The 57671-nt window shown below is 44.2% G+C and carries 53 protein-coding genes and 1 pseudogene (1 of these 54 running past the window's edge); 27 read left to right on the top strand and 27 right to left on the bottom strand.

Features of this window, described 5'->3' with window-relative positions:
• A protein-coding gene (ftsA, locus tag F824_RS0118135) for a cell division protein FtsA (protein WP_019599352.1) crosses the window boundary here: on the top strand, positions 1-760 show its 3' portion. 560 nt of this gene lie to the left of the window's left edge; only the last 760 of its 1320 coding nucleotides appear in the window; its start codon lies beyond the left edge, outside the window; its stop codon occupies positions 758-760.
• Positions 761-874: 114 nt separating this feature from the next.
• Positions 875-2533, top strand: coding sequence for a cell division protein FtsZ (gene ftsZ / locus F824_RS0118130; protein WP_019599351.1), 1659 nt, complete (start codon positions 875-877; stop codon positions 2531-2533).
• On the opposite strand, the gene F824_RS0118125 is transcribed toward ftsZ, so the two are convergent.
• Positions 2534-3058, bottom strand: coding sequence for an NADPH-dependent FMN reductase (locus tag F824_RS0118125; RefSeq protein ID WP_026333795.1), 525 nt, complete (start codon positions 3056-3058; stop codon positions 2534-2536).
• A 96-nt stretch (positions 3059-3154) separates the two neighbouring features.
• Between F824_RS0118125 and F824_RS0118120 the strand changes: the two genes are divergently transcribed.
• From F824_RS0118120 to gldG, 5 genes are all read left to right on the top strand, one after another.
• Entirely contained in the window at positions 3155-3991 is an 837-nt protein-coding gene (locus F824_RS0118120; RefSeq protein WP_019599349.1) for a purine-nucleoside phosphorylase, read from the top strand.
• Positions 3992-4075: 84 nt separating this feature from the next.
• Positions 4076-4906 carry a purine-nucleoside phosphorylase gene (locus F824_RS0118115; RefSeq protein WP_019599348.1) on the top strand — a complete coding sequence of 277 codons (831 nt, stop codon included), beginning with the start codon at positions 4076-4078 and terminating at the stop codon, positions 4904-4906.
• 125 nt (positions 4907-5031) lie between these two features.
• Positions 5032-5943: a gliding motility-associated ABC transporter ATP-binding subunit GldA gene (gene gldA, locus F824_RS0118105; RefSeq protein ID WP_019599346.1), complete on the top strand. Its 912-nt coding sequence runs from the start codon at positions 5032-5034 to the stop codon at positions 5941-5943.
• 1 nt (position 5944) lies between these two features.
• The gene (gene gldF / locus F824_RS0118100) at positions 5945-6667 is read left to right on the top strand and encodes a gliding motility-associated ABC transporter permease subunit GldF (RefSeq protein ID WP_019599345.1); all 723 of its coding nucleotides are present in this window, start codon (positions 5945-5947) and stop codon (positions 6665-6667) included.
• Entirely contained in the window at positions 6664-8355 is a 1692-nt protein-coding gene (gldG, locus tag F824_RS0118095) for a gliding motility-associated ABC transporter substrate-binding protein GldG (protein WP_236613197.1), read from the top strand. The genes gldF and gldG overlap by 4 nt, the downstream gene beginning before the upstream one ends.
• Before the next feature lie 45 nt (positions 8356-8400).
• On the opposite strand, the gene F824_RS28260 is transcribed toward gldG, so the two are convergent.
• Positions 8401-8592: a hypothetical protein gene (locus F824_RS28260; protein ID WP_211218923.1), complete on the bottom strand. Its 192-nt coding sequence runs from the start codon at positions 8590-8592 to the stop codon at positions 8401-8403.
• Between F824_RS28260 and dnaN the strand changes: the two genes are divergently transcribed.
• On the top strand, positions 8507-9631 hold the full coding sequence (dnaN, locus tag F824_RS0118090) for a DNA polymerase III subunit beta (RefSeq protein WP_019599343.1): 1125 nt from the start codon (positions 8507-8509) through the stop codon (positions 9629-9631). The genes F824_RS28260 and dnaN overlap by 86 nt on opposite strands.
• A gap of 202 nt (positions 9632-9833) precedes the next feature.
• Here dnaN and F824_RS0118080 read toward each other — a convergent pair whose 3' ends face one another.
• The 13 genes and pseudogenes from F824_RS0118080 to F824_RS0118015 form a co-directional block, all read right to left on the bottom strand.
• Positions 9834-11717, bottom strand: a complete 1884-nt coding sequence (locus F824_RS0118080) for an alpha-amylase family protein (protein WP_026333794.1) — start codon at positions 11715-11717, stop codon at positions 9834-9836.
• Between the two features lie 291 nt (positions 11718-12008).
• Positions 12009-12662, bottom strand: coding sequence for a Pr6Pr family membrane protein (locus F824_RS26180; protein ID WP_033405421.1), 654 nt, complete (start codon positions 12660-12662; stop codon positions 12009-12011).
• A 55-nt stretch (positions 12663-12717) separates the two neighbouring features.
• Positions 12718-13617 (bottom strand): annotated as a pseudogene (locus tag F824_RS28015) (phospholipase A).
• Positions 13618-13712: 95 nt separating this feature from the next.
• Entirely contained in the window at positions 13713-15002 is a 1290-nt protein-coding gene (locus F824_RS0118065) for a M20/M25/M40 family metallo-hydrolase (RefSeq protein WP_026333793.1), read from the bottom strand.
• Positions 15003-15117: 115 nt separating this feature from the next.
• Positions 15118-15774: a hypothetical protein gene (locus tag F824_RS0118060; protein WP_019599336.1), complete on the bottom strand. Its 657-nt coding sequence runs from the start codon at positions 15772-15774 to the stop codon at positions 15118-15120.
• Positions 15775-16147: 373 nt separating this feature from the next.
• The gene (locus F824_RS26170; protein ID WP_019599335.1) at positions 16148-17341 is read right to left on the bottom strand and encodes a bactofilin family protein; all 1194 of its coding nucleotides are present in this window, start codon (positions 17339-17341) and stop codon (positions 16148-16150) included.
• Between the two features lie 188 nt (positions 17342-17529).
• On the bottom strand, positions 17530-17973 hold the full coding sequence (locus F824_RS0118050) for a DinB family protein (protein ID WP_019599334.1): 444 nt from the start codon (positions 17971-17973) through the stop codon (positions 17530-17532).
• Between the two features lie 10 nt (positions 17974-17983).
• A complete protein-coding gene (locus F824_RS0118045; protein ID WP_019599333.1) occupies positions 17984-18760 on the bottom strand; it encodes an SDR family NAD(P)-dependent oxidoreductase in 777 nt (258 codons plus the stop codon).
• A 3-nt stretch (positions 18761-18763) separates the two neighbouring features.
• On the bottom strand, positions 18764-20479 hold the full coding sequence (locus tag F824_RS0118040) for an IlvD/Edd family dehydratase (RefSeq protein WP_019599332.1): 1716 nt from the start codon (positions 20477-20479) through the stop codon (positions 18764-18766).
• Between the two features lie 387 nt (positions 20480-20866).
• Positions 20867-21832, bottom strand: coding sequence for a bestrophin family protein (locus F824_RS0118030; protein WP_019599330.1), 966 nt, complete (start codon positions 21830-21832; stop codon positions 20867-20869).
• Between the two features lie 367 nt (positions 21833-22199).
• The gene (murA, locus tag F824_RS0118025; protein ID WP_019599329.1) at positions 22200-23507 is read right to left on the bottom strand and encodes a UDP-N-acetylglucosamine 1-carboxyvinyltransferase; all 1308 of its coding nucleotides are present in this window, start codon (positions 23505-23507) and stop codon (positions 22200-22202) included.
• On the bottom strand, positions 23508-24173 hold the full coding sequence (locus F824_RS0118020) for a DUF4290 domain-containing protein (RefSeq protein ID WP_026333792.1): 666 nt from the start codon (positions 24171-24173) through the stop codon (positions 23508-23510). It lies immediately after the preceding gene.
• A 66-nt stretch (positions 24174-24239) separates the two neighbouring features.
• On the bottom strand, positions 24240-26492 hold the full coding sequence (locus F824_RS0118015; protein ID WP_019599327.1) for an ATP-dependent helicase: 2253 nt from the start codon (positions 26490-26492) through the stop codon (positions 24240-24242).
• Between the two features lie 459 nt (positions 26493-26951).
• Here F824_RS0118015 and F824_RS26165 point away from each other — a divergent pair, with 459 nt between their 5' ends.
• Both F824_RS26165 and tnpA read left to right on the top strand, forming a co-directional pair.
• Positions 26952-27134, top strand: coding sequence for a hypothetical protein (locus F824_RS26165; RefSeq protein WP_019599326.1), 183 nt, complete (start codon positions 26952-26954; stop codon positions 27132-27134).
• A 112-nt stretch (positions 27135-27246) separates the two neighbouring features.
• Positions 27247-27699, top strand: coding sequence for an IS200/IS605 family transposase (gene tnpA, locus F824_RS0118005; RefSeq protein ID WP_026333791.1), 453 nt, complete (start codon positions 27247-27249; stop codon positions 27697-27699).
• Between the two features lie 189 nt (positions 27700-27888).
• Here tnpA and F824_RS0118000 read toward each other — a convergent pair whose 3' ends face one another.
• Positions 27889-28752, bottom strand: a complete 864-nt coding sequence (locus tag F824_RS0118000) for a lysophospholipid acyltransferase family protein (protein WP_019599324.1) — start codon at positions 28750-28752, stop codon at positions 27889-27891.
• Positions 28753-28886: 134 nt separating this feature from the next.
• Here F824_RS0118000 and F824_RS0117995 point away from each other — a divergent pair, with 134 nt between their 5' ends.
• The 4 genes from F824_RS0117995 to nadD all read left to right on the top strand — a co-directional run bounded on the left by F824_RS0117995 (position 28887) and on the right by nadD (position 30985).
• Positions 28887-29480 (top strand): sigma-70 family RNA polymerase sigma factor, encoded by a 594-nt coding sequence (locus tag F824_RS0117995; RefSeq protein WP_019599323.1) that lies wholly within the window; start codon positions 28887-28889, stop codon positions 29478-29480.
• Positions 29481-29562: 82 nt separating this feature from the next.
• On the top strand, positions 29563-29835 hold the full coding sequence (locus F824_RS0117990) for a mycothiol system anti-sigma-R factor (protein WP_019599322.1): 273 nt from the start codon (positions 29563-29565) through the stop codon (positions 29833-29835).
• Positions 29836-29840: 5 nt separating this feature from the next.
• Complete coding sequence (gmk, locus tag F824_RS0117985) at positions 29841-30413, top strand: guanylate kinase (RefSeq protein ID WP_019599321.1); 573 nt, start codon at positions 29841-29843, stop codon at positions 30411-30413.
• Between the two features lie 5 nt (positions 30414-30418).
• Entirely contained in the window at positions 30419-30985 is a 567-nt protein-coding gene (gene nadD / locus F824_RS0117980; protein WP_019599320.1) for a nicotinate (nicotinamide) nucleotide adenylyltransferase, read from the top strand.
• Between the two features lie 188 nt (positions 30986-31173).
• On the opposite strand, the gene F824_RS0117970 is transcribed toward nadD, so the two are convergent.
• The 4 genes from F824_RS0117970 to F824_RS0117945 form a co-directional block, all read right to left on the bottom strand.
• Complete coding sequence (locus F824_RS0117970; protein ID WP_026333790.1) at positions 31174-31635, bottom strand: Hsp20/alpha crystallin family protein; 462 nt, start codon at positions 31633-31635, stop codon at positions 31174-31176.
• Positions 31636-32007: 372 nt separating this feature from the next.
• Positions 32008-33336, bottom strand: a complete 1329-nt coding sequence (locus F824_RS26160) for a DUF2254 domain-containing protein (RefSeq protein ID WP_019599317.1) — start codon at positions 33334-33336, stop codon at positions 32008-32010.
• Positions 33337-33748: 412 nt separating this feature from the next.
• Positions 33749-34360: an RNA polymerase sigma factor gene (locus tag F824_RS0117950; protein ID WP_019599314.1), complete on the bottom strand. Its 612-nt coding sequence runs from the start codon at positions 34358-34360 to the stop codon at positions 33749-33751.
• Positions 34351-35490, bottom strand: a complete 1140-nt coding sequence (locus F824_RS0117945; protein ID WP_026333789.1) for a glycosyltransferase — start codon at positions 35488-35490, stop codon at positions 34351-34353. The genes F824_RS0117950 and F824_RS0117945 overlap by 10 nt, the downstream gene beginning before the upstream one ends.
• 134 nt (positions 35491-35624) lie before the next feature.
• On the opposite strand from F824_RS0117945, the gene tgt reads away from it, so the two are divergent.
• Genes tgt through F824_RS0117930 form a run of 3 tightly spaced genes read left to right on the top strand, consistent with a single transcriptional unit; the run spans position 35625 to position 38759 of the window.
• Positions 35625-36755 (top strand): tRNA guanosine(34) transglycosylase Tgt, encoded by a 1131-nt coding sequence (gene tgt, locus F824_RS0117940; RefSeq protein WP_019599312.1) that lies wholly within the window; start codon positions 35625-35627, stop codon positions 36753-36755.
• 2 nt (positions 36756-36757) lie between these two features.
• Complete coding sequence (locus F824_RS0117935) at positions 36758-37831, top strand: LptF/LptG family permease (RefSeq protein WP_019599311.1); 1074 nt, start codon at positions 36758-36760, stop codon at positions 37829-37831.
• Position 37832: 1 nt separating this feature from the next.
• Complete coding sequence (locus F824_RS0117930) at positions 37833-38759, top strand: DMT family transporter (RefSeq protein ID WP_019599310.1); 927 nt, start codon at positions 37833-37835, stop codon at positions 38757-38759.
• A 439-nt stretch (positions 38760-39198) separates the two neighbouring features.
• Here F824_RS0117930 and F824_RS28010 read toward each other — a convergent pair whose 3' ends face one another.
• From F824_RS28010 to ispE, 3 genes are all read right to left on the bottom strand, one after another.
• Positions 39199-39411, bottom strand: coding sequence for a type II toxin-antitoxin system PemK/MazF family toxin (locus F824_RS28010; RefSeq protein ID WP_236613259.1), 213 nt, complete (start codon positions 39409-39411; stop codon positions 39199-39201).
• Entirely contained in the window at positions 39395-39571 is a 177-nt protein-coding gene (locus tag F824_RS26695) for a hypothetical protein (protein WP_019599309.1), read from the bottom strand. The genes F824_RS28010 and F824_RS26695 overlap by 17 nt, the downstream gene beginning before the upstream one ends.
• A gap of 139 nt (positions 39572-39710) precedes the next feature.
• Complete coding sequence (ispE, locus tag F824_RS0117915) at positions 39711-40517, bottom strand: 4-(cytidine 5'-diphospho)-2-C-methyl-D-erythritol kinase (RefSeq protein WP_019599308.1); 807 nt, start codon at positions 40515-40517, stop codon at positions 39711-39713.
• A gap of 834 nt (positions 40518-41351) precedes the next feature.
• Here ispE and ilvD point away from each other — a divergent pair.
• The 9 genes from ilvD to leuB all read left to right on the top strand — a co-directional run bounded on the left by ilvD (position 41352) and on the right by leuB (position 52572).
• Positions 41352-43028, top strand: a complete 1677-nt coding sequence (ilvD, locus tag F824_RS0117905; RefSeq protein ID WP_019599306.1) for a dihydroxy-acid dehydratase — start codon at positions 41352-41354, stop codon at positions 43026-43028.
• Positions 43029-43048: 20 nt separating this feature from the next.
• The gene (gene ilvB, locus F824_RS0117900) at positions 43049-44731 is read left to right on the top strand and encodes a biosynthetic-type acetolactate synthase large subunit (protein ID WP_019599305.1); all 1683 of its coding nucleotides are present in this window, start codon (positions 43049-43051) and stop codon (positions 44729-44731) included.
• 10 nt (positions 44732-44741) lie between these two features.
• Complete coding sequence (gene ilvN / locus F824_RS0117895; RefSeq protein WP_019599304.1) at positions 44742-45242, top strand: acetolactate synthase small subunit; 501 nt, start codon at positions 44742-44744, stop codon at positions 45240-45242.
• 16 nt (positions 45243-45258) lie between these two features.
• Positions 45259-46302, top strand: a complete 1044-nt coding sequence (ilvC, locus tag F824_RS0117890) for a ketol-acid reductoisomerase (protein WP_019599303.1) — start codon at positions 45259-45261, stop codon at positions 46300-46302.
• Positions 46303-46305: 3 nt separating this feature from the next.
• Positions 46306-47814 carry a 2-isopropylmalate synthase gene (locus tag F824_RS0117885; protein ID WP_019599302.1) on the top strand — a complete coding sequence of 503 codons (1509 nt, stop codon included), beginning with the start codon at positions 46306-46308 and terminating at the stop codon, positions 47812-47814.
• Positions 47815-47817: 3 nt separating this feature from the next.
• The gene (leuC, locus tag F824_RS0117880; protein WP_019599301.1) at positions 47818-49218 is read left to right on the top strand and encodes a 3-isopropylmalate dehydratase large subunit; all 1401 of its coding nucleotides are present in this window, start codon (positions 47818-47820) and stop codon (positions 49216-49218) included.
• Between the two features lie 17 nt (positions 49219-49235).
• The gene (gene leuD / locus F824_RS0117875) at positions 49236-49826 is read left to right on the top strand and encodes a 3-isopropylmalate dehydratase small subunit (RefSeq protein WP_019599300.1); all 591 of its coding nucleotides are present in this window, start codon (positions 49236-49238) and stop codon (positions 49824-49826) included.
• Positions 49827-49943: 117 nt separating this feature from the next.
• Entirely contained in the window at positions 49944-51542 is a 1599-nt protein-coding gene (locus F824_RS0117870) for an alpha-isopropylmalate synthase regulatory domain-containing protein (protein WP_019599299.1), read from the top strand.
• The gene (leuB, locus tag F824_RS0117865) at positions 51511-52572 is read left to right on the top strand and encodes a 3-isopropylmalate dehydrogenase (RefSeq protein WP_019599298.1); all 1062 of its coding nucleotides are present in this window, start codon (positions 51511-51513) and stop codon (positions 52570-52572) included. The genes F824_RS0117870 and leuB overlap by 32 nt, the downstream gene beginning before the upstream one ends.
• A 150-nt stretch (positions 52573-52722) precedes the next feature.
• Here the strand turns inward: leuB and F824_RS0117860 are convergent, their stop codons facing one another.
• Positions 52723-53700, bottom strand: coding sequence for a hypothetical protein (locus F824_RS0117860; RefSeq protein WP_019599297.1), 978 nt, complete (start codon positions 53698-53700; stop codon positions 52723-52725).
• A 293-nt stretch (positions 53701-53993) separates the two neighbouring features.
• Between F824_RS0117860 and F824_RS0117855 the strand changes: the two genes are divergently transcribed.
• On the top strand, positions 53994-54788 hold the full coding sequence (locus F824_RS0117855) for a tRNA pseudouridine synthase A (RefSeq protein ID WP_026333788.1): 795 nt from the start codon (positions 53994-53996) through the stop codon (positions 54786-54788).
• A 74-nt stretch (positions 54789-54862) separates the two neighbouring features.
• On the opposite strand, the gene F824_RS0117850 is transcribed toward F824_RS0117855, so the two are convergent.
• From F824_RS0117850 to F824_RS27265, 3 genes are all read right to left on the bottom strand, one after another.
• Positions 54863-56545 (bottom strand): DUF2207 domain-containing protein, encoded by a 1683-nt coding sequence (locus tag F824_RS0117850; RefSeq protein WP_019599295.1) that lies wholly within the window; start codon positions 56543-56545, stop codon positions 54863-54865.
• Positions 56542-57096: a LemA family protein gene (locus tag F824_RS0117845; RefSeq protein ID WP_019599294.1), complete on the bottom strand. Its 555-nt coding sequence runs from the start codon at positions 57094-57096 to the stop codon at positions 56542-56544. Before F824_RS0117845 ends, F824_RS0117850 begins: the two co-directional genes overlap by 4 nt.
• A gap of 404 nt (positions 57097-57500) precedes the next feature.
• Positions 57501-57671 (bottom strand): transposase (locus tag F824_RS27265; RefSeq protein ID WP_019599293.1); only part of this gene is annotated, 171 nt, incomplete at its 5' end.

Here is a 57671-nt window from a genome sequence, read left to right as displayed (position 1 = left end):
GCCTTTGGCAAGTTCACTTTCCGTGCTCAGCGAGCAGGACAGGGAAGCAGGTGTATGCCTAGTGGATATCGGTGGAGGGACAACTGACATCGCCATCTTCTACGACAATATCATCCGACACACGGCGGTGATCCCACTTGGGGGCAATATCATCACCACGGACATCAAAGAGGGTTGCATGGTGATGCACAACCAAGCGGAATTGCTCAAAACAAAATTCGGGAAAGCCATCGCAGAGGAAGCAAATCCGAACGAGATTGTTTCCATTCCTGGATTGCGCAACCGTCCTCCAAAAGAAATCTCCATCCGAAATCTTGCCGCAATCATTCAGGCAAGAATGGAAGAGATCATCGAATACGTACAGAATGAATTGGTGGCCAGTGGCCATTATAAAAAACTTGCCGGAGGGATCGTCCTGACAGGAGGTGGAGCACAGCTTCAAGGCGTAAGCCAATTGTTTGAATACATGACGGGACTCGATACCCGCATCGGTTATCCAAATGAGCACTTAGGCAAGTGTAAAATTGAAGAAGTTAAAAGTCCCATGTATGCGACGACTGTGGGGCTGGTTTTGGCCGGTTTCAAAGCACTCGATGACAGGGAAGACACCTATAGACAGCGATACGCGCTCAAACCAGAAAATAAAATTCAGGTCAAAGGGCCCAAATCCGAATTGGTCAACAAGGATATTTTCAGCAATATCAGAAAGAGACTTCAGGAATTCATCACCAATGACATTGGTGACGACAGCAATTACTAGGGCTTATCATACTGGGGAGATAAAAGGCATTGCTTTTCATTTCCCTTTTAAAATCTTCTTAACAAACGAAAAAAAAAGTTCACCAAACATAATAAATTCAAAATGTCAGATAACATGAAAGATTACAGATTTGATCTTCCAAAAAATCACAAGTCAATCATCAAGGTGATTGGCGTCGGAGGAGGTGGTTCCAATGCAGTGAACCATATGTTTAGCCAAGGGATCAAGGATGTGGAGTTTGTGGTTGTCAATACCGACGCCCAGGCTTTGCAAAGCAGTCCTGTTCCTTTGAGGTTGCAGTTGGGTGAAAGCCTGACCGAAGGTCTTGGTGCCGGTGCAAATCCCGAAAAAGGAAGGAATGCCGCCATTGAAAGCAGGGAAGAAATCAGAGAATTACTGTCGGACAATACCAAGATGGTATTCATCACAGCAGGAATGGGCGGTGGCACAGGTACTGGTGCAGCACCTGTGATTGCCAAGATTGCCAAAGACCTTGACATTCTGACTGTGGGGATTGTTACCGCTCCATTTGTCTTTGAAGGCAAGAAAAAAATGATGGCTGCCCAATTGGGAATCGAAGCACTTCGCGAGAGTTGTGATACCGTATTGGTCATCCTCAATGACAAGCTACGTGAGATTTACGGAAACCTGGCCATCCGATCTGCTTTTGCAAAGGCCGACAATATCCTCTCTACAGCTGCCAAATCCATCGCTGAGATCATCACCGTTCACCAAGATGTAAACGTGGATTTCGAAGATGTGAAAACAGTCATGAAAAATGCAGGTGCCGCAGTAATGGGGTCTGCCACAGAGGAAGGTGAAGGAAGAGCGATCAGATCTGCTGAGAAAGCAATTGCTTCTCCATTGTTGAACAATGTGGACATCAGGGGAGCGCAAAAAATCTTATTGTCCATCATGTCTGGTGAGGATGACGAATTGTCTATGGACGAATTGAGCGAAATCACCGAATACATTCAAGAAAGAGCGGGAGACGATGCGGAATTGATCTTTGGTCAAGGTATCGATCCAGACTTGGGCAAAGCCATCCGTGTGACGGTCATTGCTACCGGTTTCGAAATGGACAAATTGACCACTTTGACCCCAAGTGCATTGGAAATGGAAAAAATGAAAGCGAAAGCGAAAGAAGAAACCGTGTCCAAAGTGATTGACTTGGAATCCGGAAAATCCTTTCAAGTAAAAGATGAGGCTCCTGCCCAGACCGGACAGACCTATACCTTTACTTTTCAAAAACCGATTTCGACCGTTCCAGTAGAAACCAAAGCCGTCGTTGAAGCGGCCAAAGTGCAGGAGTTTGCACCCAAAGTGCAATTGGAAGAGGAGGCATTTGAGATACAGGATCAGGAAGAAGAAGAATTCGAATTTGTTACTGCCGAAATTCCAAAAGAAAAAAAGTCTTTTCCCCTTTACGATGAGGAAGAAGCAGTGATAGAGAAAGAGGAGGCGGTAAAGGCGTCAAAGCCAATCGAAGAGCCTGCCCCAGCAAACCTTTATGGAAATGACTATTATGAGCAGATCAAACTAAAGGCCATCCAAAGGGCACATGAGCGTTTTGAGAAGCTGAAAGGATTGCGTTCCAACAACCAGAATTCTGAAGAGTTCAAGGAAAAATTGGACACGCCTGCCTTTGTACGCAAGCAAGTGAAATTGTCAGATGTGCAACACAGCTCCGAGAGGAATATTTCGAGGTTCAACCTGACAGACGAAAATGAGTTTTTGAAAAACAATAGGTTTTTGCACGATAATGTTGATTGATTAAAAATCAATCAACATTTCAGCTTGGGAGCGAAGCAATTCCATGTACAATCTGTTGGTGAGCAGGTTATCTGACATATTCTCTTCAATCTTAGCCAGTTTAGGTTTGGAGGCGAGTACATGCATTCCCAGGTAATGGAAGATGTCGGTAAGGTGGCTCAATGCGATGCCACCCCCGCCTACTCCAGAGGAAAGTCCCACCAATGCACATTTCTTGTTCCGAAAAGAATTGGGATAGGTCATCCCGTCGATAAAGGATTTTAGGATCCCGGGAAATGAGCCATTGTACTCGGGCACGATAAAGACAAACTTTTTCCCGACCAGCATTCGGCTGTGCAGGGCATTGAAAGCATCGTTTTTTCCGTTGTTTTCATAGAGGGCCGAAAAAACAAAATCATGGGGAAGATCCTTCAGTTCGATTATTTCGGATTCGGCGCCCCTTTCGTTGAGTATTTCCTGATAAATGGACGCCAACTTTCTGGATATTGAATTTTTTCTATTGGTGCCGACGATAATTTGAATCATGTTGGTGGAATTTTTTTTGAATTTGAACAATATACAATCCGTATGGCCTTTTAGTTTCTCAATAGTATCAATTACTTTAGGGCAAAATATCAATACATGAAACAAGACTCTACAATTTCTTACACCGAACAGATCCAAGCTGCTTTTGTTTATATCCATAATTTAAATCCAAATCCCGTAGAAATCGGCGTAATCCTGGGGACAGGATTGGGCCAATTGATCAATAACATTGAAATCGAAAAGGAAATCCCTTACGAAGACATTCCCCACTTCCCAGTTTCGACAGTGGAAAGCCACAGTGGGACTCTGATTTTTGGGAAACTTGGGGGTAAAAACGTAGTGGCCATGAAAGGAAGATTTCATTACTATGAAGGCTATTCCATGAAAGAAGTCACTTTTCCGATAAGGGTCATGAAATTGCTGGGCGTAAGCAAGTTGATGGTTTCCAATGCCGCCGGCGGATTGAACCCAGACCATAAAATTGGGGAGCTGATGGTCATCAACGATCATATTGACCTCTTCCCCGAAAACCCTCTCAGGGGCAAAAATCTGGATGAATTTGGCGTCAGGTTTCCGGACATGAGCGAACCTTATGCGCTGGATTTTATTGATATGGCAATGCAAATTGCGAAAGAAAACGGGTTGACTGTCCATCAAGGTGTTTATACTGCCCTGCAGGGTCCCAATCTGGAAACCAGAGCGGAATACAAATACCTGAGAACGATCGGAGCAGATGCCGTGGGGATGAGCACCATTCCGGAAGTAATTGTGGCTAGGCACATGGACATGAAAGTTTTTGCCATTTCTGCGATCACGGATCTTTGTTCTCCAGGGAATGTCAAAAAGATAAGCATCGCCGAAGTACTCGCCGCCGCCGCCCTGGCAGAACCTGGAATGGGTATCATTATCCAGGAATTGGTCAGAAGAATATGACTAAGGTGTAACCACTTAACGATACTAAAGACTTGGTACTTTGTACACTTCAAAAATCAAAAGATTCTACAACCCAAATAATCAATGCAAAAATTTCTAACAGATTCTATTTTTGAAAAAGCCGAGGAAGCCGCGCTTTATATTCGAAGCCAAATCCAGGAAAAGGCATCGCTGGGGATTGTTTTGGGATCAGGATTGGGCTCTTTTGTCGATTACTTGGAAAATCCCATCAAGATTCCCTATGCATCGATCCCCCATTTCCCTCTTTCTACGGTGGAGGGGCATTCTGGAGAACTGATTTTTGGCAAGCTCAATGGCACCGCGATCTGGGCAATGAGTGGAAGGTTTCATTATTACGAAGGATATGGATTGCATGAAACGGTTTTTCCCCTTCGGGTAATGAAAATCCTTGAAGTGGAGCAGCTGGTGATTTCCAATGCAGCGGGTGGATTGAACCCGGAATTTATACCGGGGGACTTGATGCTGATCGAGGATTTCATCGATTTGTTTCCAGACAATCCCTTGAGGGGCGCGAACATCTCTGAATTTGGGCCTAGGTTTCCCGATATGAGCGAACCTTTGGATCATGGGTTGATTCAAAAAGCAAAAGCTTCTGCCAAGCATTTGGCTATACCCATCAAAACGGGCGTCTATGTCGGGATACAAGGTCCCAAACTGGAAACAAAAGCAGAAATCCGGTATTGCCAAGTCCTGGGAGGGGATGCCATCGGGATGAGTACAGTCCCGGAAATCATTGTCGCCAATCAGATGGGCATCAAGGTTTTGGCGATTTCAGTGATCACCAACCAATGTGTACCAAGTATCTCCAGTCAATTTTCACACGATGCTGTCGTTTCCGTCGCCGAAAGGGCTGGTGAAAAACTCGCCAAAATCATCGAAAACGTATTTTCTTGAACCCCATTGAAGATGTCAAAAAAACCCTCGTTGCACAGAGCAAAAGTGGTCACTTGACCACTTTTTTTGGCAGGGCAACTGCAAGTCCTTAACTTAGCCGTTGAATAATAATAATCCTTTTCCAAATGTCCCTAGAAGTAAAGAACCTGACCAAGATGTACGGCAAGCAAAAAGCTCTGGATGGGGTCTCTTTTGTTGCGGAAAGAGGGCAGGTTTTGGGTTTCTTGGGACCAAACGGTGCCGGGAAATCCACCACGATGAAAATTGCCACAGGCTTTATTCTTCCGGATCAGGGCGATGTTTTTGTCAATGGATTGTCGGTGTTGGAAAATCCAAAGGAGGTAAGCAAATTGATCGGCTATCTTCCGGAGCACAATCCCCTTTATCCGGACATGTATATTCGCGAGTTTTTGACTTTTATCGGGGGATTGTATGGCTTGAAAGGAAAAGCAGCAAAGGATAGAATCGAGGAATTGATCCCTTTGTGTGGGTTGGAAGTGGAGGCGCACAAGAAAATCCATCAACTTTCCAAAGGATACCGCCAGCGCGTAGGGCTGGCCAAGGCATTGATCCACGATCCTGAGGTCATCATCCTGGATGAACCGACCACAGGACTCGACCCCAATCAACTCGTGGAAATCCGAAAGCTCATCAAAAACATCAGTGCCAACAAAACCTTGATTCTTAGCACGCATGTCATGCAAGAGGTGGAAGCCATTTGCGAAAAAGTCGTCATCATCAATCAGGGAAAAATCGTTGCCTCCGATTTGCTCCAAAATTTAAAAGCAGAGCAGGGAAAAGCGATATTGATGTTGGAAACCGAAGAAAATATGGACTTGTCTTGGTTTGAAAGCATCGGGGATGCGCGCCACCATGAAGGAAATCCGGGGTCGGTTTTGCTGAAAACCAGTGAGCCAGTGATGGCGAGGAAGGCAATCCTTCAAATGGTCCAGGACAAATCCCTGACCTTGATCAGTATTCGCCAGCAGGAGAGGAACTTGGAAACTGTCTTCCGCCAAATCACCCAAAAACAATAAGATGCTGAGTTTATACCTAAAGGAAGTCAATGCCTTTTTCAACAATCTTTCTGGATACCTCATTCTGAGTGTGTTTTTGGTTTCTTTGGGTTTGGTGGTTTGGGTTTTTCCGGACACATCGGTGCTGGATTATGGTTTTTCCGATTTGGAACCCCTATTCATTTATACGCCCTATATTTTTACTTTTTTGATCCCGGCCATTACCATGAAGATGATTGCTGAGGAAAAAAGATCGGGAACTTGGGAGATTTTGCTGACCTCTCCCTTAGGAAGTACCCAAATCATTCTTGCCAAATATTTTGCCGCCTTGACATTGATCATCGTGGCCTTGCTGCCCACCTTAGTGTATTATTTCAGTGTGGTCCAATTGGGCGATCCAGTGGGGAATATTGACCATGCAGGGTTTTTCGGGTCCTGGATCGGTTTGGTTTTCATCGGAGCGGTGTTTGCGTCCATTGGCTTGATGTGCAGTGCATTGACGGCGCACCAGATTGTCGCATTCATCCTAGGGGTTTTCATCATCTTTCTGATGTACTTTGGATGGACTGCCTTGGTGCAATTGCAGGTGATGAGTCCCCTGGCTTTGTTTTTGGAGGAAATCAGTTTGAGTTTCCATTACCAAAGCATGAGTCGGGGCGTGATTGATGCGCAAAACGTCAGTTATTTTCTTTCGGTCATCATCATCAGTTTGGGCTTGACAGGTTTATGGATCAGAAGAAAATGAATAAAAAATCAGTTCTAAGAACGTTTCTCGGGCCGGGCTTGATTTTAGGGGCAATCTTGTTCTTGTTTTTGATCTCCCGATTCTTCCCTTTCAGGATAGATCTGACAGAAGAAAAGCGCTATTCCTTGCATCCGGCCACCATAGAAGTACTTAAATCTTTGGAGGAACCATTAGAAGTGGAAATCCTACTCACCGGAAAACTGCCGGGAGGAATGCGGAGGTTGCAACGTTCCATCGAAGAAACCCTCAGGACTTTCAATGCCTACAGCAGCGAGAACATCTCTTTTTATTATGAAGATCCGCTAAGTTTACCGGAGGATATCCGTGAGGATTATGTGGTGAGCCTGACCGAATATGGCATCAATCCCACCAATCTATTTGTGACAGAGGACGGCGGGCAAAAAAGCAGGTTGATTTTTCCTGGTGTAATGGTCAGGAGTGAGGAATTTGAAACCGGGACCTTGTTGCTCAGGGGAGAGAAGGGGATGTCTCCTGACCAGATTTTAAACCAATCCATTGAGAACCTCGAATTCGAATTGATCAATGCAATCCGTAAATTGATTACCAAGCAAAAAATTTCCGTTGGGATGATCTTGGGGCATGGGGAATTGGGTGAGGAAGATGGTTTTGGGATTGTGGAAGCCTTGGTCGATGACTATGAAGTGTACAAAATCCCAATGGAACAGGCCAAGAAGGTAGAAGATCTGGATCCTTTTGCCGTGTTGATCGTGGCGGGTCCAAGGGATACTTATAGTGAAAAAGAAATTTACCTTTTGGATCAGTACCTGATGAATGGGGGCAATCTGGTTTTTTTATTGGATGCCGTCGCCGTGAACTTGGATGAGGCTGGGGGAGAAGGGACCATCGGTTTCCCATTTGATACAGGATTAGACCAATTGCTTTTCAAATATGGGATTCGGATCAACAAAGATTTGATCCAGGACCTGAATTTTGGATACCATCCCGTCATGGCTGGAGATTTCGGGGATCAGGCACAGATTGTTCCTTTGCCTTGGCCATTTTATCTGGCAGCAGGAAGAATGGCTCCCCACCCGATTACAAAGGGTTTGGATCAGGTGATGTTCCGATTTGCGAGTTCCTTGGATACTGTAAAAGCGGACGGAGTTAAGAAAACACCCTTGATTTTTGGGTCGGATTTAAACAGAAAATTGTCGGCCCCGGTTCGGGTGGCATTCAGCGACATGTCAGAAGCGCCGGACATGGCGCAATATGGATTGAAAAACCTTCCACTGCTGTATCTTTTGGAGGGAAATTTCACCTCCTTTTTCAACAATAGGTTTCTTCCAGAGAACATCGATCCTTCCAAATTCCAAGCATCGGGGAATGAAGGGAGAGTGGTTGTGGCAGGCACAGGCAATCTTTTCAAGAGCCTTTTCAATATGCAAAACGGGGAACCATTACCCCTGGGGGAAGATCCTTACGCCAATTTGACCTATGCGAACAGGTTGTTGCTTCAAAACATGGTCAAATACCTGATCGAACCTGAGGGGATTATCGCTACTAGAACCAAACAGTTCCAGATTCGCCCATTGAACAAGGCGAAGGTGAAGGCGGAAAAAGTAAAATGGCAGGTGGTCAATGTAGTTTTTCCGGTATTGATTTTGGGTGTATTGGGTATGATTTGGATCCTGTTGAGGAAAAAAAGATTTTCCGCCAGGTCAAAATAATTCCCTGAATGTCCTAGGGTGAAAGTAATTACCTTCTTTAGGAGATTAACTCATTTTTTTCGGATGAATGTTCGTTGCCAATGCTGGTTTTGTTATTTTATTTATAAATTTACCCTGCCATAAAAAAATTGAATAAATAAGCCCTTTTGATATGAAATTTATTGTTTCCTCTTCTGCTCTTTTGAAGCAGCTTTCATCGATTAACGGAGTGGTGACAACCAATCCTGTAGTTCCCATTTTGGAAAATTTTCTTTTTGAGATTAAGGATGGCAAATTGACCATCACCGCATCCGATTTACAGACTTCCATGATCACCGAACTCGATGTGGAATCCAAAGAGGATGGAAACATCGCCGTTCCAGCCAAGATTTTGATGGAGACACTGAAAAACCTGCCAGAACAGCCGGTAACTTTCAGCATTGATCCAGATACTTATAGCATAGAAATCAGCTCTGACAACGGCCGCTACAAACTGGCCGGTGAAAATGCGACCGATTTCCCTAAAATACCAAGCGTTACCAATGCGACAACCGTGGAAATGTCCACAGAAGTCTTGACCAGCGCGATCAGCAATACCATCTTTGCGACCAGCAACGACGAACTGAGACCTGCAATGACAGGTGTTTATATCAACTTGAGTCCCACCAATGCTACTTTTGTGGCAACGGATGGACATAGGCTAATCAGGTACAGAAGAGTGGACATCGCCGCTCCTGACGCCGCCAGCATCATCATTCCAAGAAAAGCACTCAACCTCTTGAAGTCAACGCTTCCTTCGGAAAACCTACCGGTAACCGTGGAATTCAACAATTCCAACGCCTACTTCAATTTTAACAACATCAAAATGATCTGTAGGTTGATCGATGAGCGTTTCCCGGATTATGAAAATGTTATCCCTGTGGACAATCCAAACCACATGACCATCGACAGGATCGAATTTTTGAGCTCTTTGAAAAGGATTGCGATCTATGCCAACAAAACCACCCATCAGGTGCGTTTGAAATTGACCGGAAGCGAACTTCAGGTTTCTGCCGAAGATCTTGACTTCTCCAATGAAGCCAACGAAAGGTTGTCTTGTGAGCATAACGGTGACGACATCGAAATCGGATTCAACGCCAAATTCTTAGTGGAAATGCTTAACAATATTTCTTCAAAAGAAGTCACCTTGAAGTTCAGCGCGCCAAACAGGGCTGGATTGATCGTGCCGTCTGACAAGTCAGACAACGAGGATATCCTCATGTTGGTAATGCCGGTAATGCTAAACAACTACGTGTAAAATCATTTTAATTTCCATATATCAAAAAAGGCCTGAGAATTTGATTCTCAGGCCTTTTTTGATGGTTGTTTTGATAAAGATTTCGAAGTTTCTTTGGGCCAAAGGTTTTGAGGGAAATTTTGCGATTGGATAAAATCCAAAACCCAACGCTATTGCATTTCCTTACCCAAAGCTGGGAAATCCAACCTTTGCTCACAAATGTTTATTGTTTTACCTCCAAAATCCAGGATTCCAAGGGTTTTAAATCCACTTTGACTTTAGCTTTTCCATCTTGGATCAGAAGGGTGGGCCTGGAGGTTCCATAAAGTTTTTCGGTGAGTTCCAATTCCCCGTCTTTCAAACCCCAGGTGGCCACTGTTTCGGAAGGCAACTCCAACTCAAAGCCGAAGCTGTCGTTTCTGTCGAAATTGCTGATGATGATCAGTTTTTGATCCCCATTCCAACGCACGAATGCATACACGCGGTCATTGTACCATTCGGTATGCTGTCTGTTATGGCTATGGATTTCTCTGTACTCGCTTGCCAAAGCTGGGCTGTAGATGGTGAAATTGAGCAACCTTTGATAGAAATCCCTAAGGGATTTTTCACTTTCGGAAGATTTTCCCCCATCGAATTTCCCGCCATTCATCCAGCGCTGATGATGGGGAACACCCACATAATCGAAGATGGATGTTCGCGAAGGGGAGCCGAATCCTGCATTCTCCGCGCCGGACTCACCCACCTCCTGACCAAAATATATCATGGTTGGGGCACTGCTGATCGTGGCTGAAAGGACCATCGCCGGTTTGGCCAACATTGCCTCTCCGGCAAATTCCGGGCTGGCGATCCTTTGCTCATCATGGTTTTCCAAAAAGTGCAGCATGTGGTGTTCGATATCCGCAAGTCCATTTTGGATACCGATGATGTTGTCCGTAGAGCCTTTGCCTTGCATGACGCTTTTCAGGGTGTCATAGAGCTCGACTTTATCATAGAGGTAATCCATCTTCCCCAAATGGATGTAATCCCTGTAGGCGGCGGGGTTATAGACTTCGGCAAGGAGAAATGCTTCTGGGTTTTCCATTTTGATGGCGGAATTCATGTAGCTCCAAAATTCCACCGGGACCATTTCGGCCATGTCGTAGCGAAAACCATCGACATCCATTTTTATCCAGTAAAGGGCGATATCCCTGAATTTTTTCCAAGAGTCTGGCACGTCCTTGTCTTTCCAAAAGTCAAAATGTGCCTTGAAATCCTTCTCCCCGAATCCATCCGGAAGCTCGGGAAAATCCTTGGTGCCATCGGGCCTGATTCCATAATTCACTTTGACGGTTTCATACCAGTCATTGAAGTCAGGCTGGGCCAAACGAGAGCCATTTCCAGTCCATTTGGCTGGGAACTCATCAAATTTTCCATCGGAAAGGGGGTGGGATTCCCCACCGAGGGGTTTGTAGGTCCCCTCTGGTAGGGGCACACTGAAACGTTCTCCTGGGATATAATAGAAATTATTGTCCCTTTTGTATTCGATGGAGGTGTCATCCTTTTCTCCGAAATCTGTCACTCCCTTGGGATTGTTTTTCCCCTCATATTTCCGGGCAATATGGTTCGGGACAATGTCTATGATGAGTTTGAGTCCATTATTGTGCGTTCGTACGATCAACTCCTGAAATTCTTCCAGTCTTCTGGCCGGATCTACCGCCAAGTCCGGATTTACGTTGTAATAATCCTTGACGGCATAGGGAGATCCTGCCCTTCCTTTGACCACATCCGGATCGTCATTGGAGATGCCAAATGCGGTGTAGTCATTGATCAGTGCATGATGAGGCACGCCTGTGTACCAAATATGGGTGGTCCCGAGGGCTTTGATTTCCTGAAGGGCAAGGTCGTTGAAGTCGTTGAATTTTCCCACTCCGTTTTCGGCAAGGGTTCCCCAGGTTTTGTTGGTTGTGTTGGTGTTGCCAAATAGGCGAGTGAAAACTTGGTAAACGACGATTTTATGTGGCTGGGACATGTTGGGGTTGGCGACTGAGGGTGATGGGGTTGAAGAGCAGCTGGTCATTCCAAAAAACAGAATAGAGACGATCGCTGAATGGAGAATGGTATTCATCATAGCGATAAAGATATAAGGAAGGATGCTTTAATGCACATATACAGCAATAAAAAGGTCAGTTGGGTTGATCTTTTTATTGGTCCTGCATGATTCCTTACCAATTCTACATCAGCCTGAATTTGCTTAAAAATCAATCCGTTGCTCGCTATTTTTACCTTCACCGTATTGGTACGAGGTCTTATTCTTCAAGTAGTCTGATTTTCTCACAGTTGCAACCCCATTGGGAAAACCAATGCATATTTCGGGTTGAAGAATAAACAATGGATAGATATCGGAGTCCAAGTTTAAGTTCTAAATAGGGTCCTGCCTATCCTTTGCCCAGCTTTTTATTTGAGGGGTGGTTTTCCCGATTATTTTTCCCAAAGCCACAAAAACTGCAGAAAGTCCTAAAAACAACAGCATCAGAAAAAAAGCATTTATGGAAACTTGCTGAAGCCCCAACTCCATTACATTGACAAATGGATAGGGGTAAAATCCAGAAATACCGCCACGGATCAGGATGAAAACAAGGTAAACCAAGGGGTAGATCAACCATTTTGGGATCAATGGCCAAGAAAGTGACTTTTTATTTTCATACATCACCCAATAAACAAGCACTAAAATAGGATTGATGGAATGAAGCAATTCATCTACAATTTTCTGCATCCCTGTAGGTTCCCAAATCTGCCTTAAGATAAGTTGATAGACCAAGCCTACAACAAGGATATAGATGGTGATGGCAGTGAGGTCTCCGGTTTTGTTGATCCAAATCTTTTTGCCGGAACCCAATGCTTGGAGGGTAAAATATATCGCCACCAATGTGTTGGTCAGGATGGTGAAGAAGCTGAAAAAACGGATAATGGTTTCGGGAACTGAAGCAATCCTGTTTTCCATCATCAGGTAGCATTGGGCGATGACCGCAAACCAAGTTATAATGGCAAAAACTAGAGCAATGTTTTTTTTCATTTTGAAGTTGTTTAATTCCACTTGAATTAAAAAAGCTGACAGATTGTAAATTGCTTTACCAGTCAACAAAAGAAATCCCCAATCCAATCGTTGTCTGTCTGTGGTTGTAATCAATCATGGTCTCTCCATAGCCATCAAAGATCTGTAAATGTCCTCTGAGGTTATTTTTAATAGGGAATACATAGTTGAATTGTGCAGAACCCCTGTTCGGATTAAAACTGAGATTGTTTCTTGCGAGAACATAGAAACTATGGTTTTTGACTGTTTAGGCAAGGGTTGCCTCGGCTCGTCCAATGAAATCCATGACCAAAGGATTTTCATCCTCTTCATCGGGTAATCTGATCCAAGGTCTAATGACGATCATCCAACGGTCTTTTTCCAATCCAGCATGGAAAATCACCCTGTTCCAACTTCTCGACCTCGGCAAATCCTGACCGTTGGATTGGTGGTTGAAGGAGACGCCAACAGTACGCCATCTGAATCCAAGCGGATTGGCATTGAGGCCAAAATTCAGCATGACTTCAGGCTCGTAATTGAGTTCACGGAATGTGCGCGAAAGTTCGGTATTGAATATCTGCCAATGTGCCACCTGTGTATATGCAATCCACAAATCTCCATGCCCCCAAAACATGGACTGTAAAACTTTGCTTTTGAAACTCAACTGAAACTTCGCCTCATAATTGTTGTAAGGACTGGTCTCGGGTACAGAATAATCCGGGTTTTCGCTTTGGGGGATTAAGTTCGGGCTATTGGACCAACGTCCGGCGGTGATATAAAAAGGCTTGTAATAATTGAGCCGAAAAGTACCTTTCTTATCTATTGAATCCAATTCCCACCTTTGGGAAAGGGTTTGTGAAATTATCTTGGGAGGCTTTTCGGTAATTTCCTGACCTAAGGAATATGTTAAACTTGAAAGAATAAATAGAAATGAAAAAATGAGCCTTACTTTATCCATTGCTGTCTATTAATAAATCAAAAAACCAGGGTAAATTCAAACTAAACAGACCTTCAAAAGTTGGATGGTCTGTTTAGTTTTTCAGAAACGAGAGTTTAATAATTGAGTAGTCTATAAATAAATAGGGTACTCCTTTTCATCAAATCCGGATATTGCTTCATGTTGATGGTCTCCGCGGGGGAATGGGCGCCAGTACCGGAGGCTCCCAGGCCATCGATGCAATCTACAAATTCGGCAAGGTAAGAAATGTCTCCGGCGCCTCTGGAGCCCGGATCTCCCGCTTTTACCGCACCATAACCCATGTCCAAACTGACCTTGTTCAGGATATCCACCAAAGCCCTGTTACCAGATGTGGGCGGCATGGAAGGAATTCCATCTTCGAATTTAATTTCTGCAGTGGTTCCATTCAGGTTTTGGGAGACGATAGTGCTCATTTTTTTCCTTGCGTTTTCCTTTTGCTCTTCCCCAAGAAATCTCAAATCTCCGGTTACAAAGGCTTCCCTTGCCACGATATTGGTTTTTCCCAAGGCTTCCCCGGTTCCTGTATTTTCATCGTATCGGATATCGGAGCCTCCGATGATTTGACCGGGATTGAAGGTCAGGTATTGTTCCCCAGCCAATTCTTCCCGAAACTGGTTCAGGATTCTTGCCGCCTCATAAATGGCGCCATAGCCCACCGTTTCTCGGAAAACACCTGCAGAATGGACCTGATTGCCCGTAGTTTTCAAGGTCCATCCACTCGCCCCCCTTCTGGCAATAGTGGCGATGCTGAATCCCTGAGCGGTTTCGTAGCCCAGTGCGATGTCTGACGCTTTGGCCCTTTCGACAAAATCCTGCCGACTGACCCAACTCGGGTCTCCGGCATTTTCCTCATCCCCGGTGAAATATACCGTGACTGTCCTGTCTTCCAATAAACCGAGTTCATGCAATGCTTTCAGAGTGGCAAAAATCATCACATTTCCGCCTTTCATGTCGTTCACCCCTTGTCCGGTAGCAGTGGAATCGTTGATCATGGTGAAGGGATAGAAGGGCATGTCTTTCTCAAAAACAGTGTCCAAATGACCAATGAAGAAGAGTTTTTTGCCCTTGGTGCCTTTTTTGGTCGCCACAAAGTGCCCAGCCCTTTTCAGGGAATCCGGCAATGTGATCCATTCCGTTTGGAATCCTATTTTGGCAAATTCCCTTTCAAATACACGTCCAACCTCCCGGACCCCTTCCATGTTCAGCGTGCCGGAATTGATGTCAACCGTCTCTTGCAGGAGAGCAAGGGATTCCGCATAGTTTTTGTCGATGACGGACAGCAGCTTGGACTCCGTTTTGGTGAGCTTTTGGGCCAAAACCTGATGGGAAAAAAGGATTAGGGCAAAGAGCAGCAGTTTATTCATGGAAAGATTTTTTTCGGGAAGTGAGCTTTTGTTTTTCGGGTATTTATCAGGCCAACCTAAAATAGCCAAATGCTTTTCAGGTTGGCTTGGGTAATCCGGCATTTTGATTGCCCGATCAGTCTACTTTGATGTTTGTAAACCAAATAAATTTGGTTCCAGCATCGTTTTTATGTTCGGTTGCTAATTTTATTCCTTTGAATTCCTGCTCATTTTCCCAAGTAATGGACCTGCCGGTCGGTGCATTTCCTCTTCTGAACACCCATTCGGTGATCATGAGGTCTTCATCCAAAAAGAGGTCATAGGCATCCCCGGGTGTATAACCAGCTTGGCTGTCGTAAAGAATGGTGAGCTTGGTTGTGTTTTGGCCCGAGATCGGAGCAGGTACATTTTCTTCGGTTTCGAATGTGTATCCCGTATCCCAAGCCAGCTGGAAAGGATACATCAACCAATATTTGTCATTGACAAATCCTTTGTCCGCGGGTGGTAGGGAATCGGCCGGTAGGCTTAGACTGTAGGTGTAACTGGTGTCTGGGTTGGAAAAATAAACCGTTTTGTCCTTGATGTTCCACTTCCAATCTCGTGTGCTTACCGTGGCAGAATCCACTTGGACATTCCATGTGTAGGCGATCGAATTGATTTTGGAGAAATTTTCAAAGCCATAGGCCTTAGCAACTTTCATAGGGAGTGTGTCCTCAACTTCTTTTTCGGGAGTGGAGCAGGAGAATAAAGTCAAAAAACAGATTGATAGCGTAAAGTATTGAAGTCGTTTCATAAATAGCGTTTTATTGGAGGTTGAAAATGATGGGACAATCTAACCATTTCAAGATAAGAATGTATCTCCATTTGTCAAAATGATCCATTGTGTCGGATATTTTTGAGATGGATTGGCTTTAACCCGTAATAGGCATTTGGTTTCAAAAAAGGGGTTAAACTGCAAGAAAATAAGACTACTGGGAGATTGATTTCTGACACCGGTAGGGTGAGGTCAAAAATAGTCAGTACCCAATTGTAAATCCTGAATTGAGTTCGTCATGGACAACACGGGTTTAAGGTTTCAAAATGGACTGTGCCAAAGGAATTGTGTAGTCCTATTCAAACGAATTCCAGAAACAATCACCCGATTTCAATCCTTGGTCCAGCGCAAATCAGTAGGTGCTTTTTAAGAAGAGTTTCTCCGGCCAAAAACTTTTCATGATGGCCCCAAAACAGACCAAAGCCACCGCCAACATGGCAAACCATCCCAGAAATGGAATGAGGGAAATGAGTTTTAGGCAAATAAAAATCCCGAAAGCCACCAAGATCAACTTCCAAAATGGCCATTGATATTCATTTTTCCACTGTATCCAATTGGCGATCAAAAGTGAGGAGATCGTAGCGGCAAAAAACACCACCGCCAAGTAGAAACCAAGTAGGATCAGTCCGGCAGGAATCCCAACCAAACTCAAAAATGCGATCATCACCAAAACCGGAATGCCAAAGACGAAAAGGAAACCATAGCCAATGCTTTTGCCGGGGTCTTCCATGCCGGTTGCAGCTGCTTTTTTGAAGGTGTTTCTGAAAAAATAGCCCAAGAGGAGCATCATGACCAAAACCGCTCCCAAATACCAAAAAATGCCAAAAAGGGTCGAAAAACCTAGTATTTTCCAACCCTCACCATCAATTGCCAAGCTGGGATCGAAGGTGGCATTTACCCCTCCTTCCAGGGAACTGCCAAAATCCAGATCCCCCTCCTTGTCCCAGTAGCGGACATCTCCCAAAAAGGAGGCTTTATTCCCAATTTTGATGTCGCCGGCGACCAATGTGGAAATACCTGCGACACTTCCATTGATGGTGATGTCGCCACATTTCGCATTCAGTTCATCTTTCAATGTGCCGTTGAGCACAAATTCCCCGGCCGCCACATTTACAGGCCCCATTACATTTCCTTCGATTTTGACCGTTCCTCCGCTCGCGAGTAATCTTCCGTGGACAATGGAATTTTTACCAATCGTGACCTGACCTCCGGCTACGATCACATCCCCCATGACATCCTTATTGATATGGACCTGGCCTCCGACGCAGCGGAGATCTTGACCCACCACTCCGTTTAGATGGAGCGTCCCACCTGCGGCGAGAACATCGTGATGAATGGTGTCATTGATGAAAAGGGTTCCTCCCGCTACCACCAAGTCTCCAAGAACAGGCGCATTGATTGTAACCGTTCCTCCGACGGCATAGAAATTCTCTGCAATGGGTGTTTGCGTCAGGATCGATTCTCCGGATTGGAAATTTTTGGTCTGAAAAGAACTGATGGAAAGGATCAAAATGGCTGAAAAAGCGAGTCTAGAAAGATTTTTCATAGCGATAGAACTTGGGTCTAATTCACTTTTTAAAAATTATATACAAGCATAATTTATCCAATGTTACTGGCTAATGCAAAAAATAATATTAAAAAATATTCATATTATTTGTTTTTTTATATTTAAACCAATTTTAAGATTAATTTTTTTAAAAATATTGAGATTTATTTTGACCTAATTTTAATCATCTATCTTTTGTAAAAAATATAATCCGTGGAAACTGCCTCCAATCCAGCTTCCCTGAGTTCTGCCATGAGCTGGCCTCGGTGGTAGGTGGCATGGTTGACCAAGTGAAAAAGGATTTCCTTCACTTTGTTCTCTAAATCCACGCCATGGGAATTGGTATAAGCAATCACCTGCTCCAAGTCAAAATTCTCTATGATCGAGAGCGATTTCTCATAGGTCTCAGTATTGAGAGCTTCCAAATTCTCCAAAGGGTGGATATCCCAAATCCCCATTTTCTGCTTTTCCCCAATGATTCTTGCGTTCCACACGTGATGGGCATTGAATATATGGCTGAAGAATTTCAAGGTATTTAGCGGGACCAGTTCCCCGTGTTTTTCCAGGAGTTGGATACAGGTGGAATTGCTTGCCTTCGTGTATTCAAAGATTTCATTGAAATGAGATTTCATTTTTTTGGTTTTAATAAGGTGAAGGACTGATGCTGGTCCAACCGCCATCGATAATGAGATTTTGGCCGGTGATGTGACGGGCTTCTTCTGAGACCAAAAAGGCAGCTGCATGGGCTATGTCCTGTACGGATGCTGGCCTGCCCATGGGGGTAATCCTAGACCATGTTCTTTCATATTCTGGGTCTTCGGCTGTTCTGGTGGTCAAAGTTGCCCCGGGAGCAATGGTGTTGACATTGATGCCGGATTCAGAAAGCTCGATGACCAGGTTTTTGGCCAGCATTTCGATCGCCGCCTTGCTCATCCCATAAGCCGCCAGATTTTTATGGGCCTGATGTGCGGTCACGGACGAGGTAAAAAGAAGCGAGCCCCCACTGGTTTGTTGCCGCATGACTTTGGCCGCGGCCTGGGCAAGGAAGAATGTGCCCCCCATATTGACCCGCATGACTTCGAAAAAATCACTCGGTTCATAATTCAGAAACTCCCCGAAGAGCGTAATGCCGGCATTTGCGATAGCCACATCGAGCTGTCCAAATTGTTTCTGGGCCAGATCCACCATTTCTGCGACGAAGTCAACATCTCCAGAATCTCCCGAAATACCAATGGCCCGGTCGCCTGTCGTCTTGATGATTTCCTTGACAGCATCTTCCGTGAGGCTTTTTTCCATGTCATTGAGTACGATGAAATAACCTTTATGGGCGAGTGTTTTGGCGATCTCCAAACCGATTCCTTGTCCAGCACCTGTGATCAGTGCGACTTTGTTGGTGATGTGATTTGTGTTTTTTTTCATTTGTCAATGTGAATCTCTTTTTACTTCGGGGCCTGAGCCACCTTTCAAAAAATCAAAATCCACTCCTTCGTGTGCCTGGGTAACATGTTGGATGAACATATTTGCATAGCCTCTGGCGTAACCCAAATCCAGGGGTTTAAATCCCAATCTTCTTTCCGCAAGTTCTTCGTCTCCCACCTCAAGGGTCAAGCTTCGGTTTTGCACATCAAGATGTATCCAGTCCCCATTTTGGACCAAGGCGAGGTTGCCACCGATGGCGGCTTCCGGGGAAATATGGAGGACGACAGTGCCGTAGCCTGTTCCGCTCATCCTACCGTCCGATATTCTGACCATGTCTTTGACTCCTTGGGAAAGTAGCCTGAAGGGGATTTGCATGTTGCCCACTTCAGGCATTCCTGGATAGCCTTTTGGCCCGACATTTTTCAGTACCAAAACAGAGTCCGCGGTAACATCCAGATTTGGGTCGTCTATCCTGCTTTTGTAGTCATCGATGTCTTCAAAGACGACTGCCTGACCTCGGTGCTGAAGTAGGGATGGCGTACAGGCCGATGGTTTGAGCACAGCGCCGTTCGGGCAGAGATTGCCTTTAAGTACGGCGATTCCAGATTCCGGTTTGAAAGGTTTTTCCAAAGTTCCGATCAGTTCCCTGTCATAGCATACTGCCTTTTGAATATTTTCTCCGATCGTCTTGCCATTGACCGTAAGGGTATCCAAATGGAGCTTGCCGGAGATTTCCTTCATCACCGCCGGAAGACCTCCCGCGTAAAAAAGATCCTCTACAAAATGTTCTCCCGAAGGTTGAACATTCGCGATCAGGGGAATGTCGGCAGAGAATCGGTCAAAGTCCTCAATGGAAAGTTCGATGCCCATTCTCCCCGCGATAGCTAGGAGATGGATGATAAAGTTGGTCGACCCGCCCAAGGCGGCATTCACCATGATGGCGTTTTCGAAGGATTTTCTGGTGAGGATATCGCTCATTTTCCGGTCAGAACGGACCATTTCGACGATGTTGATTCCAGCCATATGGGCCATGGCTTTTCTTCTGGAATCCGCCGCCGGGATAGTGGCATTGTCGGGTAGCGCCAAACCTAGGGATTCCACCATGGCGGCCATGGTGGAGGCAGTGCCCATGGGTGCACAGTGGCCTATGGATCTTGCCATGGCACTTTCTGCAGCGATAAATTCTTCCTGGGACAATTCACCTTTTTTAAATTCTTCGACAAACCGCCAAAGATCCGAGGTGCCGATTTTCTTCCCTTTGAATCTACCTGCCAGCATTGGGCCTCCTGAGAGTACCATCGTCGGGATGTTGACACTTGCGGCGCCCATCACCAGGGAGGGAGTGGTTTTGTCACAACCGCACATCAGGATTACCCCATCGAGTGGATTGGCGCGGATGCTCTCTTCCACATCCATACTGGCCAAGTTGCGAAAGAGCATGGCTGTCGGTTTTATCGTGCATTCTCCGAGTGACATGACCGGAAATTCAAGTGGAAAACCACCGGCCTCCCAGACACCTCTCTTGACGGCATCGGCCAAATCCCGAAAGTGCGCATTGCAGGGGGTGAGTTCTGAAAAAGTATTGCAGATGCCGATCACAGGTTTACCTTCAAAAAGATGGTTGGGAAAACCTTGGTTTTTCATCCATGCGCGGTAGATAAAACCGTCCTTACCTTTACGGCCAAACCATTCCTGGCTTCTTAATTTCTTTTCTTCCATTACAACAGGTTCTTGGGTTTGAATTGGTGCAGAATTTAAGAAAAATTTGTATGCTTCCCATTGGAATTGGGATAAAATTGGCGGATTGATGATCTGCGGTAGGAAAGAGGTGCTTTATATAAAGAATGCACTATAAAAATATTTGCGAGAACCTTTTTGTATGTGGCTCCCCTCAAACCCGTGTTATCCACGACCATTTATATTCCAGCTTGAAATTTATTGATAATCTGTCGATAGTTTTCAATCTGATTTCTAAACCTCAATAAATCCTCTTTTCCCAAAAATTCATACTTCTTTTTTTGGTTACTTTAATTCAGAAAAAATCTTTTATAGATAAGGAAAAAGTAGGTGTGAAGTGTATTCCAAAGTTACCCTGTCAAGTTGGTCTCAAAGAATTATCCCTTCTTTGCTTTCATATTTCGGAGGATAATTGTCCTTATGTTCCTTAAGCTGTTCCCTTAAATTGGTTTCTATGGTGATACTCAGAGAGGATAGCGGTGTGTCTTCCAGCTTGTTTTCAAACGGATCTTCTGTTCTTTCTCCTACCATATCCAAAGCAAGAAATACAAAGGAGACGATTAGCGCAATCGGAATGGTTTTCCAACCCATTTCAGTGATAAAAACCATTGGTAAAAGTGTGCAGTGAATGAGGACAAACACTTTGGAAAAAAAAGTATACTGTCTGGGAAGCGGTGTGTTTTTGATTCTTTCACTCATTCCCTGGATATCGTTAAAATCCACCAAGGTTTCTTCCATTTTAACAAAACGGTAATCACTAAGCCAGCCTTTTTGAAAGGCCAGTTTGAGATCCTCACCCTGTCGCTGGAGAAGAAAATTGGGAGGATTGTTCTGATATCGAAAAATTTGATATTCCTCCTCGCTAATAAAAGGAATCGCATCGGTATACGTGTTGTCCTCCTCAAACAATTCTTTCTGTTTTGGCACATTGTAGTCGTGCGGTCTCCTCAAAAACACCCTTAAAGCATTTACAAAAGCAATATGCCTGTAGACCAACATTTTTTGAAAAGCATGGACCTCCTCGGATTCGGCCTCATTATTCGGGATAATTAAGGTTGTGGCCTGACGAGCCCATGCCCTGCTATAATTGACCATAAGTCCCCAGATTTTCCGGGCTTCCCACCACCTGCCGTATGCATGGTCGTTTTTGAAGCCCAGAAAAATAGCCAAAGCAACTCCCAGCGCCGCTATGGTATAGGATGGGATATTAAAATATAGAAGTCCGGAGTATTCGTGTAAGATGTATATTGTAGTTGAAACTATAAGGTAATACAACAGTTTCTTCCATGTGTAATAAAGGATCAATCCTAAACTTAGATTTCTGGCTACAATCATTGGTGATATTCAATTTGATTTTTTCTAAACAAGAATCATTCGCCGATTAAGGAAATCATAATTTAATCCGTATTGTACTTGACTAACTCAATTCAGGATTGAAATTGACAGATACGCTATTAGGGGATAACTATTTTTGACTTCCCCCTCTTGGTGTCAGAAATTAGCCTCCCTATAGTCTGATTTTCTTGCAGATTCAATATCCTTAAAAAGCCTCATGTCTATTTAAGATTTAATTATTCAGTTCCTTTACCCAAAACCATAGCGCCAGCAAGCCCCTATTTATACCTCAATTCGGGTTTTGGCTTGTGCGTAAGCCGCCTGCGAATTGGGCATAAATACATCCTAAAACCAGCTCTTGCTTTTCTCAATCAATCCTTACGATATCCGCTCCCAGAGCATTCAATCGCTGGTCAATGTGCTGATACCCCCGGTCAATCTGCTCGATATTGTCAATGATGGACGTGCCTTCTGCAGACATCGCTGCAATCAAAAGGGCAACACCTGCACGGATATCGGGAGAAGTCATCCGGATTCCCCGAAGTGGGTATTTCCTGTCCAAACCTATTACCGTAGCCCTATGTGGATCGCAAAGAATGATCTGGGCACCCATGTCGATGAGTTTGTCAACAAAGAAGAGACGGCTTTCAAACATTTTTTGATGGATCAGGACTGTTCCTTTTGCCTGTATGGCGGTCACCAGAATAATGCTCAGCAAATCAGGTGTGAATCCTGGCCAAATCGCATCGGCAACCGTCAGGATCGAGCCATCGATAAAGGTGTCGATCTCAAAATGTTTCTTGGCAGGAATAAAAATGTCATCTCCCCTGAATTCCATCTCGATCCCAAGACGCTTGAAGGTATCTGGAATAATGCCCAATCGGTGGATTTGGGCATCCTTGATCGTGATTTCTGACTGGGTCATGGCCGCAAGGCCAATAAACGAACCGATCTCAATCATGTCAGGAAGAAGCGTATGGACAGTTCCTTTTAAATTCTTGACGCCTTCGATATGCAACATATTGGAGCCAATCCCTGTGATCTTGGCGCCCATCCTGTTGAGCATGTCGCAAAGTTGTTGGAGGTAGGGCTCGCAGGCTGCATTGTAAAGTGTAGTCTTGCCTTCTGCATAGACTGCCGCCATGACGATGTTTGCCGTGCCTGTCACGGAAGCTTCATCCAACAGCATATAGGTCCCTTTCAGGTTCTTGCCGTCGATGTGGTAGATTTCATTGTTTTTGTCGTAATTGAATTGGGCGCCAAGTTTCTGGAACCCCAAGAAGTGGGTATCCATCCTTCTACGGCCAATTTTATCCCCACCTGGTTTGGAAAGCCTTCCGGTACCGAATCGACCCAACAAAGGACCCAAAAGCATCACGGATCCTCTGAGTGAGGAAGCTTTTTTCAAAAAATCCTCAGTGTCGAGGTATTTCAAATTTACATTGTCTGCTTGGAAAGCATAGGACTCAGGGCCCAATCTTTCCACTTTTACGCCCATATCCGAAAGCAGTTCAATCAACATATTGACATCCCTGATGTTGGGGATTTTGTGGATTGTGACTTTTTCAGGGGTTAACAATACGGCACAAAGGATTTGCAAGGCCTCGTTTTTTGCTCCTTGGGGAGTGATTTCCCCTTTGAGTTTTAGGCCTCCTTTTACTCTGAATGATGACATTTATCTGCGTTTTTTGGGGTGACCTCCGTTTGTTTTTCTTCTTGTATTGGTACCTCCGAAATTTCTTCTTGGGGTAGGAGTTTCTACTTCGATCGGGATTTTGAAATCCCGTCTGGTATTGGTCTCAAAAAGACCCATTTCTTTGACTTTTTCCAAGTCGATATGGAGCTTGCCTTTCGAAAGGGTTTTGATATCATCCAGAATGATGGCATCATCGAAATTGTCTCGGTTCCAGGTAGAATGAAAACTTCTCATCAGCTGGCCAATGTAAATGATGGCAGCTTCCTGTTCCTCATCATTTTCAAGTTCTACAGCCTTTTCGATCAATTTCTCGATGTTTCTGCCGTAATGTTTGAATTTTACTTCTCCTATGGGATAACCGATTGGTTTTGGTTTCTTGCCCAAAAGCTCCTTTTCCGGCTCCGGATAGGGTCCGTCGATTTCCAAAGTGAAATCAGACATGATATAAAGGTCATCCCATAATTTCTGATCACTCTCCAGTTTCAGCTGGGGATTCAGTTGTTTGATCAGTTCTACCAGTGTATAAGCACTTTGGGTGCGTCTTTCACGGTCTTCCATTGCGGCAACATGAGTGACCAGCCTTTGGATATTCTTTCCGTATTCTTTCAAAATGATTGTTTGTTTAAGCTGTTCGTTGTTTTTCATATCGCCCCCCATCTTTTAGACCTGATTAAGGTACAAAAAAACCTGCAAAAACAGAGGCGCTGATAATTAATCGATTATGCGAAGTTTTGCAAAACTAAGTAATAATGTCTTTTCTCCAAAATTATCAAATTGTATTGTGGCTTTTTTGTTGATTCCTTCCACTTCGATCTTCATCACTTTTCCATAGCCGAATTTTGGGTGTTCCACCAAATTGCCTTCACCGAGGTTGTTGGTGTTGGAAGGTTTGAAGTCTGGACTGGGAGAATGAACCTTTGCAGTCGTTCCAGGCCTTGAGGCAGGTTTCTTAAGCCCTATAAATCCATTTGTACCCTCACTGGACTCGTTTCGAAGTGCTCCGGCCAGTGCGGTTGTCATTCTTTTGTTGACTTTGATGCAGGAGGGATCTACTTCCTCCAAAAACCTGCTGGGTTCGCAATTGAGCAATCTGCCATATCGGTAGCGGGTCAGCGCATAGCTCAGATATAACTTGTCCATGGCGCGTGTCGTCGCCACATAAAACAGCCGTCTTTCCTCTTCCAGATCTTCCCGGCTTTGCATCATCATCTGGGAAGGAAACAAATCCTCTTCCATTCCCACCACAAATACCTGTTTGAATTCCAGTCCTTTGGAGGAATGTATCGTCATCAAAGTGACTGCATCAGAGGTGTCTTTGTCCCTGTCATTGTCGGTCAGCAATGCGATTTCCTGCATGAAGGCGCCTAGGCTTTTGTCCTCGTTTTCGGGATTGTCCACATATTCCTTGATGGCATTCAGCAGTTCCTGGACGTTTTCATAACGGTTGAGCCCCTCGATGGTTTTGTCCTCGTACAAATCCCTCAGCAATCCGGATTGCTTGGCCATGGAAGTAGCGGCTTCAAATGCATCTTTCCTTTCCACTTCTATGGCGAAGCTTTTGATCAGGGTGGCAAAATCGTCCACTGCATTGGCGGCGCGTCCTGCGAGGAAGCTGTTGGCATTGGTAAGGACATCCCAAAGCGGGATGTCATGCTCATAGGCGGAAACCAGGATTTTTTCTACCGTGGTATCGCCGATTCCTCTTTTGGGGTGATTGATGATTCTTTTGAAGGCTTCCTCATCTTCTCTGTTGACGACAAGGCGCATGTAGGCCATCAGATCCTTGATTTCTTTCCTTTGGTAAAAGGAGAGTCCCCCCACGATTTTGTAAGGGATTCCCAATTTGCGCAGCGCTTCCTCCAGAGATCTGGATTGGGAGTTGGTGCGATACAGGATGGCAAAATCACTGTTGTCCAGTTTTTTGTTGTTTTTTTCTTCAAAGATGGTGGAGGCAATCAATCTGCCTTCCTCGTTGTCTGAACTCGCTTTGATAAGTTCGATCAAGTCTCCCTGATCGTTGTGGGTCCAGACATCTTTTTTGAGCTGTGCTTTGTTTTTTGCGATGATGCTGTTGGCCGCCTGTACGATGTTTTTGGTCGAACGGTAGTTCTGTTCCAATTTGACCACAAAAAGATCGGGGTAATCCTTTTCGAAATTCAGGATATTTTGGATGTCCGCTCCGCGAAAAGCGTAGATACTCTGGGCATCGTCACCGACCACACAGATGTTTTGGTGAACGGCAGCAAGTTTTTTGGTGATCAGGTATTGGGAAAGATTGGTGTCCTGAAACTCATCCACCATCACATATTTGAAGCGCTGTTGGTATTTGTTGAGCACATCCAGGTGATCCCGAAAAAGTACATTGGTATTGAAAAGCAAATCATCGAAATCCATGGCGGATGATTTGAACAGTCTTTTTTGGTAAGTGCGGTAGATTTCCCCCATTTTGGGTTTCATGGCTGCTTCATCATCCGCCCTGATATTGGGGTCAGTCATATAGGTTTCCCAAGAAATCAGCCTGTTTTTTGCGCCCGAAATCCTCGACAAAACCGTGTTGGCTTTATAGACTTTATCGTCGATACGCATTTCCTTGACGATCGAGCGGATCAGTGATTTGCTGTCGTCGCTGTCATAGATGGTGAAGTTGGAAGGATAACCGATTTTTTCGGCTTCCACCCTCAGGATTTTTGCAAAGGTAGAGTGAAAAGTCCCCATCCAGGTATTGCGAGCTTCCAGACCGATCAGTTTTTCGATCCTTTGCTTCATCTGGGCGGCCGATTTGTTGGTAAAAGTCAGGGACAGAATATTGAATGCGTCAACTCCCTTGGCATGGATAAGGTGGGCGATCCGATAGGTAAGCACTCTGGTTTTGCCCGATCCTGCGCCTGCAATGATCATGACAGGCCCATCGGTACGTTCAACAGCTTCTTTCTGGGGAGGGTTAAGTCCTTGTAGGTAATCCATTTATTTTTTATAAATCCAACGAGTGACAAAGGTAATTGTTTTTGGGTAGGGATGGAAATCAATTGGCTTTGCTTATCAGACAAATGTCGATTTAAAAAAAGGGGGTATTTGGGATCGTTTAGAAAATTGAAAAGGGGTTTAAATGCTTTTTGAAATGCTGCGGTTGAAAAAGAGTCCAGGGCTTACTCCCTTATTCAACTTAGAAAATGGTCCTGCATCCTTAGATTGTCCATAGGAGGTTAGATATTCTGCGTGAATTATCTCACCCTTTCAGGGCTTTTTCGGAGATGTTGCTTGTCTGAAAACATAGGGCTAGAGCCCTATGTTCTGAGATTTTGCCCTTTCAGGGCTTATAATCGACTTATCCTGAATGGATAAAATCTGAGCTCATTTAATATCGCGCGTTTCGATATTCGTATATTCATAATCCCAGCCCTGAAAGGGCAAAATAGCAAAAGGATGGAAGAAGCCCATCTGAGGAACCAACAAATAAGCTTTACAGCCCTGAAAGGGCGGAATAACCTAAGGATGGGAGAAGCCCATTCAAAAAGGATGGGTGAAGCCCATCTGAGAAGCCAAACGAAAACCGAACCAGCCCTGCAAGGGCGATATACCAGAAGGATGGGTGAAGGCCATCTATAAAGAGACACAGTTATCACCCTAGCCCTGAAAGGGCGATATAACCTAAGGATGGGTAACGCCCATCTATAAAACACAGTAAGCACCAGCCCTGAAAGGGCGTAATATCCAAACCATGGGACAATCACTAGTGCAAAACTACCTGCACATCGTATTCAGCACCAAGCACAGGCAGCCACTTATCCAGCCTCCAGTAGAGTCGGAATTACATGCTTATCTGGGTGGAATATGTAATGAATTGGAATGTCAGTCTATCATTGTTGGAGGTTATGTCGACCATATACATATCCTTTGCAAACTCTCAAAAAAAATCGTACTGATGAAGCTGGTAGAGGAAGTCAAATCCCATTCTTCAAAATGGATAAAAACCAAAGGGGAAGACTATAAGAATTTTTATTGGCAAAATGGTTACGGTGCTTTTTCCGTGAACCCTTTCCAAGTGGATAGGGTGATTGCATATATAGCCAATCAACATGAGCATCATAGCAAAAAAACATTTCAAGATGAATACCGAGCTTTTTTGAAAAAATATCATGTCGAATATGATGAACGATATGTTTGGGATTGATTTCAGGGCTGTGCGCACACCAAGCCCTGAAAGGGCATGATCGCAAAAGGATGGGGATAAGTATTGCGTGTTTCGATATTCGTTTATTCATTACCCCAGCCCTGAAAGGGCTTGTCCAGGATGGGTGAAGCCCATCCTGAGAAAGACACATGATAAGCTATCAAGTCCTGAAGGGGCATGTTAACCTTTTCATTCTGAAACGCTAACGGGTGTCTTTTTTTCCTTCCACCGATTGTGGCTCCAAAGGTAAAGCGCTGGATTTTCGCGGATATTGGCTTCCATTCTTCGGACAAATTCGTCGGTGATGCTATGTTCTGCGTCGTTGTCGTAGGGTGGCGAGGAAAGGGGTTGGTAGGTGAAGACATAGTGTCCGCGCTTGGGTTTGGCAGCATGGGAATAGATGACAGTATGTCCAAAGCGTTTGGCCAGTTTTTCGGCGCCTTCAAAAAAAGCCGTTTCCCGATGCAGGAAGGGCGTCCAATAACGCATTTCTGATTTGCTGGGCCTTTGGTCTGCAGCCAACACGATCAACCTGGGCTGATCCCTTTTTCTCAGGTAATCCCTTTGGAAAGTTGCCCTTTCCACCAATCCGCCTCCAAATCTACTTCGAATCGTTTTCATGAGGTTCTCGAAAAAAGGGCTGTTCACTTTCAGGTAAACCACATCGACCTTGGTGCTGATATTGGCCATCATGTGCTGGAGGTGAAGTTCCCAGTTGAAGAAATGTCCGGTCACACCCACCACTACTTGGTTTTTTTCGATCTGGGACAGGGCGAGTTCATAATTGACGATCTGTACCCTTTTGGCCAGTTCTTCTTTGGAAATGGTGTACATCTTGATGGTTTCCGCAAAAGAATCGGTCAGGTTTCTGAAAAATTCCTTTTCTATTTTTCTTCTTTCTTTTGCTGATTTTTCGGGAAAGGCATGCAGCAGATTTTGGCGAATCACTTTTTTCCTGTAGCCCAAGAGGTGATATCCGATCAGATACAGCATATCTGAAAAAATATAAAGTACGGAAAGGGGCAAAAGGGAAATCAGTTTTATGGCAAACATCGGGCGTGGCTTATCTTTTAGGAGCGTATCAAACAGGTGTCAAAACGTCCAACAACCTTCAAAATAAGTCAAAACCATTGACTTTATTTAAAATAATTAGTTATAATTTCCATCATTGATTACTTTTGAAGCCTATGTCTGAAGTACAGCGAAAAAAATATTCCGATCAGGAAAAGAACGAGATTTTTGACCAGGAATTTATGCCCCACATAGATTCCATGTACAATTTTGGGTACAGGCTTACTTTTGATGAGGACGACGCCAAAGACCTTGTGCAGGATACTTATCTGAAAGCCTTCCGTTTTATCAATTCCTTTGAGCAGGGCACCAATGCCAAGGCTTGGTTGTTCAGGATATTGAAGAACAGCTTTATCAACGATTACCGGAAAAAAAGTAAGCAGCCGACGAAGATTGATTATCAGGAAGTTGAAACTTATTACAACTCGGATGATGTTGACTATGGTATGACCACCGACTTGAGGGTGGAATCCGTCAAGGACATGCTGGGAGATGAAATCTCCAACGCACTCAATAGTCTGGCAGTAGATTTTAGGACCGTGATCATTCTTTGTGACCTTGAAGGATTTACCTACGAAGAAATGGCCAAAATATTGGATATTCCTATCGGTACCGTAAGGTCACGATTGCATCGTGCTAGGAACTTACTGAAAGAGAAATTGCGTTCTTATGCCCAGAACATGGGGTATGATACTGACCAGGAAGATTGAATTGAGCGAAAACGGGCTTTTTAACGAAAGGTTTGTGAGTATAAATTAGCATTGCATTGACTAAAACAGATTAAAGCATAAGATGGATAAAAATTTAGAATCATCTGGAGAAAGGAAATTGAGATGTTCCGACGAGAGTAAATGCTTCCAGTTACTGGAAAGCATTTTGGATGGGGAGAATAGTCAAGACTCCAAGGAGATCCTGAAGGAAAAACTGGACAAATGCCAGCCTTGTTTTGAACACTACCACCTGGAGCAAGCCATTCGCGATGTGCTCAAGACAAAATGCACCAAACAACTCGTGCCTAGTGAATTGGCCGACAGTATCAGGCAAAAAATAAAAGAGATAGAATAGTCGGTATGCCAACAGGAAAAGCAATAATTTTTTCGGCCCCATCTGGATCGGGGAAAACCACCATCGTCAAACATCTGATTTCCAAAATCCCAAATTTGGGATTTTCTATTTCGGCTTGTACCAGGGACAAAAGAGGGAGATCTGAGCAAAACGGGAAGGATTATTATTTTTTGAGCCCCGAAGAATTCAAATCCAAAATCGATCAACAAGAATTTATCGAGTGGCAGGAAGTCTATGAAGGCAATTTCTATGGCACCCTGAAAGAGGAAATCCAACGCATTTGGGACAGTGGGCGCAATGTCATCTTCGACGTGGATGTCAAAGGCGGGCTCAATCTCAAAAAATATTTTGGCGACAAAGCGCTTGCCGTCTACGTGAAAGTCCCTTCCATGGAAGCCCTCACCGAAAGGTTGAAGGACCGGGGCACGGAGACTGATGAGAGTTTGTCGCGAAGATTGTACAAGGCAAAGTTCGAGATGACCTTTGAGGATCAATTTGATGTTTCCATCCTCAATGACGACATGCAGAAATCATTTGCTGAAGCAGAAAAACTTGTTTCGGAATTTATATCCAAATAACTGTTTTGAAAATAGGCTTGTTTTTCGGATCTTTTAATCCCATACACATCGGCCATTTGATCATTGCCAATATCATGCAGGATCAGACGGATTTGGATGAAGTCTGGTTTGTGGTCAGTCCACAAAATCCCTTTAAAAAACAACAATCGTTATTACACGAATTTGATCGGCTTAGGATGGTAGAGCTCGCCATCGCCGATCATTTTCATTTTAGGGCCACGGATGTGGAATTCCACATGCCACGCCCGAGCTACACGATAGACACTCTCACACTGCTTTCCGAAAAATTCCCCAACCATACCTTCAAGCTGATCGTGGGCGGGGACAATCTGACGCATTTCCACAAATGGAAAAACCATGAGGTAATCTTGGCCGAATATGGGCTGTATGTCTATCCTAGACCTGGAGAAAACCCCTCATTTGATCATCCCAATGTACACTTTGTGGAGGCGCCTTTGATGGATATCTCTGCCACTTTTATCCGAAATGCGGTCAAGACCGGGCATTCGGTGAAGTACCTGCTTCCGGATGCTGTGGAGGGGTATATCATGGATAGAAAATTGTTTGTTTGAGGGTTTTTCCGCGTCCCGCCTCGACAGGGAAATGGTTTTTTTATTGTGGCTTGAGGCAAGGCATTTTCAAATCTATCTTTTTTCCGAAATTCAATTTTCAGGAAATAGAATTCCTTCCATTTTGTTAGGACAAAAAAATACCGGCCCGAAATTGGATTTCGAGCCGGCAAAATCTTGGTTGATTAACCTTAGGAGACTTTGATTTCCTTTGTGATTTTGGGTTTTCCCACATCTTTTTTCGGGATGTGGAGTTGAAGGATGCCATTTTCGTACTTGGCATCGATCTTTTCCTCGCGGATATTCTCAGGAAGGGAGAAGGAGCGCTCTATGGAAGTGTAGGAAAATTCCCTGTGGGTATAATCCTTTTGGGTTTCCTCTTCCTTGTGTTCCTTTTCGGCATGAACGGTTACCATTCCTTCTGAAAACTCCACCTTGAAATCCTTCTTCTCAAATCCCGGCGCCACGATGTCCACCATGTATTCCTTTTCGGTTTCCCTCACGTTCAACGAAGGTACATCAAAATTCCTGTCAGTGTCCCAAAGTCTTCTTTCCAAATCCATCATTGACTTGCCCAACAGTCTCTCTGGGTTCAGCAGCTCGGGAAAAATGCTTGAAAATGGGCTTGATCCTCTTCTCATTAAAGTTGTCATAATAAATTGGTTTTAAGTTTAATAATTAAATTTATATCATGACAAATATAGTAAAATATAAAAATTCAAAGAATAGTTTATCTCATAAATTCAAATAATTATGAGTGTGATTTCATGAAAAAAACATTATCCCGAAAGGAGAATCACTCTGTTTTTAAGCCGTTTTTAGTACTGGATTTTTGATGAGAATTGTAATTGAAAAAAATCAGACTGTTTGGTGAATAACGAAAAGCACCGATTCGGTGAAATCAAAAACAGGACACAGCGAATTGATCAATAAACAATTTTAAGCTGGAATAGAATTGCGGATACTCAGGTTTAATATTGAAAAGCAATATTGGAGGAGATTTAAAATCAAGATCCTTTGGAAAATCAACGCAAATGTTCCAACCGATATTTTTCTCCCCCAGTTTTTTCGATATGCTGAATAAGGGAATTGATTTGCTCCCTGTCCAGTGAATTTTTGAGCGCAGCATCTGCACATTGGATACAGCTCTGGACAGTCTTCAGCAAAGGTTCGGTAAACTTGCCGTCATTTCTGTCCGCAAACACCATGTTTTTTAACACTTCCAAAAGCTTCACCATCACCAAAACATCTTTCTTTCCAAACTCCCGAATTGGAATCAGGTTTTGAAAGATCAACTCTTCCAATTTTACAGGAGAATGAAAAATCCTGGCCTTACCATCTTTCCCCGATACCACCAAAGACTCATGGATCGCCATCAGTCGGATAAACAGCACCGAAAGTAGATCGAGGGCTTTGATGGCTGTTCCGGGATCATTGATGCCCGGACTTAGGGCCTTCGTGGCGATTTCAGATACCTGTTTGAAACCGAACATGTAATGGTCTTCCACCTCGTCGTCGAAGTAAAATGTAAAACAACCCATGATTTCAGCATTGACTGTTTCTGGAAGTTTTTGACCTGCATTGACCTTCAAAAAAGGATATCCTTCGACTAAAAATTGGCCGATAGGACTGCAGATGGAAAGTTGAAAATCATGTTTGTCTGCCAATAATATTAAGTCTTCTTCATTCACCTTCTTGAGATAACCTGCCCGTTTTGTGCAGATATCCAACCAGGCATTACCTTGATCAGGAATTTGGATTTCCTGTTGGGGTTCTTTTTGATCGCGTAGGCCAATTTGATGGAGGGTGCTTTTAAAAATATTATGCAAAATGGTTTCTACCTGGATCGATTTGGAAATCGAATGAATAAAATAAATGAAAAGCGTCAAGCTGGTAATGCCAAATGCCATAGCGAACAATATGCCCAAGGATGGGATTTTATACTCTCCCTCGGCTTGGAAATTAATGATCATGATCAGTGAAAAAAGGATCGTGGCCAAATAAAACCCCAAAATGATCTGGTGAGGCTTGTTGCTGATCAATCCCGGCAAAACCCTAGGGGAAAGACTTGATGAGGCTTGGCTCAACACGATCATCACCATGGAAAAGCTAAAGACCATCAGGGAAATCGTGCTGGCAACCAAAGTTCCCAGGATCAATCTCCCGTTATCAAGACTTCCAATCAAGAGGAAACCGATCTTCTCCTTGAAATCCAGCACCCATGGTTCATATTCTACCGATGCAACCAAAAAAGACAATGCAAGTCCACAAAAAGCAAACAATGTCGGGATAAAAGCGATGCTGGAGGTAGTTCTGTGGAGAGAAATCTTAAGCGTATACCAAATATTCTTCATGCTATTGATTTTTGGGAAAAAGATAGCTCAAGTTAAACCTAAAAATTGAAGACAGGAAAAAGAAAGCTTTTCGATTTGTTTTTCTTGGAGAAGTGAAAGTGTTCAGATGGATCAAAGAAAAGGGATTTTCCTTTCATTTTCGGCTATTTCCTTTGGGATGTTTTTTTTGAGAGCCTAAAACCGCCTAGCGTCGGAGTGGGATCAAATGAAAAAAATGCAGCAAGGATTTATTCCTCTGCGACAAAAAAATCTGGAGTTGAAGCGGCAAAGAAAACAATTGTTGTGAAGGATTGACCCAAAAATCACGCTCTTGTATTGTCAAAAAAATAGCTAAAACCCACATCAGCAAAGAAAAACCCTTGATTCAAAATCAATTTTGTATCAAGGGTTTTTCTTTGGACGTTTAGAGAAATCAAATGTGCTTTTCTTTTCCTTGTGCGATTTCGTAAAGCAGTTCGCGGGACCGGTGGAGCTGGGCCTTTACGGTTCCGAGTGGCTTTTCCAGTTCCTGGGCAATTTCCTCGTAGGAGAGTTCGTCGAAATAACGGAGTTGCACCAGTTTTCTGTATTTGGCAGGAAGCTTGTCCACAAAGATTCTGACCATTTCCTTTCTCTGCGACTTGATGAATTCATCCTGGGGATTGTTGTCGTCGTCTTCGATATCGATGGTCACGGCATTTCCACCATCATCGCTCAGCGTAGTATTGAGGCTCATGGTTTTCAGCCTTTTTTTACGGATAAAATCAATGGTATTGTTCGTGGCGATCCGGAACAGCCAAGTACTGAAGGTAAAGTCTTTCTTGAATTTGTGGAGGTTTCGAAAAGCCTTGGCAAAGGCTTCCATGGTCAGGTCTTCGGCATCATCGGCATCCCGGATCATTTTTAAAATCATGAAAAAAACCGCCTTTTTGTAGCGCTTCATCAATGCCGCATAAGCCTGCTGGTCATTTTGATCCACGGCGCGGTCGATCAAATCAAAATCCTCTAATGCCTTGTCCGAAAAACCTCTCTTGCTTACTTCCATTTAACCTTTTTTGACTGGTACCCCATCGTGCCAATTATCCAAAAATACCCCAAATACATGAAATCGAAAAACATCGTCCCGAAGACTTTGCTTTCGCCTTCCAATTTCTTCCTTGCGGAAGTGAAGACGGATGTCAATAATATGGATCGGACAACCATAATACCGATAATAATGGAAAATTGTTCCCATTTCTGTGCCAAACCTAAAAAAATCAGTAAGGAAAGTCCCACCAACCAAAATAAAAGATGGGTTGCGGAATAGACACCGATCTTGGTTTTGTCACCCGATCGGTAATATTTGCCTGCATGGAAATGTCTTCTTTTTTGGGAAAAGTAAGCTCTCCAGGTGGTTTTGGGATTGGAAAGGGTCAAGCTCTCCGGATCCACCACCACCGCGGTGTTTTGTCCGGTTGCATAGAGGTTTACAAAAAGATCATCATCTCCGCAGTCAATATGCCAAAGCCCCTTAAAGGCCTTTTTTTCCATGAAGAAGCTTTTTCTGTAGCAAAGATTTCTCCCCACGCCCATAAATGGGGCTTTCCAAAGTGCAAAAGACATGTATTGGATGCCCGTCCAGAGGGTTTCGTATTGTATCCAACGATTCAGAAATCCCTTTCCGGAATTGTATTGGGAAAAACCGAGTGAAAAGGTTTTGTTTTCCTGACGAACCGGGGCGGTCATCAATTCTATCCACTTATCCGTTTTTGGGATGCAATCTGCGTCGGTGAGCAAAAGCACATCGTTTTTGGCCACCTTGATTCCAAGGGTAAGCGCATATTTCTTGGAAGTGACATGTCCGGGCGTGTATTTGACCGTCACGGTGCGTAGCCGGGGATAGAGGGCCATCATTTTTTCCAGCAGGTTTTTGGTACCGTCGTTGGAGCGGTCATTGATGATCATGACATCAAAATTCGGGTATTTTTGGCTGCAAAGAATCGGGATGAGCTTTTTCAGGTTGTCTTTTTCATTGTGTGCGGCCACGATCACGGTAACACCCTCTGTATTTGACTTGGATGGATTCGATATTTTATTTCGATAAAAAAAAGACATACGCCCAAAAATGATCAGGATATAAAACAATTGTATGGCCAAAGCCACTAAAAATAATATCCACAGAATAACCGTTAACATGCTGAAATCTTTAGCGGGCAAATATAAAAGCAATTTCAGCATTCATTTAAGAATAAGCTTATATTTTTGTGCTTTGAATTATCAAATTACACCGAATTTCCAAGTTTTTTGGATTTGGGATCAGAAAAGCATAGATGAAGTTTCAATTAGAATTCACAGACCCTAAGAGTAAGGCCCGAGCAGGGACCATCAAAACAGACCATGGGGATATCGAAACCCCTATTTTTATGCCTGTCGGTACCGCGGGATCGGTGAAGGCCGTTCATCAGCGGGAACTTACCTACGATGTCAAGGCCCAGATCATTTTGGGCAATACTTATCATCTTTACCTCCGTCCGGGATTGGATATCTTGGAAAGGGCGGGCGGATTGCACAAGTTCAATGGCTGGTCCAAGCCCATCCTGACCGACAGTGGCGGATATCAGGTGTTTTCACTCTCCGGAACGAATAAGATCACCGAAAAAGGAGTGATTTTCAAATCCCATATCGACGGCTCCAAACATATTTTCTCTCCGGAAAATGTCATGGACATCCAGCGGGTGATCGGTGCGGACATCATCATGGCTTTTGATGAATGTACCCCTTATCCCTGCGAATATGTGTATGCGCAAAATTCCATGCACATGACCCATCGCTGGCTGGAGCGCTGCATCGCGCAATTTGACAGTACCGAAGGAAAGTACGGCTACAGCCAAACCCTTTTTCCGATTGTCCAAGGTTCTGTTTACAAGGATCTTCGCGTTCAGTCTGCGGAATTTATCGCCTCATGTGGCCGTGAAGGAAATGCCATCGGCGGTTTGTCGGTAGGCGAACCTGCGGAGATGATGTACGAAATGACCGAATTGGTCACGGATATTTTGCCAAAGGATAAGCCAAGATACCTGATGGGTGTTGGTACACCTGCCAATATCCTCGAGTGCATCGCATTGGGCGTAGACATGTTCGATTGTGTGATGCCCACTCGGAATGCCAGAAATGGAATGCTCTTCACCACCGAAGGAATTATCAACATTAGAAATGAAAAATGGAAAGATGACTTCAGTGCGATAGACCTAGGTATCGATTCATACGTAAGTAGTTTTTATTCCAAGGCCTATTTGAGGCACTTGGTCATCAGCAAAGAGATATTGGGCGCACAGATTGCAAGCATTCACAATCTGAGTTTCTATCTTTGGCTAGTCGGGCAGGCTCGGGAAAAAATCAAATCGGGAGAATTTTCCAGCTGGAAAAATGTGATGGTCGAAAAAGTAAGCAGAAGACTGTAACCATGAAAATACTGGACAAACTCATTATCAAGGATTTCATCAAGACCTACTTTTTTGTGGTCCTGATGCTGATATTGGTTGTCCTGGTATTGGATTTTACAGAAAAAAACGATGCCTTTATCAGAAATAAAGTTCCGGCAGTTGATATTCTAATTTACCTGGGAAACTACGGGCTTTACCTCAATAACCTGCTGACGCCGATCACCGTCTTCATTTCGGTTATTTTCATTACTTCCAAAATGGCAGGAAGAACAGAGATCATCGCCATTCTCAGCAGTGGTGTGAGCTTTGTGCGCTTGCTGGTGCCGTTTATCGCAGGAGCCTCCATGATCGGGCTTGCCAGTTTCTTCCTCAATGGATGGGTGCTGCCAGTGGCCACAGCAGGGGTGACGGAATTCAAGACTCGGTATCTGGAGGAAAACAAATTCTACAACGAACAGAATATCCACATCAAGGTGGCGCCGGATACCTACGCTTATATTTCGCGCTATTACACTTCTGGAAATACAGGTTTTAATTTCACACTGGAGCAAATCCGGGATGGGGTTTTGCTCGCCAAACTATCCGCAGACCGTATCGTCTGGGATACCGCCATCAATTCCTGGTCAGTCAAGAATTGGCGTTTGCGGGTTTTGCACGAAAAAGGGGAGGACTATACTGTCGGGGAATCCCTAGACACCCTGCTTTCCATCACGCCCGATGACTTTGATTTGCCGACAAATCACCACGAGACATTAAAATTGCCGGAACTGTCCCGACAAATCACCATCCTGGAGGATCGGGGAGCCGACAATGTCAATTTCTACAAGATCGAGAAATATGTCCGTTACATGTCTCCATTCGCGGCGATTATCCTGACATTTATCGGCGTCATCGTTTCTTCCAAAAAATCCAGGGGAGGTTCGGGATTTCAGATTGCCTTGGGATTTTTTCTGGCATTCATCTATATTATCTTTTTCCTGTTGTCCCGCACCTTTGCGGAAGCAGGCACGCCCTATCCCATTTTCGCGGTTTGGCTTCCCAATATCATCTTCGCCCTAGCCGGCGTTTTACTCTACAAAACCGTTCCCCGTTAACATGCAGGACAGCGCTTCTACAGTGAAGGATTATGCAATGCTTCATTTCATTGTCCTGATTTGGGGCTTCACAGCCATTTTGGGGCTGTTGATCAGTATACCTTCGGTAGAAATCGTGTTTTTCAGGACTTTGATTTCCACGCTGGCTTTGGGGCTTATCTTTTGGTGGAAAAAAAGTAAGATCCGAATTCCTCCAAAAGAATTGGGTAAAATACTGGGGACAGGATTTTTGATCTCCCTGCATTGGATTTTGTTTTTCTGGGCGGCGCGGGTCTCTACGGCTTCGGTCTGTTTGGCAGGAATGGCCACCACTTCCCTCTGGACGGCATTCATCGACCCGATGATCAATAAATCCAAGGTGAAATGGTTTGAGGTTTTCCTCGGTATGATGGTGATTTCAGGTTTGTATGTGATTTTTAGCTTTGAAGGAGGCTATTGGTTGGGCTTGGGAATGGCTGTCTGCTCGGCATTGATCGGGGCACTTTTTACGGTCATCAATGGTAGATTGACCAAAAGACACAGCCCCTATGTCCTGACTTTCTATGAAATGATGGGCGCCTGTATTTTCTCCTTGCTTTTTATGCCGTTTTATGCGGCTTTCTTCACGGAAACAGGTCTTCAACTTGTTCCCACGGCCATGGATTGGCTTTGGCTCTTGATATTGAGTATAGTTTGTACAGTCTATGCCTTTTCGGTGTCGGTGGAGCTGATGCGCAGATTGACCGCGTTTGCCGTCAACCTGACTGTCAATTTGGAGCCTGTTTACGGGATTATCTTAGCGGTATTGGTTTTTGGAGAAAAGGAAAAAATGACCCCTGGGTTCTATTTGGGCACAATGATCATCTTGTTTTCTGTTTGTCTTTACCCCGTTTTCAATTACTTCAACAGGAGAAGGAATGCCAAAAAAGAAAAAACTTTGGGGATTTAAATCTCTTAGATTTAACCCGAATTCTAAGACAGCGGAAAAGTATCGTAAAGCATCTAACTTGATTAAGTTAGATGGAATATGCAATAGGTTTCCAGATAGGATTGAAACTGAAAGAAAATCAGCCTATTGGGAGAATAATTCCTGACACCAATAGGATGACATCAAAAGTAATCAACATCCAATTGATTTTCTGTCAATTACAATATTGAGTTGAGTCCGTAATGTATAAAACGGGTTTACTGCATGTTCCAAATTACCATAGCCCATTGATTAATTTAGGGGTAAATTATACTTTTTTTCAACTTAAAATACCCTGCTAAAAAGTCGTGAGATCTTTAAGTGTGCTGAGTGTATGATCAAGTTCTTCTTTAGAAATTTCGCCAATTTTTTCAACCAGACGTTCTTTTGAAATAGGACGGATGTGAAAGACAAGCATCTCCTAGGTGGATTTTAAATTATTGCGGGTATTTGGTTCCAATATTGGGTTCCCCGCATATTTCTTGATTTTAGATATCAAGGGAACAGCAATCACTATTTTTAAATGCTTGTTCAACAAGTTGCCACTGATAATTACAACTGGGCGTAAGCCAGCCTGTTTATATGCAATTGTAGAATTGAGGTCAGCATACCAAATATCACCTTGCTTCGTCATCAAGCTGCTTTAAGTAATCCCCCATTCCTTCTTCAGCCATCAGCGTCATGTCTTCATCCTCACCAGCTTGGCGAAATGATTTGACATATTCGGATCTCCTGAGATGATCTAAATAAATCCTTAAGGCATTTTCAATTAATTTATTTTTAGGTAAAGACAATTATTTTGCCTGTTCACCTAGCATTTTTTAATAGATCGTCTGGTAGTGAGCTCGTGAAAGTTGCCATACTTTGTCTCTTTATTTAAAAAAAAATAAATACAATTTATATTTACAAAAATAAACAGGATTTGAGAATCTTTTACATTTCCGCCCCAAACACAAAATAACCCTCTTTCCATTCTACCGATTCGGGTTTTGAATCAAACAGCCCAAAAACCGTCGCCCCTGAACCAGACATGGCTGCATAGAAGGCCCCCAAATCATAGAGTCGGTCTTTGATCTGGGCGATTTCCGGATATTTAGGGAAAATGCTGGCCTCAAAATCATTCACCAAATGCGCTTTCCAAAGGCTTTGGTCCGCAAGAATATTTTTGAGATTGCCCAAAGGCTTTTTTGGGGAAATGCCGCTGTAGGCATCTTTGGTGGAAATGTGGATCTGTGGATTGATCAAGACGAGGTATTTCCCTTTCAGGTCAACGGAAACAGGCTCCAAGATTTCGCCTCTGCCAGTGGCGATTTTTGGAGTGTTTTCGATGAAAAATGGACAGTCGCTTCCCAATTGCGCGGCATAGTCTTCCAAAAACCAATCTTCGAGATGCAGGTCAAAAAGGTTGTTCATCAACTTGAGTGCAAAGGCAGCATCGGCAGATCCGCCTCCCAATCCAGCGCCGATGGGAATGTTTTTGTGCAGGTGAATATTCAGGTTTGGCAGGTCGTTGAAATCCTTTCTGAGCAATTTGAATGCTTTCAAAATCAAGTTGTCCTTGTCGACTCCAGGTATGGGTAGGCCGGTGCTGGTGAAGACGGTCTTGTTGTCCAATATCATTTCCAACGCTTCGAAGAGCGGAATGGGTACCATGCAGGTTTCTAGTTCATGGTAGCCATCTTTCCTTTTGGCGGTCACATGGAGGCCAAGGTTTATCTTGGCATTTGGGAAACTGATCATATCGGGAGTTTCAAAATTGAAATGCAAAGATAAGCGCTAAACCCGTTTTATGCATGAGGAATGTTATTCAAGACTGTTATTGTTTGATAAACATTCCGGTGTTGACGTTTCTTTACCTTTTCCTGCTGGGATTAGGAAATGTCTACATAATAGCGTGATCCTCTTTTAGTTTCACCAATCAAAGAAACCTCTATACAGATTTTGGGCTAAACTGAAAACTGGATCAATTCGCCGGAAAACCCGATGCGTCCCCACTTTGTGTTTGAAGGAAACAAGGTGAATCAAATGCAAACTTTGGGACATCATTTGAATAATTCATTTGGCTTGTCATGATCGGTTTCAAAAGGATCATTTTATGTTATATTTATCAAAATACACTTTTTGTTATTGAATAGAAGGTATATGTATTTTTTACTTGAAAAAAAATCAAAAAAATAAACATTTGATTAGGGGATGAAGAATTCAATACAAAATTTTGAATTTTTGATCAAACCCAATTTTCATCAATAACTTATTCTGTTTATATTGATTTCGCTGTGTTAAAATTTTTCAAAAATATTTAAACACCTTGTTTTAAATTCTTAATTAGATAAAAAAAAGAAATTAAATATTGTAAGTGTGGAAATAGAGCTTTAATATTGTATCATCATAAACAAAGAAAAAAAAGAACCACAACCACATGTTGAAAATAGTCACTCCTCTAAGCATTATTATTCTCATTGATATAAAGTAATGAGGCGCTAGGCTATTTAGACAAACATCCATATAATGCTAGGTGCCTCAGATGATGAGGCACTTTTTTTTATAACCCATTAAACCGACGAACGCATCACCATGAGTCTAAAAAAATACAGTTGGGAGATCAGTGACAATGAAGAACATCCGGCAGGGAAAGCCATGCTTTACGCCACCGGAATGAGTGATAAAAAGATGAAACAGCCTTTTGTAGGGGTAGCCAGTTGTGGCTATGAAAGTAACCCCTGCAATATGCACCTGAATGACTTTGCCGGTCTGATCAAAGAAGCCTCCTCGGCGCATGATCTGACCGGTTTGGTTTTTAATACCATCGGGATTTCTGACGGTATCTCGATGGGAACGGACGGAATGCGCTATTCCCTCGTATCCCGAGAGATCATCGCGGACTCCATCGAATCCTTTATTTCGGGACATTCCTTTGATGCCTGTATCGCGGTGGCCGGTTGTGATAAAAACATGCCGGGTGCTATCATGGGGATGCTCAGGATCAACAGACCCTCGATCATGGTCTATGGCGGCACCATTCGTTCCGGTAATTATAAAGGCGAAAAACTGAATATCGTATCCGCTTTTGAAGCCTATGGAAAAAGGATCAAAGGTGAGCTCAGTGACCAAGATTACCAAGGTGTGATCCAAAATGCATGCCCGGGAGCTGGGGCCTGTGGTGGAATGTATACTGCCAACACGATGTCCTCGGCCATTGAGGCCATGGGGATGTCATTGCCATACAGTGGGTCTTATCCCGCAAATTCCCCGGAGAAAATTCAGGAATGTAGGGATGTCTCCAAGTACATGAAGATCCTTTTGGAAAAAGACTTAAAACCAAAAGACATCATTACCCTTAAAAGCCTTGAAAATGCCGTAAGGGTAGCCGTTTCCTTAGGAGGAAGTACCAATGCGGTTTTGCATATTTTGGCCATCGCCAAGACAGCCGGTTTGGATTTTACCTTGGAGGATTTCAAAAGGATCAACCATTCCACCCCGGTTTTGGGAGATTTCAAGCCTTCGGGAAAATTTTTGATGGAAGATCTTCATGAGCAAGGAGGATTGCCGGCCTTTATGAAATACCTGTTGAACAATGGTCTCCTTCATGGAGATTGCATGACGGTGACGGGCAAAACCCTGGCGGAAAACCTTGCGGATGTTACTCCAATTGTGCCTTCCATGGTCAACGTCATTCATCCCATTGAAACACCATTACAAAAAACAGGTCACCTCTGTATCCTACATGGGAACCTTGCACCGCAAGGTTCAGTTGCCAAAATCTCCGGCAAGGAAGGGAAATCCTTCACTGGCCCAGCCAAAGTTTTCAATTCTGAACTGGAAACCAACGAGGCCATCAAAAACAAAAAAATTCAGGAAGGTGATGTCATCGTGATCCGATACATCGGTCCCAAAGGTGGACCAGGCATGCCGGAAATGCTGAAACCCACTTCCATGATCATCGGAGCCGGACTTGGTTCCAGTTGCGCTTTGATCACCGACGGCAGATTCTCGGGCGGAACCCACGGATTTGTGGTGGGACACGTGACGCCGGAAGCCTACTTGGGCGGACCTATTGGCTTGCTTCAGGATGGGGACGTCATCACCATCGATGCCGATACCTTGGAACTCAAATGTGCGGTTTCGGAGGAAGAATTTGCAGAAAGGAAAAAACATTGGGTCAACAAAGACCTCAGCGGACTTCAGGGAACGCTCAAAAAGTACAATAAATTGGTCTCGACCGCATCAGAAGGTTGCGTTACGGATAATTAATCAATTAAACCAAATACACCATGATAAGAGGAGCGGATATCGTAGTTAGATCCCTTATTGCCGAAAATGCCGAATATATATTTGGTTATCCTGGAGGTGCCATCATGCCCGTGTATGATGCTTTATATGATTACAGTGACAGAATCAAACATGTTTTGACCCGTCATGAGCAAGGAGCAATCCATGCCGCCCAAGGATATGCGCGCGTCTCCGGCAAGGTAGGAATTGCCTTGGCCACCTCCGGTCCGGGGGCAACGAACCTGATCACTGGCATTGCCGATGCCCAGATTGACAGCACACCCTTGGTCTGTATCACGGGGCAAGTCGCAGCACATCTTTTGGGCACAGATGCTTTTCAGGAAACGGACATGGTGGGCATTTCTATGCCAGGAACCAAATGGAACATCCAGGTTAGAAGAGCGGAAGACATTGCTCCCGCCATTGCCAAAGCTTTTCATATAGCCCGATCCGGTCGTCCGGGTCCGGTATTGGTGGACATCACCAAGAATGCCCAGACAGAATTTGCCGAATTCAACTATATCCCTTGTCTCGGCATTCGTTCTTACAAGCCTTATGCGGAAGTCAGTAAGGAAGCTGTTCAGCAAGCTGCAGAGTTGATCAATGCTGCAGAGCGCCCATTTATTGTCTTTGGACAAGGTGTTTTGATTGGAAAAGCCGATAAGGAATTGAAAGCCTTCGTTGACAAAACAGGGATTCCTGCAGCTTCAACACTCTTGGGTTCCGGTGCATTGTCAGAAATGAACACGCATTATGTAGGGAAATTGGGGATGCACGGCAACTATGCACCAAATATCCTTACCAATCAATGTGACGTGCTCATCGCCGTGGGAATGCGGTTTGATGATCGGGTTACAGGGGATTTGAAGCGCTATGCCAAACAAGCAAAAGTCATCCACTTAGAACTTGATCCCGCAGAGATCGACAAAAATGTCAAATGCACAGTCCCTATTTTGGGAGATTGTCGCCAAAGTCTGGAAATGCTGATCGAAGCTGTACATGCAAACAAGCATGAAGACTGGTTGCAACGTTTCAGGGAACTGGAAAAAGAAGAGAAAAAAGTAGTGTGTGCCAATGATTTGTCGCCGACGAAAGTTGGGTTGACCATGGGTGAAGTCATTCGGTTTATCAATGAATACAAAGCCGACGATGCCATTTTGGTGACAGATGTGGGGCAGCACCAAATGATTGCCTGGAGATATTTTGACTACAAACAGCCTAGGACTCAAGTGACTTCAGGTGGATTGGGTACCATGGGATTTGCCCTTCCGGCAGCTTTGGGTGCCCAACTGCATGACTTTAACAGGCAAGTGATCTGTGTCTGTGGAGATGGAGGAATTCAAATGACGATCCAGGAATTGGGTACGATCATGCAGACCAAAGCACCTGTAAAGATTGTTTTGCTGAACAATAACTATCTCGGGATGGTCCGACAATGGCAGCAGATGTTTTTTGACAAAAGGTATTCTTTCACGGAACTGGAAAACCCTGATTTTGTCAAAATCGCGGAGGCCTATAAAATCAAAGGGAGTAAAGTAACTGGACGCGCAGAGCTCAGTGAAGCCGTAGCAGATATGTTCATTCATGACGGCCCTTACTTCCTGGAAGTAGTGGTGGAGAAAGAAGACAATGTCTTCCCGATGATTGCCACAGGATGTTCCGTAGAAGAAGTAAGATTAAGCTAAAACCAGATTTATGAACCGTTATACCATTTCTGTTTTCACGGAAAATTTCATAGGGATACTCAATAGGATTACCATCATATTCACGCGAAGGGGAATCAATATCGACGCCTTGACAGCCTCCGAAAGCCGGGAAGATGGCATTTACAAAATCACGATCGAACTGACCACTTCTGAAGAACAAGTCATTCAATTGTCCAAGCAGATCGAAAAGATCATCGATGTGATCAAGGCGTTTTATTATACCGATGATCAAGTGGTCTATCAGGAAATCGCACTTTATAAAATCCCGATAGAAAGCCTTGACCCCAGATTGGAAAAAGTGATCAGGCAGTTCAATGCCCATATCATCGCGGCGGAAAAGGACTTTGTGGTCATCGAATTTACAGGGCACAAGGAGGATACCCAGTCCTTACTGGAAATATTGAAAGAATTTAACATACTCGAATTTGCCAGGTCAGGCAGGGTGGCGGTGGCCAAACCCATGGATACTTTAGACAAATATTTAAAATAATCAAACCTTTAAAACTATGAAACTGAAATTCGGATCAGTAGAAGAAAATGTAGTCACCCGGGAGGAATTCCCTTTGGAGAAAGCAAGAGAAGTGTTGAAAGACGAAGTCATTGCAGTATTGGGTTACGGCGTTCAAGGGCCTGGTCAGGCTCTCAATCTTAAAGACAATGGTTTCAATGTCATCGTAGGACAGCGAAAAGGCTCAAAAACTTGGGATAAAGCAGTCTCTGACGGCTGGGTTCCAGGCAAAACATTGTTTGAACTGGAAGAAGCTTGCGAAAAAGGCACTATTCTTCAGTTTTTGCTCTCCGATGCCGGACAGATTTCCGCATGGCCAATGGTGAAAAAACACCTGACGCCTGGCAAAGCATTGTATTTTTCCCATGGCTTTGGGGTTACGTATAAAGAAAAAACCGGGATTATCCCTCCTCCAGATGTGGATGTGATTTTGGTGGCTCCCAAAGGTTCCGGAACTTCCTTGAGAAGAATGTTTGTCGAAGGAAGAGGATTGAATTCTTCCTATGCAATCTTTCAGGACGGTACCGGCAAAGCAAAAGACAGGGTGATCGCCCTTGGGATCGGCGTTGGTTCTGGATACCTTTTCGAAACCGATTTTTACAGAGAAGTGACCTCGGATCTTACGGGAGAAAGAGGAACTTTGATGGGTGCGATACAAGGGATTTTTGCTGCGCAATATGAAGTGTTGAGAGCAAACGGCCATACCCCTTCTGAAGCTTTCAATGAAACCGTTGAGGAATTGACACAAAGTTTGATGCCTTTGGTTGCTGAAAATGGAATGGATTGGATGTATGCCAACTGCTCCACGACTGCCCAAAGAGGTGCCTTGGATTGGTGGAAACCATTTAGGGATGCGACCAAACCGGTATTTGAAAAATTATACGAAAGTGTAAAAACCGGGCAGGAAGCGCAAAAATCCATTGACTCCAACAGTAAAGACGATTACAGGGAGAAACTGGAAGTGGAATTGAAAGAATTGAGAGATTCTGAGATGTGGCAAGCAGGTGCTACCGTCAGAAAATTAAGACCCGAAAACAACTAAATTATGAGTGAAAAGCTATGGATATTCGATACCACCCTTCGTGATGGAGAGCAGGTTCCTGGTTGTCAGTTAAATACCCAGGAGAAAATAGTAGTGGCCAAGGCTTTGGAAGAACTAGGAGTCGATATCATTGAGGCTGGATTCCCAATTTCCAGCCCAGGGGATTTTAATTCTGTATTGGAGATTTCTAAGGCAGTCACCAATCCTATTATCTGCGCCCTTTCGAGGGCAGTGGAAAAAGATATTGAAGTAGCAGCAGCTTCCCTCCAATATGCCAAAAAAGGGAGAATTCACACCGGAATCGGTGTTTCTCCCTACCACATTCAATACAAACTTCGATCCACCCCCGATGCAATTATCGAGAGGGCAGTTCAGGCAGTGAAATATGCCAAGAGTTTTGTGGAGGATGTGGAGTTTTACGCAGAAGATGCGGGAAGGGCAGAAATGGAATTTTTGGCGAGAATCGTGGAAAAAGCCATCAAGGCTGGCGCCACGGTGATCAACATTCCCGATACCACAGGCTATTGCCTTCCTGAACAATACGGTGCCATCATCCGGTACCTGAGGGAAAATGTGTCGAATATCGACAAAGCCATCCTTGCCACCCATTGCCACAATGATCTGGGAATGGCTACGGCCAACACCATCGCTGGGGTTCAAAATGGGGCAAGACAGGTGGAAGTGACGATCAATGGTATCGGAGAAAGGGCGGGAAATACCTCCATGGAGGAAGTCGTGATGGCCATCAAATGCCACCACGACATCCCAGTCTTCACCAACATCAATACCCCTTTGATCTACGGAACCAGCCGATTGATCTCCAAGCTGATGAACATGCCGGTTCAACCCAATAAAGCAATTGTGGGGAGAAATGCATTTGCCCACTCTTCGGGAATTCATCAGGATGGTGTCTTGAAGCACCGCGAAAACTATGAAATCATCGATCCCAAGGAGGTTGGCGTTTTGGAATCTTCCATCGTACTAACAGCCAGAAGTGGTAGGGCAGCATTAAAACATCATTTGGATGCCTTGGGTGTTCATTTGGAAGGTGAGGAATTGAGGGAAGTGTATGAAGCTTTCTTGATTGTGGCCGACTCCAAAAGAGACATTGGCCCCAAAGATTTACTTTCCTTGGTGGGCAAGTACATCGAAGACTCCACATTCATTGAACTGGTGAAAGTAAGCTATGAATCCAATGGAACCATTAAAGCCAATGTTGAGCTCAAAGTAGGGGAGAAGACACACTTTGCCACCTCAGAAGGGAATGGTCCAGTGGATGCCGTATTGAAAGCGATTGAGAAAATAGTGAAGCCGCAGGTGGAATTGGAGGAATTTTTGATTCAAGCCATTACCGCAGGAAGTGATGATCAGGCAAAAGTACACATGCGGTTGATGCAGGGAGAGCGTCCTTATTATGGTTTTTCTTCCAATACTGATATCGTGTTGGCTTCTGCTGAGGCATTTGTGGATGCCCTAAATAAAATACCCGTTAAAGATAAAGTGATCCTATAAAAGATGGAAAAGAAAACATTATTTGACAAAATATGGGATGCCCATGTGGTTCGCTCAGTAACCGATGGCCCAGATGTATTCTTCATTGACAAGCATTTTATACACGAAGTGACCAGTCCCGTGGCTTTCCTGAATTTGGAAAAAAGAGGAATCGGTGTGCTTCATCCCGAAAGGACTATCGCAACTCCTGATCACAATGTACCCACTGTGGATCAGGACAAGACCATAAAGGACAAACTCTCCCGCATGCAGGTTGAAAAGCTGAGGGAATATTGCAAAAAATACAATATTGAATTGCACGATCTGGGAAGTGCGCACCATGGAATCGTTCACGTTATTGGACCCGAACTCGGGATCACGCAACCGGGAATGACCATCGTCTGTGGTGACAGCCATACGTCAACGCATGGTGCCTTTGGTGCCATTGCATTCGGTATCGGAACTTCCGAAGTCGAAATGGTCTTTGCGACCCAATGCATCATGCAGTCCAAAGCCAAGAAAATGCGGATTACCGTAGATGGTGAACTTGGAAAAGGAATTACCTCAAAAGACATCATCCTTTACATCATCGCCAAAATATCCGCCAGTGGCGGTACTGGTTATTTTCTGGAATATGCGGGATCTGCCATTGAAAGTCTAAGCATGGAAGCAAGGATGACGATCTGCAACATGAGTATAGAAATGGGTGCCAGGGGAGGATTGATCGCTCCGGATGAAACGACCTTCAATTACCTAAAGGGGAAACAATATGCCCCCAAAGGGGAAGAATGGGACAAGACAGTAGCGTATTGGAAAACCCTGAAAACAGATGAGGGAGCCATTTTTGACAAGGAATACCATTTTGATGCAGCGGACATAGCTCCAATGATTACCTACGGCACCAATCCGGGAATGGGAATTAAAATCAATGATTTGATCCCAACAACTGCAGGAATGGAGGGCAGTAACAAAACATCTTTCCTGAAATCCTTGGAATACATGGGCTTTGAGGCCGGTGAATCCATCCTGGGGAAAAAGATGGATTATGTCTTTGTCGGAAGTTGCACGAATGGCAGGATCGAGGACATTCGGTCTGTGGCTGAATTTGTCAAGGGAAAGAGAAAAGCGGACAACATCACCGCGTGGATAGTGCCAGGGTCCAGGGAAGTTGAGAAATTGGCCCACGAGGAAGGATTGGTCAAAATCCTCGAAGAGGCAGGTTTTGAGCTTAGACAACCGGGTTGCTCGGCATGTCTGGCGATGAATGACGATAAAATCCCTTCAGGGAAATATGCGGTTTCGACCTCCAACAGAAATTTTGAGGGCAGACAAGGTCCCGGCGCGAGAACTTTGCTGGCCAGTCCGCTTACTGTCGCTGCCATTGCGGTGACAGGGAGGATTACAGATCCAAGGGAAGTGTTTTAATATTAAATGAAAGAAAGATGGCTTACGATAAATTCAATACATTAAGAAGTACCGTGGTTCCCTTGTCCGCTGAAAATGTGGATACGGATCAAATCATTCCTGCGCGTTTCCTGAAGGCTACCGAAAGGGTGGGTTTTGGTGACAATCTTTTTCGGGATTGGCGATACGACGTGGAGGGCAATCCCAAACATGATTTTGTTTTGAATGATCCCACTTATTCCGGAAAAATCCTTTTGGCTGGAAAGAATTTCGGTTCAGGTTCCAGTCGGGAACATGCTGTTTGGGCCCTCTATGATTATGGCTTCAGGTGTGTGGTTTCCAGCTTCTTTGCGGATATCTTTAAAAACAACTGCCTCAATATCGGCGTCTTGCCGGTGACCATCAGCCCAGAATTTGCAGATGTTCTTTTCAATGCCGTGTCTGCAGATCCAGAGACGGAAGTTGAAGTGGATATTGATCGGCAGACGATAACCTTGCTCAGTACGGGTCAGTCAGAAAGTTTTGACATCAATTCCTATAAAAAGGAAAATATGAAAAACGGTTTTGATGACATCGATTATCTCTTGAATATCAAAGATGAAATCGCGGAATTTGTTGCGGGGAAGTAAGCAAGATTGTATCCCCATTTATTGAAATCCTCAAAGCGTGAAATTTTCTCAGCGAAGGATTATTGTAAACAGCATGGGATTGGATCCTTGTCTATTTTATCAAAGGAAAGCACAAAAATGGGACATCATAGGAAAATAGAAATCATGGACACTACCTTGAGGGATGGAGAACAGACCTCTGGGGTTTCCTTTCTGCCTTCTGAAAAACTCCAAATAGCCAAGTTGTTGTTGGAGGAATTGAAGGTGGACAGGATAGAAGTGGCTTCTGCCCGGGTTTCTGAAGGGGAAATGGAGGGCGTGAAGAAGATCACCCAATGGGCTTCCGAAAAGGGATTTCTGGATAAGGTTGAAGTCCTTGGGTTTGTGGATACCCCAACCTCCGTGGATTGGATAGCCGACTCAGGGGCAAAGGTCATGAACCTGTTGACCAAGGGGTCTTTGAATCACCTGACCCATCAACTTAGGAAAACGCAAGAGCAGCATTTCGAAGAAATTCGAGAAAGCATAGCCTACGCAAACAAAAAAGGGATCCACGTCAATGTTTATCTGGAAGATTGGTCCAATGGAATGCGAAATTCCATGTCTTATACCATGGAATTGATCGGTTTCCTGAGTCAACTCCCAGTCAAGAGAATCATGCTTCCCGATACATTGGGCTTGCTTCACCCTCGTGAAGTGGCGCATTTCATCAAGCTGATCACCACCGAATACCCGGATTGTCACTTTGACTTTCACGCCCATAATGATTACGATCTTTCTGTGGCCAATGTGCTGGAGGCCATTTATAATGGAGTTGTCGGCATTCATACCACCATCAATGGTTTGGGAGAGAGGGCTGGAAATGCACCTTTGGAAAGTGTGATCGCCGTATTGAAGGATTTCACCGATTACCGATTGAATGTTCAGGAGAACAAGATTTTCCGCGTAAGCAAACTCGTGGAGCAGTTTTCAGGACAGCATATTCCTGCCAACAAGCCTGTGGTTGGGGAAAACGTCTTTACCCAAACCGCAGGAATCCACGCAGATGGGGACAATAAAAAAAATCTTTATTTCAACGATCTCCTGCCCGAGCGCTTTGGCAGACAGCGGAAATACGCACTTGGCAAAAGTTCCGGAAAGGCCAATATCCTGAAAAATCTTCAGGAATTGGGCATTTCCCTGGAGCCAGACGAATTGGCCAAAGTGACCCAAAAGGTCATCGAACTTGGCGATAAAAAGGAAAGAGTCACCACCGAAGATTTGCCATACATCATTTCCGATGTGCTCCAAAACAACTCTGTTGCCAAAGACATCAGTATCGAAGGGTATCACATGACCCATTCCAAGGGTTTGAAACCGACGGTACAGCTCAAGATGAAAATCCATGGCGCATATTATGAGCAGAGTGCTTCGGGAGATGGACAGTACGATTCTTTCATGAAGGCGCTGAAGAAGATTTATAAATCACTGAACAAAGAACTTCCGCTTTTGTCCGATTACCATGTGAGTATCCCTCCTGGTGGTAAAACAGATGCCTTTGTGGAAACGGTGATTACCTGGGAATATGGAAAGATATTCAAAACCAAAGGTCTGGACAGTGATCAGACCGTGGCTGCCATGATGGCCACCGAAAGAATGCTCAATATCATCGCAAAGATTGACAGTAAAAACAAACCGAATACGGATTCAGAAAACAAGAATTTTTATGGAAATGAATATCGCACTATTGCCGGGTGATGGCATAGGCCCAGAAGTAATTGCCCAAGCAGTAAAAGTAATACAAGCAGTCGCCAAGAAATTTGGTCATACCATTCATTTTGAGACGGCGCCAGTGGGTGCCGCCGCCATCGATTTGACTGGAGATCCTTATCCGGAGAGTACCCATGCTGTTTGTTTGAGAGCAGACGCAGTGCTTTTCGGCGCCATTGGTGATCCTAAATATGACAACGATCCCAAAGCAAAGGTAAGGCCTGAACAAGGATTGTTGGCCATGAGAAAGAAATTGGGGCTTTTTGCAAATGTCCGTCCAACCTTCACTTTCCCCTCATTGGTTCACAAATCACCTTTGAAACTTGATCGGGTGGATGGTGTGGATTTCGTGTTTTTCAGGGAATTGACCGGTGGGATTTATTTCGGTGAGCCTAGAGGTAGAAACGAACAGGGAACGAAAGCCTTTGACACCAATGTGTACACGAAGGAAGAGATTACCAGACTTGCCAGAATGGGTTTTGAAGCGGCCCAAAAGCGCAGAAAACTCCTGACCTGTGTGGACAAAGCCAATGTATTGGCCACTTCCAGGCTCTGGAGGGAAACTGTTCAGGAATTGGCTCCGGAATACCCGGATGTCAAAGTTGAATATGAATTTGTGGATGCGGTGGCGATGCGACTGATCCAATGGCCGAAAGCCTATGATGTGTTGATTACAGAGAATTTGTTTGGCGATATCCTGACAGACGAAGCCTCTGTGATATCAGGTTCGATGGGCTTGATGCCTTCGGCTTCTTTGGGGACCGAGAACAAATTGTTCGAACCGATCCATGGCTCCTATCCACAAGCTGCAGGAAAAGACATCGCCAATCCATTGGGGACAATTCTATCGGCCGCAATGATGTTTGATTATGCTTTCGACCTGAAAGACGAAGCAGCAGCGATTTCTGATGTGGTCAACAGATCTCTTTCCGAGGGAATCGTCACCGAGGATATTGCAGATGGGGCAAAAGCCTACAAAACCTCTGAGGTAGGAGATTGGTTGGCGGAGAATCTGTGAGATTGATCTCTGGAGCAGGCCAAATAATTCATGGTGATTTATAAGTAAATCAACGATGCCCAGTCAACTTTAGATTGTTTGCATATAATTAAAAAAGAGATCCTTTCTGGGATCTCTTTTTTAATTATATGGGTTTGAGTTGGGGTGATCCTATATCGGACAAGCAACAGATCTTTCCACATCTACATGCACGCCATAGAATTCCCCATATGGAACAGAAATGCTGTATGGACTGGTGTTTGCTTTACCCTTTGTCGTAAATAGTCCAGGTTCTGGATTGCTTGCTGGAGGAGTGGAGGAATAGTGTTGGATTTTCACATTTTCATCCGTATCCGCAAATCTCCATCCCTCATTCAGCGTGATGGTGATTACTCCATTCAACAATTTTACAGTTCCAGCTGCCAAAGTTTGGCCAGCAAACAAAGTTACACCTGCCTCCAATGCTGATTTTGAAGAATAAGTAGCCCAGTTTCCTTTGGTGACATATCTGGTTCCGGCAGCCCATGCTGTTTCATCCTCCCAGCATTTTTCATCGTCGCATGGCTCCAAATTGTAACAAAGCTTAAGGTTACTTAAATCTGGCGTGTTTCCTTGACCCACTGGAGGAGAAATCAATCCCTCATCACTGGTTTCTCCGTTCCCATAATAGTAGGCATTGGCCCCAGGTCCACCTTTCACAAGGACTACAAGATTCTTCAGGCAGTATTTTACCCCGTCAATGTAAACAGGTTCAAAACTCCATGAAACGAATTTGTTATCCGTAACCGTCACGGTAAAGCCGTCTGGAAAAGCTTCGCTGAAAGTGTTTCCCCCTAAGTAATCATTGCCACCTTGGCCTTCAGGGTCCGGACTTGTAAATGAAAAGCCACCCTCAACTTCGAAATAATCCGCAGCTTCTGAGCAGAGAACATTTCCTCCGTTATTGGCACCTTCAAGATACACAGGACCAGCTGTTCTGGCATTCCACATATCCGAAGATAAACCACGTAAAGCAGCAAGTTCTTCACTGCTTTCCATATTAACATTGTCAGGCGCAGGGGCCTCAAATTGCGAGCAGGACACCATGAAGGCGACCAGGGCCAATATCCAAACCTTGTTCAGATAATTGGCAGAAGAAAAGTTTGCCATAGAAAAGTTAAATTGGTTGTTAATAAGCAAATATAAATCAAAAAAAAGAACATAAAATAACTTTAATAAAAAATAAAATAATAAAAATACAAAAAAATAAACTAATAATTATGTAAAAGAAGATTTAATTTTATGAATACAGATGAATCGTGGGGCTTTTTTTTAAAAAATCAGATACAGCCAATTTTTTCATCGGGATAGAATAAATGATTTTTGGTCTATTTATAAGATCCAAAAGTCTATTTTTGTGCTTTTACAGAAATGCCAAAAAAACCCTCCGAATATTGATTTCTATGCAAAATCGACCCTTTACCTATCTTCTTTGGATGCAATACCTAGGCTTTCGCTACAATGGCTGGCAAAAGCAACCCGATGGGAAAACCGTTCAGGGGAGGATGGAGAAAGTGTTGCGGTTTGTACTTGGGCATGGAAACTTCACCACGCTAGCCGCAAGCAGGACCGATGCAGGAGTCTCCTGCAATAGAGGTGCTTTTGAGCTTTTTTCGGCAGAACCGGTGGATCTTCCGGAGTTAATCCAGCAGATGAATGTTTACTTGCCCAATGACATCAGGATATTGGAGGGACAAGCAATATCCCAGGATTTCAACATCATCCAGGATGTGGTCGAGAAGGAATACCGATACCATTTCGCCACCGGAGAGAAGTTCCACCCTTTTGCCGCAGGCAACCTGCTCCATGTCATAGGGGAACTTGATATTCCCATGATGAAACAAGGAGGGGAACTTTTGTTGGGGAAGCATGACTTCAGAAGATTCTGTTCCATTGACAAAATCACGGACGATTATGTAAGGGAGGTTTTTGAATTGAATTTTTTGGATCATGAATTGGCCGGAAAAGGACTTGTTCCCGCAGATAGCTTTACAATTTCGATAAAGGGAAAAGGTTTCCTGCGGTATCAGATCAGGGTGATGGTGGCTGTTCTTATTGATTTGGGATTGGAAAAAATAAGCTTGGAGCAAATTTCAGAGGCACTGACCAGTCAGGAAAACAAACCACTATGCGAACCAGCGAAGGCACATGGCTTGGTATTGGAGGAAGTCGTTTTCGATTTCGGAAGACAAAAGTAAAGAGGAGAAAATCCATTCTCGGTTTTTTCGGAACAAATCCCAATCTTTTCAATTTCCAGAACAATTGTCAGGCCTTACCAGCCGCCTCCGCCACCGCCTCCTCCGCCGCCACCTGAAAATCCACCTCCTCCGGATCCTGAACTGCTGCCAGGAGGAGTGGATGCACTGGAAATGGCCGATGAAAAACTGCTGCCCAAGGAGGAGCTGAAGGCAAGTGCATTGAATCTGCCCATTGAATAGGAATGGTACCAAGTGGGTTGATAGGCTTCCCGAACACTCTTGGAAACCTGCTGCTCAAATTTCTCCGCCCATTTGTTTTCCACTCCCAAAGCAATGGCGTAGGGAAGTAATCTTTCAAAAACCGCCGGGGTCATGTTGGGTTCATGGGCCATGTTCAGAGGGTTTTTTTCGGTTACGGAAAGATATCTCTTGAATCCCTCGATTTCATCCATGATTTTTCGGCCCTCGATGGTGGGCGCTTGCATCAGGTTGTAAAAGACGAGGGTAAGGATGAAGATCAGGATTCCCAAAACAACCGGAACCCCGGGAGAAGGGGAAAGCAAACCGGTCAGGAGGATTGTTGCCAAGCCCGTCCCAATTCCCTTTGCGGTATAGCCAAAATTGATTTTGAACCTTCCTGGCATGACCTCCGTCTTTAAAAATTTCAAAAGACTTGTTTTGGCAGAAGTAAAGATTTGATGGTTTTTATTGTCCAAGTGAATTTCATTGCCATTCTTGAACAGAACAGTTGCGACGACTTTTTCGCCTGTGGTGAGCCCATTCAGTGAATCACCGACTTTGGTCAGGGAGAAGTCATTTTTTTTCTTTGTTTCAATCGTCAAATAGCCATGGACTGCCATGGCTACCAAAGTGGCGGTAAATACCTTCTGGTCAAAACCCATCCGCATCAAATAGCGCGAACAGGCAGCCGTCAATCCCTCGGGGGCTTCAAATCTCGGGATGATCGTCCCCTTTGCCGGATCTTTCCCCACTTTTTTCCAGGAGGAAAAGAATACCCAAAATGTGAGGAGCAGGCCAATTCCTCCCACCAAGATATGTTTGTTGTCACTCAAAAAATGACCGCTTTTTTCCAATGCACTTGGTTGGGCGACAAATCCCTTTGGCCAAGCCAGGGCAACGGTGAATTGGTCTCCCGGATTTAATTTTCCTTTGGTGCTGAAGTGGACCTTTTCTCCCTCATCTTTTATCTCACAATTGTAGCCCGTGGATCCTGAAGGCCCGGTAAATGCATCATATTGTATCGTTTTGGCTCCATTGGGAAGCCAGACGGTCACCCCGGCACTGTCAATCGCAAAATCCCATCCACCCCCGATGGCATTGAAATACAGTTCATCGTAATTTTCAAAAAAACCAAGTTGTCGATCTGTGCGGAATTTCAGTGTGTAGGTGTAGGTATTTGGCTGCAGGAACGTATTGGCATCACCGATGTAGATGATTTTTCCGTTGTTCTTGTTTTCCAGGCGGAAAGGCTCCTTTTTCCCATCCCGAAGGACCTCCAAGACTTCAAAACTGACCTTGTACCGATTGCCCAATCGGTCTTGGTACTGTGTTGGGAAATCCCTGAATATCCCCCTTCTGATTTTCACTCCTTCAGATAAAACTGTGATTTTTTCCTCAACCAAGATCGATCCGGATTCCTCAATCTGAATAACCGAAAAATAGGAGAGGATCCTTTCCTGGGAAAATGCAGTATTTACCAGAAGAAAAAATGGGAGGATGAATGCCCAAGATTTCATGAAAAATCAACTTTTGGGTTGATCCTATCCGAAACATTTTCTAGTTCGAAGAAATCCCGCTGGGTATGGTGAGCGATATTGGCGACGATGTTCGAAGGAAACTGCTCGATCTTGGTGCTATAATCACGCACAGTTCCATTGTAATACCTCCTTGCATTTTGGATGTCGGATTCTATCAATTGCAGTTGGTTTTGAAGATCCAGGAAATTCTCATTCGCCTTAAGTGCTGGGTAACTCTCCGCAAGCGCAAACAAGCGACCCAAAGATTGGGACAGGGCTCCTTCGGCAGCGCCGTGTTCCTTGACGGAATGGGCATTTATCCCGGCATTCCTTTTTTCGATGACCCCTTCGAGGACCTCCTTTTCATGGCTGGCATAACCCTTGACGGTATTGATGATATTGGGAATCAGGTCATACCTTCTTTTGAGTTGCACATCGATTCCGCTCCAAGCTTCATCAACCAAATTTTTCAACTGGATCAGTGAGTTGAAAATACTCACAAAGTAAAAGGCAAGAAGGGCTACGAGGATAAGGATAACAATCAGGGCCATGGTAGGGTCGGTTTAAAAGATAGAAAACAGTGTATGAATATACAGAAAAGGAATTTGGATCAAAAAAATAATTCTCGTAAATAAATTGGGCGAAGATTGGCCAAGGGATTGTGAGCCAATTGGAAAGGGAATAATGCTCCTTATTTTCGCAAAGTTTTTCAGAATTTCCTGTTGACCGAAGCGAATACAAAACCTTTCTGGACTTCAGAAAAAAAGCGTGCCCGACAGCGAGGCCACTGAAAAAGTAGCTAAAACTGAAGGTAAAATTTTGAAAGCGACTAAGTCATTGACAAGAGTGACTTAGCCGCTTTCTTTTTTTTCGCCACTAGCTTTTAAAATTTCTCTATTGAAGCCTATACCGAACTAATTTTGATGATTTTCAACGATTTTCTACCAGTTTTTGATTATACCCGGGCCAGTTTCAAGATCCTTTTAACATTTACGGTGAATAAAGCTATGGCAGCTTGCATTTCCATGTTATTTATCCCGTAAGATATTGCCCTTCCAAATCCATGTGCGTTTTTTAACTCTCCGTTTTTCGCTTCTATTTTATACCGTTCCTTTGCTTTTTCTTT

The organism is Rhodonellum psychrophilum GCM71 = DSM 17998 (genome assembly GCF_000381545.1).
In the GTDB taxonomy this organism is placed as follows: Bacteria; Bacteroidota; Bacteroidia; order Cytophagales; family Cyclobacteriaceae; genus Rhodonellum; species Rhodonellum psychrophilum.
The sequence above is the reverse complement of the archived record's forward strand: the minus strand, read 5'-3'. Positions and strand labels throughout refer to the sequence as shown.

What these genes read in the sequence shown, in the direction of transcription:
- ispE (WP_019599308.1), bottom strand. Translation starts at nt 40,517, where the DNA reads ATGATCAGTTTCCCAAATGCCAAGATAAACCTTGGCCTCCATGTGACC.
- leuB (WP_019599298.1), top strand. Translation starts at nt 51,511, where the DNA reads ATGGAAATGAATATCGCACTATTGCCGGGTGATGGCATAGGCCCAGAA.
- F824_RS26165 (WP_019599326.1), top strand. Translation starts at nt 26,952, where the DNA reads ATGGAAGAAGCCCATCTGAGGAACCAACAAATAAGCTTTACAGCCCTG.
- F824_RS0118080 (WP_026333794.1), bottom strand. Translation starts at nt 11,717, where the DNA reads ATGATGAATACCATTCTCCATTCAGCGATCGTCTCTATTCTGTTTTTT.
- F824_RS0117950 (WP_019599314.1), bottom strand. Translation starts at nt 34,360, where the DNA reads ATGGAAGTAAGCAAGAGAGGTTTTTCGGACAAGGCATTAGAGGATTTT.
- F824_RS0118015 (WP_019599327.1), bottom strand. Translation starts at nt 26,492, where the DNA reads ATGGATTACCTACAAGGACTTAACCCTCCCCAGAAAGAAGCTGTTGAA.
- F824_RS0117935 (WP_019599311.1), top strand. Translation starts at nt 36,758, where the DNA reads ATGAAAATACTGGACAAACTCATTATCAAGGATTTCATCAAGACCTAC.
- ilvB (WP_019599305.1), top strand. Translation starts at nt 43,049, where the DNA reads ATGATAAGAGGAGCGGATATCGTAGTTAGATCCCTTATTGCCGAAAAT.
- F824_RS0117885 (WP_019599302.1), top strand. Translation starts at nt 46,306, where the DNA reads ATGAGTGAAAAGCTATGGATATTCGATACCACCCTTCGTGATGGAGAG.
- F824_RS26160 (WP_019599317.1), bottom strand. Translation starts at nt 33,336, where the DNA reads ATGAAGAATATTTGGTATACGCTTAAGATTTCTCTCCACAGAACTACC.
- F824_RS26180 (WP_033405421.1), bottom strand. Translation starts at nt 12,662, where the DNA reads ATGAAAAAAAACATTGCTCTAGTTTTTGCCATTATAACTTGGTTTGCG.
- tnpA (WP_026333791.1), top strand. Translation starts at nt 27,247, where the DNA reads ATGGGACAATCACTAGTGCAAAACTACCTGCACATCGTATTCAGCACC.
- F824_RS0118115 (WP_019599348.1), top strand. Translation starts at nt 4,076, where the DNA reads ATGCAAAAATTTCTAACAGATTCTATTTTTGAAAAAGCCGAGGAAGCC.
- tgt (WP_019599312.1), top strand. Translation starts at nt 35,625, where the DNA reads ATGAAGTTTCAATTAGAATTCACAGACCCTAAGAGTAAGGCCCGAGCA.
- F824_RS0117855 (WP_026333788.1), top strand. Translation starts at nt 53,994, where the DNA reads ATGCAAAATCGACCCTTTACCTATCTTCTTTGGATGCAATACCTAGGC.
- F824_RS0117860 (WP_019599297.1), bottom strand. Translation starts at nt 53,700, where the DNA reads ATGGCAAACTTTTCTTCTGCCAATTATCTGAACAAGGTTTGGATATTG.
- F824_RS28260 (WP_211218923.1), bottom strand. Translation starts at nt 8,592, where the DNA reads ATGGGAACTACAGGATTGGTTGTCACCACTCCGTTAATCGATGAAAGC.
- F824_RS0117870 (WP_019599299.1), top strand. Translation starts at nt 49,944, where the DNA reads ATGGGACATCATAGGAAAATAGAAATCATGGACACTACCTTGAGGGAT.
- gldF (WP_019599345.1), top strand. Translation starts at nt 5,945, where the DNA reads ATGCTGAGTTTATACCTAAAGGAAGTCAATGCCTTTTTCAACAATCTT.
- leuC (WP_019599301.1), top strand. Translation starts at nt 47,818, where the DNA reads ATGGAAAAGAAAACATTATTTGACAAAATATGGGATGCCCATGTGGTT.
- F824_RS0118030 (WP_019599330.1), bottom strand. Translation starts at nt 21,832, where the DNA reads ATGATTGTAGCCAGAAATCTAAGTTTAGGATTGATCCTTTATTACACA.
- F824_RS0118065 (WP_026333793.1), bottom strand. Translation starts at nt 15,002, where the DNA reads ATGAATAAACTGCTGCTCTTTGCCCTAATCCTTTTTTCCCATCAGGTT.
- F824_RS0117945 (WP_026333789.1), bottom strand. Translation starts at nt 35,490, where the DNA reads ATGTTAACGGTTATTCTGTGGATATTATTTTTAGTGGCTTTGGCCATA.
- F824_RS0117995 (WP_019599323.1), top strand. Translation starts at nt 28,887, where the DNA reads ATGTCTGAAGTACAGCGAAAAAAATATTCCGATCAGGAAAAGAACGAG.
- ftsZ (WP_019599351.1), top strand. Translation starts at nt 875, where the DNA reads ATGAAAGATTACAGATTTGATCTTCCAAAAAATCACAAGTCAATCATC.
- F824_RS0118045 (WP_019599333.1), bottom strand. Translation starts at nt 18,760, where the DNA reads ATGAAAAAAAACACAAATCACATCACCAACAAAGTCGCACTGATCACA.
- gmk (WP_019599321.1), top strand. Translation starts at nt 29,841, where the DNA reads ATGCCAACAGGAAAAGCAATAATTTTTTCGGCCCCATCTGGATCGGGG.
- F824_RS0117990 (WP_019599322.1), top strand. Translation starts at nt 29,563, where the DNA reads ATGGATAAAAATTTAGAATCATCTGGAGAAAGGAAATTGAGATGTTCC.
- F824_RS0118060 (WP_019599336.1), bottom strand. Translation starts at nt 15,774, where the DNA reads ATGAAACGACTTCAATACTTTACGCTATCAATCTGTTTTTTGACTTTA.
- dnaN (WP_019599343.1), top strand. Translation starts at nt 8,507, where the DNA reads ATGAAATTTATTGTTTCCTCTTCTGCTCTTTTGAAGCAGCTTTCATCG.
- gldA (WP_019599346.1), top strand. Translation starts at nt 5,032, where the DNA reads ATGTCCCTAGAAGTAAAGAACCTGACCAAGATGTACGGCAAGCAAAAA.
- ilvD (WP_019599306.1), top strand. Translation starts at nt 41,352, where the DNA reads ATGAGTCTAAAAAAATACAGTTGGGAGATCAGTGACAATGAAGAACAT.
- F824_RS26170 (WP_019599335.1), bottom strand. Translation starts at nt 17,341, where the DNA reads ATGAAAAATCTTTCTAGACTCGCTTTTTCAGCCATTTTGATCCTTTCC.
- F824_RS0118050 (WP_019599334.1), bottom strand. Translation starts at nt 17,973, where the DNA reads ATGAAATCTCATTTCAATGAAATCTTTGAATACACGAAGGCAAGCAAT.
- ilvC (WP_019599303.1), top strand. Translation starts at nt 45,259, where the DNA reads ATGAAACTGAAATTCGGATCAGTAGAAGAAAATGTAGTCACCCGGGAG.
- leuD (WP_019599300.1), top strand. Translation starts at nt 49,236, where the DNA reads ATGGCTTACGATAAATTCAATACATTAAGAAGTACCGTGGTTCCCTTG.
- F824_RS28010 (WP_236613259.1), bottom strand. Translation starts at nt 39,411, where the DNA reads ATGACGAAGCAAGGTGATATTTGGTATGCTGACCTCAATTCTACAATT.
- F824_RS0118040 (WP_019599332.1), bottom strand. Translation starts at nt 20,479, where the DNA reads ATGGAAGAAAAGAAATTAAGAAGCCAGGAATGGTTTGGCCGTAAAGGT.
- F824_RS0118125 (WP_026333795.1), bottom strand. Translation starts at nt 3,058, where the DNA reads ATGATTCAAATTATCGTCGGCACCAATAGAAAAAATTCAATATCCAGA.
- ilvN (WP_019599304.1), top strand. Translation starts at nt 44,742, where the DNA reads ATGAACCGTTATACCATTTCTGTTTTCACGGAAAATTTCATAGGGATA.
- F824_RS0118000 (WP_019599324.1), bottom strand. Translation starts at nt 28,752, where the DNA reads ATGTTTGCCATAAAACTGATTTCCCTTTTGCCCCTTTCCGTACTTTAT.
- F824_RS0118020 (WP_026333792.1), bottom strand. Translation starts at nt 24,173, where the DNA reads ATGAAAAACAACGAACAGCTTAAACAAACAATCATTTTGAAAGAATAC.
- F824_RS0117930 (WP_019599310.1), top strand. Translation starts at nt 37,833, where the DNA reads ATGCAGGACAGCGCTTCTACAGTGAAGGATTATGCAATGCTTCATTTC.
- gldG (WP_236613197.1), top strand. Translation starts at nt 6,664, where the DNA reads ATGAATAAAAAATCAGTTCTAAGAACGTTTCTCGGGCCGGGCTTGATT.
- F824_RS0118120 (WP_019599349.1), top strand. Translation starts at nt 3,155, where the DNA reads ATGAAACAAGACTCTACAATTTCTTACACCGAACAGATCCAAGCTGCT.
- F824_RS0117845 (WP_019599294.1), bottom strand. Translation starts at nt 57,096, where the DNA reads ATGGCCCTGATTGTTATCCTTATCCTCGTAGCCCTTCTTGCCTTTTAC.
- murA (WP_019599329.1), bottom strand. Translation starts at nt 23,507, where the DNA reads ATGTCATCATTCAGAGTAAAAGGAGGCCTAAAACTCAAAGGGGAAATC.
- F824_RS0117850 (WP_019599295.1), bottom strand. Translation starts at nt 56,545, where the DNA reads ATGAAATCTTGGGCATTCATCCTCCCATTTTTTCTTCTGGTAAATACT.
- F824_RS0117970 (WP_026333790.1), bottom strand. Translation starts at nt 31,635, where the DNA reads ATGACAACTTTAATGAGAAGAGGATCAAGCCCATTTTCAAGCATTTTT.